We start from the raw sequence: 55,160 nt of genomic DNA, 5'->3' as shown, positions 1-55,160 counted from the left end.
CGCGTTTTGAGGAGCGTTTGACCCGCATCGAAGTGCATGTGAGCGACGTCAATGGCTCGAAGCATGGTGCGGATGACAAGCACTGCACGATTGAGGCGCGGCCACGCGGCGGGCGCCCGATTGGCGTGACCGGCAAGGCTGACAAGGTCGATGATGCGGCGCGCAAGGCCGCCAATACGCTGGTACAGCGGCTTGAGCGTCTGTTCGGCAAGGAAGAGCGTCACAAGCACGACGCGCGCCCTGAAAAAGCGATGTAAAACTTGAGCGATGTTTGTCTGGCGGGGCTATCCCCCTGCCAGACCAAGCTCACCTAGCACGTCGGGGATGGCTTTTTTCACGCGAAAGAAGCCGGCTCTGGCATGGGGCCAGGTTGAACGGTCCAGGTCGCAGACAATCTGGGTGAGACGGCCATCGGCCTCCAACTCGCCAAGTTCTGGCCATAGCACGTCTTTTGTCCAACCCATGGGCAGATAGGCGGTGACGACATTCTCAATTCCCGCGTTTGAAAGAATGTCGGCAATTGCCTCTCCCGCCGTCCACTGTGTAACCGAACAGCCAAAGGCATCGCTGGCCGCATTTGCGCCCATTTGAGTGGCATCCCGAGCGAATTCTTGCGCGATTTTGCCAATTTCGCCTGGGCTGCGGGCTTCGGGGCGAGGCGCGGATATGATGAGCGAGGGGGCGATGTCGATCCCAAGCGGTTCGTGGCTCGCTGCTTCATCATGGAGGAGAAGGGCATAGGGTTCGGGCAGCGGGGCGTTTTTCGGAAGCGGTGGCATTGAGCGCGAGTGTTCTTGCGGCTCGGTCAAAGGCTCTGCCTCCTCGGCAAGCCCTTCTGCTGAAAGAGGGCCATCGGGGCGGCGTTCGGTAAAGCGGGCGATATTGCTGGCGGTTGCGAGATATGTTTTTCCCGCCGTGTGAAGACCTGCGACCCAGCGCCAGGACAGCGTGTTGGACGCAGCATCGCCATCGGCAAGATGCCGAAGGAAAAAGTCAGCCCCCAGCTCCCAGTCAAGCTTCAGCGTGAAAATCCAGATGCTCGCAAACCACATGCGGGCGTGATTGTGAAGGTAGCCCGTTTCAACAAGCTCGCGCGCCCAGTGGTCGAAAGCGGCAATTCCGGTGCGCCCTTCGGTCGCCACACCATAAGCTTTGGCCAGGCCCGAATTGTTATCGACCTTTGCAAACGCAGCATCGCGGCCCTCGGTAAAGCTTCGCCAGATGGTCGGGCGCTGTTCAAGATAGCCTTTGAAATAGACGCGCCAGAACACCTCGGAGATGAAGCTTTCCGCCGATTTGGGTCCGTGAGCCGCAAGAACCGCCTCGAGCACTTCGGTTTCGCTCAAGAGCCCTGCGTGAAGCCAGGGGGATAGTTGCGAGATATTTGTGCGAAAGCCCTTTTCCGACATGCCATCGTCAAAGTTGCGGTTCCTGGCATAGGCATCGCCAGCAGATTGCGCGAATTCGTGAAGGCGCTCTAGTCCAGCGGCGCGCGTCGGGAAAAAAGTCATTGGTTGGTCATCCGGCAAAGAAAAATTGGATCCAACTGCAGGGGCTCTGCGTAGGTACAGCTGAGACTTCCATACTCTTGCGAGTTGACGAAGTTCCCAGTTGGCCCGCCGGTATGAACCCAAGGGCCGAACGGTAAATCGCAGCCCCCCCGGCTGCAAAACAAAGGACTAACCCCCGTTATGAATACCCTGAAGAAAACCCTTACGAATACCTTTGCCGCTGTGAGCGTGCTGGCACTCGCCGCATGCGCCGGCGAAGAAACTGCGCCTGCTGAAGATGCAGAAATGATGGCAGAAGCAGAGCCGACCAACACGATTGTCGATGTTGCGGCCGGCGATGAAACCTTCTCGACGCTTGTCGCAGCCGTAAACGCAGCTGACCTTGGTGCAACTCTGTCGGGCACAGGTCCCTACACCGTGTTTGCACCGACCAATGATGCGTTTGGCAAGTTGCCAGAGGGCACGGTCGAAACGCTGACCACAGAAGACACCGACACGCTGACCAGCATCCTGACCTATCATGTGGTCGAGGGCGCTGTTAATGCCTCAACCCTGACCGCCGCTATCGAGCAGGCAGGTGAAGAAGGCTACACCGTCACAACCGTTGGTGGCGGCACGCTTACCGCAACAGTCGTAGATGGCGCAGTCGTACTGACCGACGCAACCGGCGGCACCGCAACCGTGACCGCGACCGATGTCGAGGCATCAAACGGCCTGATCCACGTAATCGACACGGTGCTGATGCCAGGCTGATAGCAAGCCTTGACTGCGGACAGGTTCCTGTTCTTCGCAGACAGTGTTAAGGGGGCGGGCATGAAATTGCTCGCCCCCTTCTTGTATCTGCCGCCCTTGGCCGCAGCAGTGTTGCTAACCGCCGGATGCGATGAGACCCCCGGCGAAATATCGCGCGATTCCACCCCGTTCGATGGAATCGCCCAGAACGCACAGATAACCGTCGGCGGGACAGAGCCTTTCTGGGGACTTTCCATCACCCCGTCAGGGTCAAGTTATGAGGCCCGTTATTCGTCGCCTGAACTACCGGAAGGAGAGACGTTTCCTGTCTCCCGGTTTGCTGGCAATAATGGCCTTGGTTTCTCCGGCGAATGGGCAGGGGCGCCGGTAACACTTGCGCTAACGCCGGGTGATTGCAGCGACGCGATGAGCGATCGGATATATCCCTTTACCGCGACCCTGCAATTGGATGAGGTGACCTTGTTCGGCTGCGCGCACACGGACACGCAGCCCTTTGCTGAAGGCGAGAATGTGCCCTGATCTTTGCTGAGGGCGCCAGCACGCATTCGCAACCTAGAACAGGCCCGGTATCTGATACTGCGCTGCCCGGGGTTCTTGCGGCATCACCATTTTGGGAGCGATGGACCGCTGGGCGATCTGGCCTTTTTGACCGCTGATGGCAGTGCAACTGCGTCCGCCAAGAAAATCGAGCGCGGTGGCGATGGAGGCTTCGGTCGGATCGCCAAGTGGCTTTGTGAAGTCATCCTGGGCACGACAAGTGTTGGGCATAACGCCCGCGAGGCCGTCGAAATATTCGCCATCGCCATCGGCGTTGACCGTTCGGAAGGTGACGGCACGAACGCGCAGATCGCACGAGGCAAGATCGAAGGCGAATTGTCCCACCGGTTTGCCTGATGTGTTGGTCCCGACAAGTGCCACACGTTCCGGCGCAACATAGGGGAGCATCGCGTTGGTCACTAGCTCACTGGCCGAGGCGGTGCTTTCGGTCCCGATCAGCACCAGTCCTTCCGGTTGAAGGGCGTTTACCTCGCTTCTGAAGTTTCGCAGGAAAACAAAACCCTGATCCTGAAGGTCTTGCACCCGCTCAGGCCGGACAAGGGTTTCGCTGAACAGATTGCTGACATTGTTGCGGCCCATAAGGTCGCCCAGTGTCTCGGCATTTTCGACAAGCCCGCCGCCATTGTAGCGAAAGTCGAGGATAAGCTCGCTTACATTATTGGAGGCAAACAGCTGGAAGGCGTCGCGCAATTGGTTGCTGGCTCCGCCTACGATGAAAGTGCGCAGGTTGAGATAGCCCACGTTGCGGCCCGCATCCTGCAAAATCAGCGCGCCGTAGCGGTCCGATACGGGATCGAGCGAGAATGCGGCCTTGGCAACGCTGGCCTCGATGACTGTGCCATTGGCCTGCGCAAAACGAAGAACACGGGTCACCCCTGCATCTAGCGGCCCGAGCGCGTCGATTACGGCCTGTGCGCCGCCAGCTGCCATCAAAGAGCTGACTGTTTCGAGGTTGGAGCTATCGGTGCCGATAGCGAGAATTTCGGTGCCGCGATCAATCCCTGCCTGAAAACCGGGCGCATTTTCGAAAGCTTCAAGAATGAAGATGCGATTGTTGTCGAAATCGAAACTGAGCCGGATACCAAAGCCGGCGCTCGCGCCGGAATTGATCAACGCATTTTCTTCGGCAATCGACGTTGCAAAGGTAAAGCCCTGATCGCGGTTCGCCGCGCGGGCAGGCGCCACACGGGCATCAAGATAGGATTGGACGGTGGCGAAACTTGCCTGATTGACCGTGTTGTCGAGAAGATCGGGGAACAGATACCAGTCGCTCAGGACGTTATCGGCGAACTCGATCTGCTCAGAGACTGCACATGCGACTGGTGCAGGTGACGGCGAAGGCGCCGGAGACGGTCCGGCGACGGGTGGCGCGCTGCTGCCGCCACCACCGCAAGCGGCAAGCGCCAGCGCCAAAGTGGCAGACAGGGCAGTTCGCCCGGCGACAGAAGGACTGAAACTCATAGGAAAATGCGACTCCGGAAACCTTGTATTTTTCACTCTAACCCCAAGCCAAAAGCATTCATGCACAGATCATACGACAGGGGCAAGAGAGGCCCGAAGATTGAGAATAGGGGGCAAATTTGCCAGATTTGTCGGTTCCGGAGGGGTTTCCCTGGGGAAATTATCAAGTTTTCCTCAGAAACTCGGGCAAATCGCCGTGTGCTCCCTCGTTTTGCCCCCTCCTACCGACTAGCACCATAGACATGGAAAGACAGAATCATGGCTAATATACCTGACTGGCTCAACGACAGCCTGCCTGAGGCTGCGCGTCATACTGGACTTGCCATTGCCAAGCTTGGCAATGCCAAGACGCTTGGCAAAGGCGGATTCAGGATCTGGAGCCCGGCTTTCGTTAGCGGCGAAGAACTCGATCCCTGTTTTACCGCTGTGGAAGAGGACGCCGTTGCGCCCCCTCTTGAGTGGACCGCGCCTCCTCCCGGATCGCAGGAAGTGGTGATCATCGTCGAGGAAGCCTCGAGCGATGGCGATACGCCTGCGTGCCAATGGGTCATTTGGGGTTTGCCGGGACAAAAGGGCAAACTTCTTGAAGGCGAGGTGCCGCCGCGCGCTGGTAAGAATGCGGTTGGCAATTCCGAGTGGCTTTTGCCTGATCCTGCGATCGGTGAGACACGCCATTACGTCTTTCAAATTTTCTCCACAGACTTGCCTTTGACAGCGATGCCAGGGGCTAGCCGTGATGAAATAATCAAAGCAATAGAAGGATTTGTGACCGGTTGTGCGGTGCTTTATGCTCCCTTCACAGGGGTTGAAGCAGCGGATGCCGATTTCGATGATGACTTCGATCTAGAATAAACTGCCATACCACAAAGGGAGATAATCCATGGCAAACGCACTGCAAAAACCCGTTCAGCTTTCTGACGACCTCGAAGCCGTGGTCGGCAAGGGTCCAATGACCCGTGCTCAAGTGACTTCGAAAGTCTGGGAATACATCAAGGCTAACGACCTTCAGGATTCCAAGGACAAGCGTCAGATCAATCCCGATGCCAAGCTTGGCGCGGTGATCGGCAAAGACCAGATCTCGATGTTCAAAATGACTGCTGCGGTGTCAAAGCACCTCACCTAAGCCTTTGGGCCTGGACAAATGACGGGGCAGTGTGCGGGATGAGAGAGCCCGCGCGCTGCCCCTTTTTGTTGCCGGCTTGCCTTGTTGGTGGGTGAGGTCAGTCCTTGCGGCTCCAGGGCATCGGAACTTCACCCACCCACAAGGCGAGCCAGATGATGATTGGCTGCGCGATCATGCGGGGCACGTGATAGATCAGACCCAGTCCGCCATCTTCGCGGGCCATGTCGAGAACGAAGTGATTGATGTTCGCGGGCCAAACACAAAGGGCATATAACGCAAGCCCGATGCCACCCGCTTGGCGTAAGCGCAGATTGAATGGCTGTAAAAGGGCGATAGCACCGAGGATTTCGGCAATGCCGGTCCACAGCACGACCTGTTCGGGAAAGGGCACTGCACCGGGCATAATCGAAAGGAAGGGTTCGGGCCGGACGATATGCAGGTAACCGGCGTAGGCGTAAAATATCGCGAGCACTATGCGCAAGATGGCGCGGATCATTTCTTGTTCCCTTTCCCGGACTGTTGAGCCCAATTTTACCCGGACCTTGCTCTCAAAGCGGCGTAAAAGTCCAATTGTTTGAAATGGGTAATGGGGTTAACTTAGATTTTGCGAGCTTGAACCGTGCGGCGGCTTGCGAATTGCGGAGAGTGTCGAATGAAGAAAAGTGCCTTATCGCTGATCGCCTGTAGTGCCCTTGTGGCTGCGTTCCCACTCAGCGCGCAGGACAATCCTGTTTCATTGCCTGAAACAGCCCCTGGTGATGAGGTGGTCGAAGAACCGATTGATCCGGCGATGCGAGAGGCATTGACTGCGCTTGACATAGCGCCCGTGTTCGATGGGCATAACGATGTGCCCTATCAATTGCGCACGCGTTACCAGAACCAGATCGATGGTTTCGATTTTACCGATACGACCGCGACGGGCGCCAACCACCCGGACGGGCGGGTGATGCATACCGACCTCAACCGGCTCAATGAAGGGCGCGTCGGCGCGCAATTCTGGTCGGTCTTTGTCTCGGCGCTGCAACCCGAACCCGAAGCTGTCCTTCAGACGGTTGAACAGATTGATGTCACCAAACGGTTGATCGCGGCCTATCCCGATCAAATGGCCTATACCGACAATGCCGATGCGATTGAGAATGCGATGGCCGATGGCAAGGTCGCCTCGATCATCGGTCTCGAAGGTGGGCACTCCATCGGGTCCAGCCTCGCGGTGTTGAGGCAGATGTATGAACTTGGCGCGCGCTATATGACGCTCACCCATTTCCGCAACACGCCTTGGGCCGACAGCGCGACGGATGATCCGGTTCACGGCGGGCTCACCGATTTTGGCAAGGATGTGGTGCGCGAAATGAACCGGCTGGGTATGCTGGTTGACCTTAGCCATGTGAGTGAAGAGACAATGATGGACGCGCTCGATGTGGCGCAGGTTCCCGTTATTTTCAGCCACTCAGGCGCGCGTGCGGTCAACGGCCATTCGCGTAACGTGCCTGATGCGGTCCTTTTGCGTCTGCCGGAAAATGGCGGGATCGTGATGGTGGATGCCGTTCCGGGCTATCTCAACAACGAACGCCGTGAATGGTTTGCCGAGCGCGAAGCGCAGGAGGCGCGCTTGAAATCGCTTCATCCCGGGCAACCCGATGTGGTTGAGGCGGCTATGGTTGAATGGGATGCGGCCAATCCAGAACCCGAGACCACTCTTGCGCATATGGCCGATCACATCGATCATATCCGCGCTTTGATCGGCGTCGAATACATCGGCATCGGCGGGGATTTTGACGGCATCCCCGCTGGCCCGGTCGGTTTCGAGGATGTGAGCGATTACCCCGCGCTCTTCGCAGAACTCGTGCGCAGGGGGTATAGCCAGGTTGAGCTTGAGCTTATCGCCAGTCGCAACATCTTGCGCGTGCTGCGCGAGGCCGAACGTCACGCGGCCCGCGTATCAACCGAGCGACCGATTGAAACAGTTCTGACCACGGGCGACGAGGCGCCGCGCGATTAGTTTGAAAGCGCGGGCACGATCCATACGACGCTCATCGCGATCACTGCCAGAAGCAGGCTGATCCCCAGAATATAGCGCAAAATTCCAGGCGTTGACGCAGCACGCGCATCGTCATCTTCGATGTGAACTGCGTTATCGTCGTGCGTCGTTCGTTTGTTATCTACCATTTACTGACCCTTCCGTCGTTCCTTTATTAGACCAACTGTGTGGCCAAAAGAAGGTTCCAACTCAATCTCTCAGCAGCTCATTGATGCCGGTTTTTGACCGCGTTTTTGCATCCACGGTCTTGACGATGACAGCGCAATAGAGCGACGGGCCAGGTGTGCCATCGGGAAGGGGTTTGCCGGGCAGGGAGCCGGGCACCACGACTGCGTATGGGGGGACTTTGCCCATGTGCACTTCACCAGTGGCACGGTCCACGATCTTGGTCGATGCGCCAAGGTACACGCCCATGGAGAGCACAGCCCCTTCGCCCACACGCACACCCTCTGCGACTTCGGCGCGCGCTCCGATGAATGCGCCGTCGCCGATGATCACAGGTTCCGCCTGAAGCGGTTCGAGCACGCCGCCGATGCCTGCGCCGCCTGACAGGTGCACATTCTTGCCGATCTGGGCGCATGAGCCGACGGTTGCCCAGGTGTCGACCATGGTGCCTTCATCGACGAATGCGCCGATATTGACGAAGCTTGGCATCAGGACCGCGCCTTTGCCGATAAAGCTGCCCCGGCGCACCACCGCGCCCGGAACGGCCCGGAAGCCGGCATCAGCGAAGCGATTTTCGCCCCAGCCGGCAAATTTAAGGGGGACCTTGTCAAACGCAGGCTCACCCGCGGAGCCGCCTTGCATCAAGCCATTGTCGTTGAGGCGGAAGGACAGCAGCACGGCTTTTTTAAGCCACTGATTGACCTGCCAATCGCCATCACCTGACGGTTCGGCCACGCGCGCCTTGCCGCTATCGAGCAGGGCAAGCGCTTCCTCGACGAGCGGCTTCACATCGCTTGTCGGAGTGATGGTGTCGCGCACTTCCCAAGCGGCTTCGATGTCTTTGATGAGGGTGTCGGTCATAAATTCTCCAGAGGACGCAGCTTTCCAACCACCAAGGGAGTGCAACTGGAAAAAGCGCAAGTCGGCTACGCAGTTGCTGCTAGCTCGTCATGAGCAGCCCGGCAAGGTCGCGATGCTAGCAAAATTTGCTGAAGCCCGGCGGGGCATAGGCAAAGGAATTCTCGCATGACACTTATCTCCCGGCTGCTGTCCGGCGCCTCCCATTGCGCGCCGTACTCTGATCGCAATGCCGTGCGACTGCTTGGTGCAGCGGCTATATGCGCGGCGCTTTCTGCATGCGGCGGCGGGGCGGGCGGGCAGGGCGTCAGCAATCTTCCTCCTCCCCCTCCAGCCGAGCCGACACCCACCCCACCGCCGCCTCCGCCTGCGTCTTTCGATTCCCCTGAAATGCGGCGTTCTGATGGTCCCGGCTTTCATGGCGCAGAGACAGCTTGGCTCGACGGGAGCACGGGAACCGGCGAGATCATCGCAATCGTCGACACCGGGATCGACAGTGACAGTCCGGAATTTGCGGGTCGTGTTCATCCGGATTCGCAGGATGTGACCGGAATGGGCCGCCCCCTTGATCCGGACGATGATCACGGCACCAACGTCGCACTTGTCGCGGCAGCTGCGCGCAATGATACAGGCGTGCTTGGTATCGCCTTCGACGCTCAGGTTCTTGCGCTTCGGGCGGATCGCCCCGGCTCCTGCGGTTCGGATACTCCGCAGGATGCATCGCTTGGATGTGTCTTTGCCGACAGTGATATCGCACGCGGCATCGATGTGGCGGTTGCTTCGGGTGCGGCGGTCGTCAATCTGAGCCTCGGAGGCAGCGCGGCCTCACTGGAATTACAAAACGCAATCGGCCGTGCGGCAGATGCGGGCGTTGTCATCGTTGCAGCTGCGGGCAACGCAGGCCTTTCGCCCGATGAAGTGGACGAGTTTACGCAAACCATCATCGCGGCGGGCGGTGACAATGTCATCATCGTGGGTTCGGTCGATGACAACGGCGAGATGTCCGGTTTCAGCAACCGTGCAGGGCAGTTTGCAGGCAATTATATCTCTGCACGCGGAGAACGGATTTGCTGTGTTTATGACGACGGTGATTTGTTCGTTGAAACGATTGACGGTCAGGATTTCATCACCCTGATTTCAGGGACCAGCTTTGCCGCGCCGCAAGTAGCAGGGGCGGTTGCTCTGTTGGCGCAGGCTTTCCCCAATCTCACCGGCGCCGAGATCACGCAAATCCTGCTCGAAACAGCACGCGATGCGGGCGCTCCGGGGACAGACGACGTCTTTGGCGCAGGGATCCTCGACATTGCCGCGGCTTTTCAGCCTCAAGGCGCGGTGAGCATTGCGGGCACGCAAAATGTGCTCGCGCTGGCGGACACATTTGCGATTGGTTCGGCGGCTATGGGCGATGCGCTCACCACCGCTTCGATCAATACCATTGTGACCGACCGCTATGACCGTGCCTTCACCGCAGCGCTGGGCGAAAATTCGCAAGCAGCAGCGCCTGTCCAGCGATTGCGCGGTGCTGTCGAAATTGGCGGCTACACAAGGTCGGCGGGCAATGATGACCTTTCGGTTGCGGTCACAGTGGGCGAGGGCGCGCGTGCAGCGGGGCTCGGCTGGGCTCAAAGCCTGCAACTCACGAGCGAGGACGCATATGGTGCGCGTGTGCTTGCGGGCCGTGTGGCTGCGCGCATTTCGCCCGATCTGCAGATGGGTTTTGCCATATCACAAAGCGCATCCGGCCTTGTGGCGCAAATGCAGGGCGCGCGGCGCAGCGCGTTCCAAATCGCGCCACAGGCAGGCCGCGATAAAGGTTTCGTCGGCAGCAGTCAGATTGCGATCGCAAGCCGTCACCAGCTTGGGGCGTGGGGGCTCACTCTTTCAGCGGAACGGGGCCGCGCATGGCTTTCCGGATTTCGCACTTTCAGTGACGCCTTGAGCGGCCAGCGCGAGCGGCGCCCGACAACGCAGGCGGCTCTTGCGGCTGACCGCAAATGGGCAGGCTTCGATATTACCGCAGGCGTTTCGCTTCTGAATGAAGAGGAGACGCTGCTTGGTGCGCATTTCAACCCCGCGTTCGGACTGACCGGCGCACAAAGTGTATTTCTGGATGGACGCATTTCACGCAGCCTAGGCAGCAAATGGCACGTCGGGGGATCATACCGCGCTGGCTTTACCCGGCCTGATGGCGGCGCGCTCATTGGTTCCGGCTCGCACATCCGCACGAACGCCTGGTCGGTTGATCTTTCGCGCTCCGGTTTCCTTGGCAGGAGCGACAGCCTCGGCTTCCGGCTGAGCCAGCCGATGCGGGTTAGCGGCGGCGCGCTGCAATTCGATTTGCCAGTGGATTACGATTACACCACAGAGACCGCGATTTATGGCCGTCAGGCGTTGTCGCTGGTGCCGACGGGTCGGGAGATCATCGGGGAACTGGGATGGCAAACATCCTCGCCGCTCGGGACGATCACGACCAGCGTGTTTTATCGAAACCAGCCCGGCCACCTGCGCGATGCACCAAGCGATGCAGGCGCGCTGGTTTCGCTGAGCTCCTATTTCTGACGCCAGGATTCGCGCCTTATTCGGGCATCCCGGCTTCAAGCGCGAATTCATAGGCTCGGTCGACCAGAGGTGCGACCCGCTCGCTCATGGATTTGGCATGGGCGGATGATGCAGTGCCGTCGATCACGCGTTTCTTGATGCCCTGAATAATTCCGGCAAGGCGGAAGAGGTTGTAGGCAAAATACCACTCCATCGGCGGCACGGGATAGCCGGTGCGCGCAACATAGCGGTCAACCGCCTCTTGCACAGACGGGATGCCCAAAGCCTCCAGATCGAGGCCAAGCAGCCCCGCGCGCCCGTCGCCCGGCTGGAACCAGTTGAGCATAAGGTAGGAGAAATCGGCAATCGGATCGCCGAGGGTCGACAATTCCCAATCGAGGACCGCGATAACGCGGGGTTCGGTCTTGTGAAAAATCACATTGTCGAGGCGGTAGTCGCCGTGAACAACTGAGCTTTCATGTTGCGGAGGGATCGTCTGGGGCAGCCATTCAATCAGCCGCTCCATCTTGGGCATGTGCTCTGTTTCGGAAAGCTTATATTGTTTCGACCAGCGCGCAATCTGGCGCGCGCAATAGTCATTGGGTTTGCCAAAATCGCCAAGGCCGATTTCCCCGGGCTTGTTGAGGTGCAGGTCGGCCATCGTGTCGATAAGGGCGTTGTAAAGCGCGCGGCGTTCGGCCGGTTCCTGACCGGGCAGTGCGCCGTTCCAGAGAGAGCGGCCATCGGCCATGCTCATGACGAAAAACTTTGACCCGATAACGTCTGTATCTTCGCAAAGACCATAGGTTTTAGGCACCGGAAAACCGGTCGGGTGAAGGCCCGTCATTGCAGCATATTCGCGGTCGACCGCGTGTGCAGACGGCAACAATTTACCAAAGGGCTGTCGACGAAGAACGTAATTGGTGGAAGGCGTTTCGATCTTATAGGTCGGGTTCGATTGGCCACCTTTGAACTTGGTATAGCTGATCGGGCCTTCAAAGCCTTCGACATTGCCCTCGAACCACGCGGTCAACGCCTCAAGATCAAGCTTGTCTTTGTCAGACACCTCAACGGTGCCGACCATTTCCTTATCGAAATCAATTTCCATATCACGCGCTCCCGCCAAGGACGGGGGCCTCCTTCATCCAGATAACACCTGCGATGGGTAGTGAGTCCCCGCCCATGCGGGGACTCACCAAAGTGTCAGCGTGCAACGCCCATGTCGCCAGAGCTCATGCTGTCTGCGTCATTGGCAGGGGCAGAACCATCGCGCAGCGCATTGGCGCTTGGCCCGGGCTCGGGTGTATGCTTGCCAAATTCCATACGTGCGATGGAGCGGGCGTGCACTTCGTCAGGACCGTCCGCAAGACGCAGGGTGCGCTGATGTGCGTAAGCATTGGCAAGGCCGTAATCGTTCGACACACCGCCGCCGCCGTGGGCCTGGATCGCATCGTCGATGATCTTGAGCGCCATGTTGGGTGCTTGCACCTTGATCATGGCGATCTCTTGCTTGGCCGACTTGTTGCCGACCTTGTCCATCATGTCTGCGGCCTTCAGGCACAGGAGGCGGGTCATGTCGATGTCAATGCGGGCACGCGCCACACGCTCTTCCCAGACCGAGTGCTTGTAGATCGGTTTGCCGAATGCCTCACGTTCTTGCAGGCGCTTGCACATCTTCGCCAGAGCTTCCTCGGCAACGCCGATGGTGCGCATGCAGTGGTGAATACGGCCCGGGCCAAGGCGCCCTTGCGCGATCTCGAAACCGCGACCCTCGCCAAGAAGCATGTTGGAAACCGGAACGCGAACGTCCTTCATTTCCACTTCCATGTGGCCGTGCGGGGCATCGTCATAACCAAAGACGGGCAGGTGACGGATGATATTCACGCCCGGCGCATCGTTTGGCATCAGAAGCATGGATTGTTGCGCGTGGCGTCCGGCGGTCGGGTCGGTTTTGCCCATCACGATCGAAACCTTGCAGCGCGGATCGCCCAGACCCGATGACCACCATTTGCGGCCATTGATCACATATTCATCGCCATCGCGCTCAATCCGGGTTTCGATATTGGTCGCATCCGACGAAGCGGTGAACGGCTCTGTCATAAGGAAGGCGGAACGGATTTCGCCATTCATGATCGGGCGAAGCCACTGTTCCTTTTGCTCCAGCGTGCCGTAGCGGTGGAACACTTCCATGTTGCCGGTGTCGGGCGCAGAGCAGTTGAAAACCTCAGAGGCCCAGCCGATGCGGCCCATTTCTTCGGCGCACAGAGCATATTCGAGGTTTGTAAGGCCGGGGCCTTCGAACTCGAACGTCTCTTCGACGTGGTGGTGGCCGTCGTTGCGCGGCGGCATGAAGAGGTTCCAGATACCTTCTTCCTTGGCGATCTTCTTCTTGTCTTCGATGATCTGGATGACTTTCCAGCGGTCGCCCTCGGCGTCCTGCTGTTTGTAGACATCCATGTTCGGACGAATGTGCTTCTCGATGAAATTGCGCACTCGGTCGCGCCAGTACACCTGGCGTTCGGTGGGTTCAAAATCCATTTCGGGGGTCCCTCTCGTTCTTTCTAAACATACCACATATACGAATCACCGTGGCATGGCTGAACGCTCGCGCCAAGGTGGAATTTGTTTCAGGCCGCGCTTTTTGAAGGTTACGCCTTTTGAACCCCGATCTGCGCTTCTCTTGCCGCAATCCGTGCCTCGTGCTGTTCGCGGGTGATGGGGAAGCGGCCAAGCCAGAATGCGGCAATCAGCCCGAGCACAATCGTTGCAACCGCAAAGGCTATTATGATCGTCGATAGCACGCTGAATTCGACCGTGGCAGGGTCCGCACCCTGTTCGAGTTGCGAATAGCCGATAATCTGACCCGTGATCGCAGCGCCAAAGCCGGTGGCGCATTTCTGCACCAGCCAATTGCCCGAATAAAACGACCCTTCCGCGCGCCGTCCGGTTCGCTCTTCAAAGGCCTCGACTATCTCTGCGAGCATTGAGGTGGCGGAGATCATCAGCACCACGCCGAACATATTGGCAATGATGGTGAAGGCGAAAAACAGCACGGTCGAGCCAAGCGACGGGATCGCTGGCCAGAGCCCGCCGAGGAAAAGAAAATAGGGCAGAAGGCCGAATGCGATAGCGATAATCGCGCTCACGGCCGCGCTTTTCGGTTTGCCGAGCCGGTTATGCATCGGACCCACGAGCATGAACATGCCCACAACCGACACGCCAAGAATAAAGGGATAAGCGGTCAATCCGTTCAGCCAGGCGGGCGCCCAATCAAAGCTTACCCGGTCAAGTTGCCAGATATAGATATTGAGAAAGTTCGAGATCGAAAATGTCATTCCCTGACTTACGTAAGCGGCAAGACCGCCGGCGGCGAAGATGAGAAAGGCTTTTTCTGAAAAGGCCTCGAATATCTCGGAGAAGGCATCGCGAAGGCTGAACGGTGCGGGTTTTGTTTCTGGCAGATTTGCAACAATATGGTGCTGGCCAATGGCAGAGCCGAGGACGGCGATCGCCATAAGGATTGCGCCGAACAGGCCATAGGCAGGATAGCCCTTCTGATCGAGCAATCCGTTCTCGCCCGGCATGAACACGGTATAGGCAAGAACCATCATCACGATGCCCCCCATCCAGCCGGACAAATACCGATAGCGGAAAAGGGTCGTGCGCTCCTGATAATCGGATGTGAGCTCTGGCACGAGACTGACCGAGGGGACTTCGCAAGCGGAAAGAAACAGGCGAACGGCAACCATAATGCCCAGAAGTCCAAGGGGAGATGGGGCAACGCCGCCGGGCGGTGACCACAAAAAGAGCCACATAAACGCCAATGGTATGGGCGCCGCATAGAGCCACGGCAATCGCCTGCCCCAGCGGGTGTAAGTGCGGTCCGAAAGGTACCCGATGATCGGATCGACAACCGCGTCGATCAACAATGCGGCAAGGAGGATAAGGCCCACAAGCCCCGCATCCATTCCCAGCACCTGGCTGTAATAGAACAGCAGGAAGAAGAGAAAGCCGCCGTCCTTCACGCCAAAGGCCACCGCGCCAAAGCCGTGGATCAGCTTTATGCGCATGGGGATCTTGCCTTGGATGAGGCCCATCAGCTTGCGGCGCTTCCAGCGGGTGAACCCGCCGCCGCCGCCTCGGCTTCCTCTTGCATCTTCTGAAGCCCTGCAAACAGCGTTTCTTCTTCCGGGTCCCACGAATGGCGCGGTCCGATTGTGATGCCGCCATCCACGACCAGCGATGTGCCAGTCACAAAGCCCGCTGCATCGCTGGCAAGATAGGCCACGGCCTCCGCAATATCGGCAGGCTGTCCGCCGCGCTTGACCGGCTGTGCGTTGGCGGATTGCTGGGCAATGACGGCCTTGGCCATTTCCTTCATCTCTTCAGGCACTTCGATTGAAGAGGTGAAGATATTTGTGTTGATGAAGCCCGGCTGGATCGCGTTCACGCGGATATCGTGCCGGGCAAGGTCGGCGGCTGCGCATTTGGTAAGGTGCAGGACGCCCGCCTTGGCAACGGCATAGGCGGTGGGGGAATACCCCGGGCCAACGGCTGCAACGCTTGAAACATTGACAATCGATGCGCCCCGGCGCCCCTTCATATGCGGGACGGCATAGCGGATACCAAAGGCAACAGAACGAAGGACGAGGTCCATCGTCCCGTCCCATTCACTGGGCTCGATCTCGTCAATCGGCGCCAGCGCCCCGCCAGCCGCCGCATTGTTGAAGACGACATCAATCCCGCCTGTTTCAGCAGCGGCATGGTCCATCAATGCCTTGATCGAGGCCGTATCGGTCACATCGCAATGAACAAACCGGACATCGCCTTGTGTTTCAGCCGCCAGCCGCGCGCCGCCATCATCGTCGATGTCGCTGGCAAAGACGGTTGCCCCTTCGCGGGCGAAAAGCCTCGCTGTCTCAGCACCGATCCCCGACGCAGCGCCGGTGACAATTACGGTTCTCCCTGAGAATCGCATGATCCCGTTTCCTCTCTCAATCTCGATTTGCAACCTAACGGCAAGCGGCGGGTCGTCAACGCCGCTGACACTGACGCTACGGCATACTGTATCTTTAAAATTTCGGGTTCAAGGGTGCTTGCAGCCAGCGCACAAATGACGATAACGTAAGCGTCAACTTGAGATTCAAAGAGAGAGGAGTCGGCAAGTGTCCGATCTTGAAAAGTTTCGCGCAGAGACCCGTGAATGGCTCGAGGCGAACTGCCCCGAAGAAATGCGCCAACCCGTTCGCGAGGACGACGATGTGTATTGGGGTGGCCGCAACGCCACGTTCAAGAACGATGCGCAAAAAGCATGGTTCGAAGCCGCCCGCGACAAGGGTTATACTGTTCCGTCATGGCCCAAGGAATACGGCGGCGCTGGTCTTTCTGCGGCTGAGGCAAAAATCCTGCGTCAGGAAATGGCGGCAATCGGCGCGCGTCCCCCACTCAGCTCGTTTGGCATCTGGATGCTTGGCCCGGCGCTTCTGAAATTCGGTACCGAGGGTCAGAAACAGCGGTTCCTCAACGAAATCGCTCGCGGTGAAATCCGCTGGTGTCAGGGATATTCCGAGCCCGGCAGCGGCTCCGATCTTGTCTCGATGCAGACTTATGGCGAGGACAAGGGCGATCATTGGGTCGTGAACGGCCAGAAAATCTGGACGTCCTATGCCGACAAGGCCGATTGGATCTTCTGCCTGGTGCGCACCAATAAGGAAGACAAATACAAGGGCATCACCTTCATGCTGTTCGACATGGCGGGCGAGGGTGTTTCGACAAAACCGATTCTCCTGATCAGCGGAAACAGCCCGTTTTGTGAAACCTTCATGGACAATGTCGAAGTGCCCAAGAGCTATGGCGAGGATTGCCCGGGTTATGTTGGCGAGATTAACCGTGGCTGGGATGTGGCGAAATACCTGCTCGGCCACGAACGCGAGATGATTTCGGGCATGGGTGGCGGTGATCGCCTGACCGCCATCGGCACGGCCATGACGCGCCACGCGGCCAAGAACGGGGATGAAATCGACCCCATTCTGCGCAGCGAAATGGCGCTGTTCGATGTGGATGCGCTTGCCTTTACCGCCATGGCTGAAAAGTTCATGGACGAGATGAAAGCGGGCAAAGGTCATCCGGCACAGCCCAATATGATGAAATATGTCGGCACCGAAATTAACAAGCGCCGCCATGAACTTATGATGAGTGCAGGCGGTTCGCGCAGCCTCGAGTGGGAAAGCGAGGAAACCCGCGGCGGCAAGGCTCCACGCGACTGGCTTCGCACCAAGGCCAACTCGATTGAAGGGGGCACTTCGGAAGTGATGCTCAACGTCATTTCCAAGCGCATCCTTGAGCTGCCCGGTGGATAATAGGCGCGGCTGATACTCACAAGCGAATACGAATTGGACACCCTGTTCCTCGTGGCATTCAAGCCAGAGGAGCGGGGTTTGGGAGAATAGATTATGCCTTTGTTTCACGACGAAGATCAGGCGATGCTCGCCGACAGCGCCTCCGGTTTCATGGCCGAAGAAGGTAACATTTCCAAACAGTTGCGCCATTGGCGCGACCGCAATTGCAAAGACGGTTTCGGCCACGCGCTGTGGAAGCAGATGGCCGAGATGGGCTTTACCGGAATGCTTGTTTCCGAAGACGATGGCGGGCTTGGCATGGGCCATGTCGAAGCGGGCATCGTGCTTGAAGAAATCGGTCGCAATCTGACGCCATCGCCGTTCCTTACTTCCAGCGTTCTGGCGGCTACGGCTCTTGGCCATGCGTCGTCCGACCTCAAGGGACGGTATCTGCCCGGCCTTATCGAAGGCGAAAGCGTTTTCGCGGTCGCGATTGACGAAACCGCGAAACACCGCCCAAGCCGCATCAGCACGCGTGCCGAAAGGTCAGGCAATGGCTTCAAGCTTTCCGGGTCCAAAAGCTTCGTAATCCAGGGCGCAAGCTCGGACATGATCGTGGTGGCCGCGCGCACCAGCGGGTCGGACGAGGATGAGGATGGCATTACCCTCTTCGCCGTTCCAAAGGACGCTGGCGGCATGACCCAGGACCCGGTTCGCCTCGTCGACAGTTCGATGGCGAGCCACATCAAATTCGACGGGGTCGAGCTTGATGGCGATGCGGTCATTGGCGAAGTCGATGGCGGGCGCGAAGTATTGAACGCCATGCTTGCCGCTGGCCGTGTAGGCGCAGCTGCCGAAGGGGTAGGCGTTGCCTCTGGCGCGATGGACATGACCGTCGATTACCTCAAACAGCGCAAGCAGTTCGGCAAACTGATCGGAGAGTTCCAGGCGCTTCAACATCGCGCTGCGCACCTCTATTCCGAGGTTGAAATCGCCCGCGCTGCAACGATCAAGGCGCAGCAATTGCTCGACGAAGGTGCACCGTCTGCTGACCTGATGACCTCGGTCGCCAAGTCCAAAGTCGCCAAGGCCTGCGGTCTCGCGGTCAAGGAAGGCGTCCAGATGCATGGCGGGATTGGCATGACCGACGAATATGACATCGGCCTTTACATGAAACGCGACCGCGCTCTCGCCGAGTTCCTCGGCGATGCCTATTTCCACGCCAACCGCGTGGCGCAGCTTAGCGGTTATTAAAAGAGAGAATTTCACATGGATATCAATTCACTATTCAGCCTCGAAGGGCGCGTTGCTCTTGTCACGGGCGGTTCACGCGGCATCGGCAAAATGATCGTCGAAGGGCTCCTCGCAGCCGGCGCAGAGCGCGTGTACATCTGCGCGCGCAAGAAAGAACAGGTCGATGCAACCACCGCCGAGCTTGGCGACAAGGTCATCGGTCTGGTTGCAGATCTTAGCCAGATGGACGGTATTCAGGCGCTCGCAGATGAAATCGCATCGCGCGAAGACAAGCTCGACATCCTCGTCAACAATGCAGGCGCTGCCTGGGGCGAACCCTTCACCGAATTCAGCGAAGCGGGCTGGCACCGCACAATGGATCTGAACGTCAAGACGCCGTTCTTCCTGACGCAGAAACTGCACGGTCTTCTGAAAGCCGCCGGAACGCCAGAGCGCCCTGCGAAGGTCCTGATGATCGCCTCGATTGACGGGATGAAAACCAATCCGTGGCCGACCTACCCTTATCAAGCGTCGAAGGCTGGCCTTATCCACCTGACGCGCCGGATGGCGGCTGAACTCGTGAACGACAATATCATCGTCAACGGCATCGGTCCGGGCGCTTTCCCAAGCGACATGAACAAGGCAGCGCGCGACAATCAAGACATGGTCGAACGCGGCATCCCGTCAAAGCGCGTTGGCGACACGATGGATATGGCAGGCGGCGCGATCTACCTGCTCAGCCGTGCAGGCGATTACGTCGTCGGCACCACCATCGCGATCGACGGCGGCGTGGTGAACGCCAATGTGGGTGCTGGCAATTTTGTCGATCCGTCAGGTGACTAAAACCTGACACGACTATCGGTCAGATACGAGATCAAACCAATGAAAAAGCCCGGATTTCCGGGCTTTTTTGTTGCGGGCCTAACCTGACAGCTATTTACGCGCCCGCCGCCTTGCGCGAAGCTTGCGGGTTGAGGACGAGAGCGCCCGCTGCCTCAATCGTAACCCATCAATTCGCGCACGAACGGAATAAGCCCCGTCTGCCGTTTCCTGCGCATCCGTTCGGCATGCAGGATCTCGCAAACCTGATCAAAGCAGCTTTGCATATCGTCGTTGACTACAACGTAGTCATATTCGGCCCAGTGGCTGATTTCGTCGCGGGCGCGCTCCATCCGGCCATCGATGACCTCGGCTGAATCCTGCGCGCGGTTTTCAAGGCGGCGACGCAGCTCTTTGAGGCTGGGCGGGAGGACAAAGACCGTGACGACGTCCTGATCGTCCTTCTGCTTCAATTGCTGCGTGCCCTGCCAATCGATGTCGAAGAGGTAATCCTGCCCCTCTTTCAAACCTTTGCGGATCGCGCCCTTGGGCGTGCCATATCGGTTGTCGAACACCGGCGCCCATTCGTAAAAGTCGTCTTCTTCGATCATGCGATCAAATTCGGCGTCGGATACGAAGTAATAATCCTTGCCATCAACCTCTCCGGGGCGGGGAGGGCGGGTGGTGGCGGAGACGGACAATTGAATGTCCTCGTCCTGGGCAAGCAATTTGCGCGACAAGGTCGTCTTTCCCGCGCCCGAGGGTGAGGAAAGGATGAACAAAAGGCCCCGCCGGGCGAGCTTATCGGTGGATTGAGTGTTGCTTGTATCTGCGCTCATGCGTGGTCGTTGCACATGAAGCGGCCTCGAAATCAAGTGCTAGTGTAGTTCGCGCCCGTCTTCGAGCAGTGCTTTTGCGCGAGCTTCGCGTTTCGCTTTGCCGCGGTCGTAAAGCGTTTTGAGGGCCAGCCCTCCTGCCACAAGGCCAAGGCCAGCGGGCGATTTCGATGCGAGCTTGCCTGCGCTGTAGAGTCCGATTGACGTGAGGAGCGAATGCCCGTCGCTCAGCTTCTCCTCGCCGCTATCCCGCTTTTCATTGGCGGCTTCGACCATCTCGCGGTCGACCTTGTCGCGCAAACGATAGCTGATCGCGCGAAGCACGATTTCGACCAAGGCAATATTGGCCGCGGATGTCGCCAGCGGCTTGAGCGCGCGCTTTACTGGTTTGGTTCGCTTTTCCGTCATGGTTTATATATCCGCAATGGGGCGGAAAGGTTCCATGCGGGCTATTTCTTGCGGCCAAAATCCACGGTCACAACATTCGAGCCATCTTCAGCCTCGGTTGCGGCGCGATCAGCATCACTGTCCCTGTCAGCGTCATTTTGCGCCGCATCGTGCTCTTCGGGTTCGAGTTCAGGAACAGAAGCCTGGAATTGGAGGCCGAAGTCCACCGCAGGGTCAACAAAAGCGGTGATTGCGGCGAACGGGATGCTGAGCGTTGCCGGGATCTGGTTGAAGGACAGGCGCACGCTGAAACCGTCTTCACGCACTTCGAGGTCGGAAAACTTGTTTTGCAAGACGATCGTCATCTCGTCCGGGAACCGCTCGTGCAGGTGATCGGGGATCGAGACGTCGGCAGCGCCGGTCTTGAACGTGATGTAGAAGTGGTGATTGCCCGGCAGTTCGCTTCCCCCGCGCTCAATCTCGCCAAGCACACGGCCAACCACGGCGCGCAGCGCTTCTTGCACGATTTCGTCGTAGGGAATGAGGCTATCGGGGGTGTCTTCGGTCATCACGTTGAATAGTGGTGGCGAGACGCGCCGCCTTGGTCAAGCGTTTCGTGCGAGAATTGTGAGCGCAAAGGGGGCAGGCGGGCCAATTTGCGCTTGCGCGGGTGCTTGCATGAGAGGCGGCGGCGTCTATAGGCTTGCATCCCATGAGCAATGCATCACCATCATCGCCGGGCACCGGGTCTCGTACGGGCCGGATCGAGCGGAAAACCGCTGAAACCTCAATCCTGATCGAGGTCAATCTCGATGGAACGGGCACTTACGATGTGTCCACCGGGATTGGCTTTCTCGATCATATGGTTGAGCAATTTTCGAAGCACTCGCTTATTGATGTGACGATGAAGGTCGAGGGCGATCTGCACGTCGATCAACACCACACGACCGAAGACAGCGCGATTGCCTTGGGGCAGGCGCTCACTGAGGCGCTGGGCGACAAAGCGGGGATTGGCCGTTACGGCAGCGCGTATTCGCCCATGGATGAAACACTGAGCCGTGTGGCCCTGGACATTTCCGGGCGGCCTTATTGCGTCTGGAATGCCAGGTTCTCTCAGGAAAAGCTGGGCGAATGGGACACCGAACTGATCCAGCACTGGTTTGAAAGTGTTGCACAATCAGCCGGGCTGACGCTGCACTTGGAGCTGCTTTACGGCACCAACAACCACCATATTTGCGAAAGCCTCTATAAAGGCTTTGCCCGCGCCATGCGCATTGCGGTCGAACGCGATGCGAGGAAGGGCAGCGCGATCCCGAGCACAAAGGGGCAGCTTGGTGGTTAGGAAAACGCCAGACGGTTGCATCGCAACCGCAAGGGCGACCGCCCGCCCGTCTAGCGAGGACGCGCTTCCGGATGGGCGTGCGGAAAACAAACATGTCTAATCGGGTTGCGTTGATCGACTACGGCGCGGGCAATCTCCACTCGGTGCACAATGCTTTAAAGGCGGTCGGCGCGGATGTGACTGTCACCGCTGACGCTGACGAAGTGCGCAAGGCTGATCGCATCGTTTTGCCCGGTGTGGGCGCGTTCAAGGCGTGCGCCGATGGCCTGCGCGCGGTGCCGGGTATGGTCGAGGCTCTCGAAGAACGCGTCCGGAACGGCGGCGCGCCTTTCCTTGGCATTTGTGTAGGGATGCAACTCCTCGCCGACCGTGGCCTTGAGCACGGGGTCCACGAAGGCCTTGGCTGGATTCCGGGCGAGGTAAAGCTGATCACGCCGCACGATCCAAGCATCAAGGTGCCGCATATGGGCTGGAACGACGTGGCGCTCATGCCCCATGAAAAGGATCACGCAGTGGTCGAGGCGGGCGAGGCATATTTCCTCCACTCCTACCACTTTATCGCCGACGATCCCTATCACGTCGCGGCCTTGACCGATCACGGAGAAGGGCTTGTCGCGGCGGTCTCACGCGGCAATATCTGCGGCGTTCAATATCACCCCGAGAAGAGCCAGGCCTATGGCCTTGCAACGCTCGCCCGCTTTTTGGAGTGGAAGCCATGATTATCTTTCCAGCGATCGACCTGAAAGGCGGCGAAGTCGTGCGCCTTGCCGAGGGCGATATGGACCGCGCGACCATCTATGGCGATGATCCGGCGGCTCAAGCGATGATCTTTGCCGAGGCCGGCGCGGAGCATCTGCACGTGGTCGACCTCGACGGCAGTTTTGCGGGCGAGGGGCGCAATGTCGAAGCGGTCAAAGCCATCATCGAGCGCTTCCCCGGCTACGTTCAACTGGGCGGCGGTATCCGCGATGCAAAGGCGGTTGAGGGCTGGTTCAACCTTGGCGTTGCCCGCGTTGTGATGGGTTCAGCGGCTCTCAAGGACCCCGAATTCGTGAAAGAAATGGCCCGCGAGTGGGAAGGCGGTATTGTCGTTGCGGTCGACGCGAAAGACGGCATGGTCGCAACCGAAGGCTGGGCAGAAGTTTCCGATGTGCCCGTGGTGGACTTGGCGCGCCGGTTTGAGGATGCAGGCGTTGCCTCGCTGCTGTTCACCGACATTGGCCGCGATGGTCTGCTCAAGGGCGTCAACATCGACGCCACAGTGGAGCTTGCCCAGCGCGTCGACATTCCTGTCATCGCCAGCGGCGGGGTCAAAGGCATTTCCGACATCCACATCCTTTCGATCCAATCGCATCTCGGGATTGAAGGCGTGATTACAGGCCGTGCGCTGTATGAAGGCAAGCTGGACCTCGCCGCAGCCATTCAGATGGGGGCGCGGGAGTGACCGTCCGTATCCGCGTCATCCCCTGCCTCGACGTAGCCGACGGGCGCGTGGTGAAAGGCGTGAACTTCGTCGATCTGAAAGACGCTGGCGACCCTGTCGAACAAGCGCGCGCCTATGATGCGGCGGGGGCGGACGAGCTTTGTTTCCTCGATATCTCCGCCAGCCACGAAGGGCGCGGGACGTTGCTCGATATCGTCAAGCGCACCGCCGAGGTGTGCTTTATGCCTTTGACCGTCGGCGGCGGGGTGCGCAGCGTTGAGGATGCGCGCGCGCTTCTGCTGGCAGGCGCTGACAAGGTCGCGATCAATTCCGCTGCGGTCGCCCGGCCTGAATTGGTGAGCGAAATCGCTGCCAAATTCGGCAGCCAATGCGTTGTCGTCAGTGTCGATGCGCGCCGGGTTGCGCCAGAGGTTCCGGTGATGGGCGAAGAGCCGCAAAGTGGGAGGCGCTGGGAAATCTTCACCCACGGCGGGCGCAAACCCACCGGGATCGACGCGGTTGAATACGCCAAAAAGGTCGCCGATCTTGGTGCTGGCGAATTGCTCGTGACCAGCATGGACGGCGACGGGACACAGGCAGGCTACGACCTCGAACTCACCCGCACCATTGCAGATTCGGTTTCAATCCCCGTGATCGCCAGCGGAGGCGTTGGCACGCTCGACCACCTCGTCGAAGGGGTGCGCGATGGCCACGCAAGCGCGGTTCTGGCCGCCTCGATCTTCCACTTCGGCAAGCATTCCATTGCCGAGGCGCACAAGGCGCTGCGCGACGCAGGGCTTCCGGCGCGCGGGATTTAATGCGAAGGGACACCTTGATGCACACACGCACCGATACTCTTAGCCGCCTCGAAGCCACAATTGCCGAGCGCATGACCGCCTCGCCCGAGGAATCCTACGTCGCCAAGCTTCAGGGCAAGGGCACCGCGAAAATCGCGCAAAAGGTCGGTGAAGAAGCGACCGAAGTGGTGATCGCGGCCATGACCGGGGTGAGCGATGAATTGGTCAGCGAAAGCGCCGATCTTATCTTTCACCTGCTGGTCCTTTTGCAGGCGCAAGGGGTGAGCTTTGACGACGTGCTTGCCGAACTCGACAAGCGCGAAGGGCTCTCAGGGCTCGATGAAAAAGCCAGCAGGAGCGAGTAAGATGCCGATCGACCCAACGCTTCCCTACGACACCGACAATATCTTTGCGAAGATCCTGCGCGGGGAAATCCCGTCGAGCAAAGTTTACGAGGACGATTGGGCCTTCGCTTTTGAGGACATCAACCCTCAGGCCGAAGTGCACACGCTGGTGATCCCCAAGGGCGAATATGTCAGCTGGGATGATTTCAGCGCCAAGGCGTCGGATGCTGAAATCGGCGGGTTTGTTCGTGCGGTCGGCGCAGTTGCGCGTGCCAAGGGGTTGGTGGAACCGGGATACCGCCTGATGGCCAATATCGGCGCGCATGGCGGACAGGAAGTGCCGCATTTGCATGTCCATATCTTCGGCGGACAGCCGTTAGGCCGAATGATCGCCTGAAAACTGGAACTCGATCCGTCGCAGAGGCGATTCATTCTGTCGACATTCATGTAGGCGCGCGCAGTTGGTGCTGGAATGCGTTCAGCACAAAGGCTAATCCACGCACCCTATGGTAACACCCAATCCGAGCACTCTGAATTTTCAGGGCGGCGTCCTTGACGGCTCGCGGCATTTTTACGCCGTTCGGGTCTATTACGAAGACACCGATCTTTCCGGAATAACCTATCACGCCAATTATCTGCGCTGGTTTGAGCGGGCGCGCTCGGACCTTTTGCTGCTGCTTGATATTGATCAACGCGCCGCGATTGAGAGCAGGGAGGGCGCATATGCCTTGTCCGAGGTGAACCTTAAATATCTGCGCCCGGCCCGGCTGGATGATGATGTGGTGATCGAGACGATGTGTACCGAACTTGGCGCGGCCTCGTGCCGGATGCATCAGATCGCCAAGCGCGATGATGAAGTGCTCTGCGAGGCGTCCTTGCGGGTCGGCTTTATCTCGTTGGACGGTCGCCCCAAACGCCAGCCCGCCGAATGGCGCGCGGCTTTCAAGACTTTTATGGACCAGAAGGATAATTGATAGCGTGGATTTGACCCAGTTAAGCGCTGTTGCAGCTGAGGCTGCCGGAAATTTGGCGGGCCCGACACGGCTCGATCCGTTAGAGCTGTTTCTTGACGCCGACATCGTTGTGCAGGCCGTAATCATAGGCCTTATCCTTGCCAGCATCTGGAGCTGGGCGATTATCGTCTCCTTTGTTCTCAGGCTGGCTAAATTAAACAGCAGCTCGCGCGAATATGAAGGCGATTTCTGGTCAACCAATGACCGCGAAGGGGCCTTGTCGAAATCCAAGCGCACGAACATCCCGTCTGCCCGTGTGGCCGGCGCGGGCCTCGATGAATGGAAGCGCTCGACCAGGAACGGCGCGCCTGACCGGAATGCCGCGCGCGAACGCATCGGCGCAGCGATGGAAAGCCAGGTTGCAGAAGAGGCCGACGAATTGTCTAGCAAGCTCACTTTTCTTGCAACCACCGGTTCTGTCGCACCGTTTGTTGGCCTGTTCGGAACCGTGTGGGGGATCATGAACAGCTTCTTCCAGATCGGCGAGGCACAGTCCGCCTCGCTTGCGGTTGTTGCTCCCGGCATTGCAGAGGCGTTGTTCGCGACCGCCATCGGACTGTTCGCAGCCATTCCCGCTGTGATTTTCTACAACCGCTTTTCGAATTCGGTGAACCAGTATGAAGCGAAGCTCCAACGCTTTGCCGACAAGGTTCACGCAGGGCTGAGCCGCGAACTGGATAAGGCATGATGGGAACGCCAACGAACGGCGGCAAAGCAGCCGCAGGCACGACCGTGCGCCCACAGCGGGGGCAGCTTGCCTGCCCGTCTAGCGAGGACCGTTTGCCCGGATGGGCAAGCGGAAAACTGTAATGGCTATGGGTCTCGCCTCATCCAGCCGCCGCAAGGGCAAGCGCACCCGCCGCGCAGCCATGGCAGAGATCAACGTCACACCACTCGTGGACGTGATGCTGGTGCTCCTCATCATCTTTATGGTGACGGTCACGCTGCCGGCGGTGGGCGTGCCAATCGAGCTTCCCGAAAGCCGAGCCAATCCGGTCGAGGAAACTCCCACACAGATCACGATCAGCATCAACGGCGAGGGCCGTGTGTTCATCGAAGACAATGTGGTGCCCGTGGGCGGATTGCCGGATGCCTTGGCGGCGATTGACCGTAATGCGGGCGGAGAACTTCCCACCGTGGTTCTGCGCGGGGACCGGGGCCTCGATTATGGCCGCGTGATGGCGGTTATGGGCGAGCTTGGCCGTGCAGGCTTTACCTCGATCTCGCTGGTCACTGACGGTTCATCGAGCGCGCCATAGGTCCTGATGGTGATGGAAATGACGCGGTCCCATAGCGGAGCCTTTCAAAAGGAAGATGGCATCGGCCTTCTGGTCGCTATCGTACTTCATGCCTTGCTGGTCGTCGCGCTTGCCGTGCAATTTTTCTTCACCGCGACGTCCAAACCGATCCCGGAACGCATGACGGTAAGCCTTGCGACCGAAGTCAGCCTTGAATCGACAGCGCCAGAACCTGTTGCCGAAGCTCGTGCAGCCATCGCTCCGACCCTGTCCGACGAGCCCGCGCCGCCGATTGAAGAGTTGCCACGAGAAACACCGGTTGAAGCAACGCCGCCGCCCACTCCAAGGCCGGAAACACGAAACACGGCACGCACCGAACCTCGTCCGGCAACGCGCACTCCCCCGCGCACGCAGCCCACTCCCGAGCCGACCCGTGCCCCCACACCCCCGCGCGAGCGCCCCGGTGGCAGCCGCATTGGCGACAATTTCCTTGGCGGTTCGGGCAGTTCCTCGACCACCGATGAAACCCGCATCCCCGCAAACCAGATCGGCCGAAGCGCGCGCGCATCCTTGCAGCAGGCGATCAATCGACAGTTGCGCCCCCATTGGGATGCGCCACCGGGACTTGATGCAGAACAATTGGTGACGGTGCTGGCGTTCCGGCTCAACGAGGATGGTTCGTTAAACGGGTCCCCGCGGGTTGTGAGCCAATCGGGCATCACCGATAGCAATCGCCCCCAAGCGCCCTTGCACGCTGAACGGGCTATTCGCGCGGTTCAACGCGCAGCCCCTTTCGATTTGCCCGACGAGTATTACAACGCTTGGAAGAATATCTCCGAGTGGAGGTTTGATAGAAGGCTTTGAGCATGAAATTTTCGCTTGTGTTTAGCTTGGCTCTGGCGCTTGGCGCTGCGCCACTTGCTGCCCAGAACCAGGATCTTGGAGAGCCTTTGTCCGATGGCGGCGAGGTCGAAACCGCGTTTGAAGAAGCGTCGCAGGACGATGGCGGTGGTCTCACCGGCTCGACCACCGATGAAAGCGACTGGGAAGACTTGGGAATTGCGATCCCTGCCTTTGCGACCGACCGCGACACCGCGACCCCGGCCAATGCCGATGGAACGGGCGCGCTGGGCCGCGAGATTGCGCGGGTGATCACCGCAAACCTTCGCAACAACGGTCTGTTTGAACCCACCGGCCCTGACCGCCTGCCAGCGCCGGGCTTTGCGCAAATCACTGCGCCTGAGTGGACCAGCTGGACCGGGCGGGGCGCAGAGATGCTCGTGCACGGCTATGTCCGCGCGCGCGCCGACGATAAGCTGGTGGTGGGCTGCTATCTTTATGATGTTATCCTGAAGGACGAACTTATCCGAGAAGGTTGGGTGGTGCGGCCTGCCGACTGGCGGCGCGCGGCGCACAAATGCTCGGACCTTATCTATGCGCGGCTGACGGGCGAAGACCCCTTCTTCGACAGCCGCATCGCCTATATCGCGGAAACCGGACCCAAGGATAACCGCGTGAAGCGTTTGGCCGTGATGGATTCCGACGGCGCAAACCATCGCTTCCTGACGCTGGGCAGCGCGACCGCGCTGACCCCGCGTTATTCGCCCGACTATTCGAAGATCATGTATCTGTCCTATGTTGACGGGAACCCGCGCATCTATGTCTATGACATCGGAAGCGGCAAACAAACGCTGGTGACGGAGAACCGCAATCCGACGCTGGCGCCGCGCTGGTCGCCCGATGGCAAGACGATCCTTTATTCCATGGCAGTGGCCGGCAATACCGACATTTATCAGGTGTCGGTCAACGGCGGCCAATCGCGCAGGCTGACCGATACGCCAGGCATTGACATTGGCGGTTCCTTCTCGCCCGATGGCTCCAAAATCGTGTTTGAAAGCGACCGTTCCGGCACGCAGCAATGCTATGTCATGGATGCCGATGGTACCAACCAGCGCCGGATCAGCTTTTCTGGCGGCCGCTGTGCCACGCCAGAATGGAGCCCGCGCGGCGACCAGATTGCCTTCACCCGCATCGCTGGCGACTTCAACGTTGCGGTGATGACGCCATCAGGCGGCAATATGAAAGTGTTGACCAATGGCTGGCAGGACGAGGCGCCCACATGGGCCCCCAATGGCCGGATTATCCAGTTTTTCCGCACCGAGCGCGGCTCTGGTCGCTCCTCGCTGTGGCAGGTTGACCTCACGGGCCGCAATGAACGCCGCCTGCCCACACCGGTCGATGCATCCGACCCTGCGTGGGGACCCATTCGCCCTTAGTCAAAATATGTTAATCTGCCTGCGCCCATTCCCAGCCGAGAATCGGGGCAATTATTACCCGCTTCGCCGCATGGCTGTTCGCCCGGCTTTTAATCGGAGAGTAAATTAATGACTTTCTCAGTTCGCAAGTCCGCTTCAATCGTTCTGATGACCTCTGCTCTGGCTTTGGGGGCCTGCTCTAAAAAAGCGCCCGAGGAGCTTCCTCCTCCCCCTGCGGCGACGCCGGCTCCGACGCCTGCGCCAACGTCAACGGCTCCAACCGGTCCCGTGCTCGGCTCGCAAAGCCATTTTGAGCGCGCCGTGGGCAGTTCGTCGGTGATCTATTTCGATACCGACCGCTTTAACATCGACAGCACCGATGCCGCCGCGCTTCAGGCACAGGCGCAATATTTTGCGCAATTCTCGCAACTGACCTTCACCATCGAAGGGCACTGCGATGAACGCGGCACGCGTGAATACAACGTCGCCCTTGGCGAGCGTCGCGCCAATGCCGCCAAGAATTATCTGGTGAGCCTGGGCGTTGATCCCGCTCGCATCCGCACGGTGAGCTATGGCAAGGAGCGCCCTGTGGCGCTTGGCTCGGACGCGGCCGCATGGGCGCAAAACCGCCGCGCGGCGAGCATTATCATCAACTGATTTTCTTGAACTCAATTAAAAGCGCGCCTTCTCCTTACCCGGGGAGGGCGCGTTTTTTATGGCCGTTCAGCCTTTGACGACGGCGCTGAGCATTTGCACAACCGGTCCTTCGCTAGTGCCATGCGGCGCGCTATCTGCAACGCCGACACGCGCGAAAAGGCACAGGCACACAAGGGCGAATGCGCTGGCGAGACTGGAGATTTGCAATTGTTGGCTCATCGCCGGAGTGGGAACCTTGAGTATTTGAGGGCAGCGCCATAGCGCCTGATATTTAAACGGACTGTTGCAATGCAACATTTCACATCGCAACTTGTTCCCACATCTTTCAATTCGCAGCCACAGGCTCTAGATGACCTGCGTGACCTGTTCGATGAACAACATGATTTTCGTTACCACCGGTAGCTATGCCTAAGCCGCGGCGATCCAACGATTGGGGTTTCCCACGCTGGCGCGGCTATGAGGAATCGCGTGAAGCGGTCAACGTGCGCATTTGCGACCGTCATGGCTGCGATGAGCCGGGCGATTGCCCTGCGCCCAAAGCGCCCAACAGCCCCGACAAATGGTATTTCTGCCAAAAGCACGCCGCAGAATACAATTCCAAATGGGATTATTTCGAAGGCCTCGACAAGGCCGAAAAAGCTGCACGCGCCAAGGAAGAGCGCCAGCAATCCGAAGGTTATGCCGAGGCCTCGCACTATGGCTGGACGGGGTCGGGCGACGGGTCGAGGAGTGCGGATGAACTGCGAGCGCTCGACCTTCTTGAGCTGGAGGCAGACGCGGATTTTGCTGCCATCAAGAAGGCATACCGCGCAAAGGCAAAGCTGGTGCATCCCGATGTGAAGCCCGGAGATGACGAAGCGGCGCAGGAGTTCCAGAAGCTGCAAGTCGCCTATGACGTGCTGCGCGTTGCGGAAGAGCGGCGCGAATGGAAGGGGTAGAGTTCTACCCTTCCATCACCACAGATTTCACACCGTCAAAATTCCCCGCCGCCAGATCATCGGGCGCGATCCAGTATTGCAGAGTCTTGCCACCAAAATCGTGCTGTGGTCCCGAACCGCTGGGCAATTCGAGCAGAAGCATGTGGCTGTCGATCAGTTCGGTATTCATGCCGGCATGGGGGCTTGGCGGGCCGAACATACGGGCAGGGACGGGGGCATGGATGTTTGCATCCCCTTCGCCAATTTCGTCGCGCGCAAGCGCATGGTCGACCATCGCTTCGTCGATCCATTCAGCCGGAACAATGGCGAGCGCATCGCTGCTGACAGACAGGCTAAGGTCGACTGTCTCAACCACGAGATCGGACAGGTCGGACCCAAGGATGCCGCCGCGCTCTGTAAACCAGTTCCAGATATCGTCCGAGATATTGGGCTCTAACCTATGCCCTTCGGGCCGCTGTGTGCCGAGCAGATAGAGTTCCTTCGCCTCTTCGCACCACCCATTGAACTGGGCCTCGCGCTGTTCGGGAGTAAGGTCGCCGAAAAGCTCCTCTGCCAACACGGGATCGGGATCTCTGAGCGCTTCGATCATGCGGCTGGCGATCACCCTGATTGCGCCAAAATCGTGGGGGAATACGGCGAAGGGGCGACCGGTCTCGTCTTGCGAATGCTCAAGTTCCTGAGACGGAGCGGTGGTCGCAGGACCGCTAATTTGAACCTCAAGAAGAGCTTTTGATGCTGCGCTGCTCGACCACACCTGTGCCTCTTTGCGCGTTTGGGCGGGGTACTGGAAGGCGATGGGCGCAAAAGGAAACCGCGGCATGATGCGCGGGACGTAGTCATCGGCGTTGGCAACGGCATCGGTGCATCCGCTAAGCTTTAAAGCTGCGGTTTTGCCGAGTGCAGGTCCTGCGTCTTCCGGAATATCGACCGGCCCCCACGTATTCACCGGGCCGCGATGGTGCACGAATGCATGACTTGACAGATAGCCGTCTTCAGCGTCCCGATCGCAACTCACAAAGCAATACAAGACACCGGTCTGAGGCAAGAGGCCCGTCGGGTCTTGCTCGGCGAGCTGCGCGCAATCCCATTGCATGAGGAATTGCAATGGTGCGCCGCCCTGGGCCCCGCCTTCGCGCGGCCATTGAAAATCGGCGGGGCCTATCGGCTGACCGCCATAGAAGGACAGGCCATCCTCGCCCGGCGATTGCGGAAGGAACTGGCGAAAGACGATGGGTGTCTCGCGCGCCGCCTCGATCTCGGGAGAGGTGGCTGTGTCCGGTTCTGCGGCATCCGCGCTCCATTCAGGCTCGGCCTGTGGTTCAACATCTGTGAGCGCAAATCCGTCGGGCTCCATATCGGTCGGGGCATCGTCTGATGTATCGTCAGCGGGCTCGCCAATCTCTTCGAATTCGTCCGCTTCGGCATCCGGGCCGATCTCTTCAAATTCAGCGTCCTCAATCGCGTTTTCGGCCTCGTCGCCGCCGACATCGTGTTCGTCCTGCACATCGCCCGTATCATGCGCGATTTCACCCGAGGGCGTTCCTTCCTCGCGCTCCGCCACACCGACGAGCGAGCGTCGCCGGCCAAGCGGTGAGGGGGATGGCGAGGGAGCAGGGCCGGAGGTAGGTTCGAAAGCTGGCGCGGATGCCGCGTCGATCTCAACACTGTGATCACTGCCTTGATCCGGGGCGGACGACACTGCATCAGAGTGAGACGCGTCAGCCGGTTCGGCCTTCGCGCGGCGACGCAGCAAAAGAAATGCGAGGCCCACGAGCGCAAGCAGTGCACCGCCAACCATCAAAGCGAGCGGGGCATAGATCCCCGGGCTGATCGAAGCGGCAAGAAGGTCAAAGCGCATCGCGGCATTCCCATAACAATTGTGCCCCTCTTGCGAATGGCATGGCTGCACATTGAATCGCACGGTAGCAGGTGGATTGCTCCGCCCTAGTGAATCTTGGTCAATCGAGGGTTAACGGATTGCTTGTTTGAATTGGAGAAGCTTACTTTTCTAACGAAGGTATTCGTGTCGCAAGGGCGGTCTGGCGCCTTTGAATGCGTGCTATTTCTTGCCGAAGCCCGGGCTCGATGAAGAGGTGTTGATCGCTTGCGGTGGATTGTCGTTCCACCACGGCGCATCGGTCCACGGGCGAACGTCCACCTCGAAGCTCCAACAGCTGCGCGGTTGGTGGGCAAGATGCCAATAGGTCTCTGCAAGCGCGGCGGGATCAACTATGCCGTCGTCGCCCTTCGACGCCTTGTAGGCGTCAAATTTGTCGCCAAGAAGCCGCCCGAGCGTATCGGGCGCATCGACAGGGCCATCGACCACCACATGCGCAATGTGGATGCCTTGAGGTGCGAATTCGGCGTTGAGTGTCTGGCACAACAAGCGTCTGCCACCGATGGCGGCAGCATGGCTGTGTTGGCCGGCATTGCCGCGCATGGCGGATGTTGCCGAGGTCACGAGAAGCGCGCCGCGCCCGCGCTCGACCATGGCTGGGAGCATCGCCTGCCCCAGACGGAAGAGCGCGAATGAGGTCATGCGCCAGCCGAGCTCGAACGCCTTGTGCGGTGTGTCGAAGAAATTGCGATTGCCGATCTGTGCGCCGAGGTTGAAGAGGCAGACTTCGATGGGGCCAATATCGCGCTCGGTCGCTTCGACCAGTTCCTCGATCGTGCCGTCCTGCACCGCGTCGATCAACACGCCATTTGCGCTGCCGCCCTCGGCCTCGATTTCGGACACAAGCCGGTTGAGCCCGTCTTCGTCAGAACGCCTTGCGAGAACCACGTGATAGCCGCCTTTGGCAAAGCGTTTCGCCGTGTTGCCGCCGATCCCGGCACCCGCGCCAAGGACGAGGCAGACCTTTTTGCGACTGTCATCCATCCAGACTTCCTCTCTCCCAAATTGGTCCGGAAGAGAGGCTAGGCTGGAAACTAGACGTGGTCCAGCGCCTGTTCGAAGTCTGCAATCAGATCGTCCGGGTCTTCGATCCCGATGCTGATCCGCACGAGGCTGTCGGTGATGCCAAGCGCGGCGCGGCGATCTTCGGGAACGGAGAGGTGCGTCATCGAGGCCGGGTGGCTCGCCAGCGTCTCGGTCCCGCCGAGACTCACCGCAAGTTTGGCAATCTGGAGATTGTCGAGGAAGCGGAAGCATTCCTCCTCGCCGCCATCAAGAAATACGCTGAAGGTCGAGCCCGCGCCAAGACAGTGGCGATCATAGATATCCTGCTGGCGTTCGTCCTTGATCATGCCGAGATAGCCGAGGCCGGTCACCTTGGGGTGGTCTTTCAGGAAAGCGCAGACCTTGGCCGCATTTTCGCCTGCTCTTGTCATGCGCAGTTCGACCGTCTCCAGGCTGCGAAGGAGCATCCACGCGGTGTTGGGATCAACAATCCCGCCCATGGTGTTTCTGAGAGCGCGCACCGGGTCCATCCACTTTTTCGCGCCGGCGATAGAGCCAGCAACCAGATCGGAGTGGCCGCCGACATATTTGGTGAGCGAGTAGGCGACGATATCCGCGCCGTGATCGAGCGGGCGCTGCCACAGGGGGCCAAGGAAGGTGTTGTCGATCGCGATGGGGCAATCCCATTTGAGATTGGCATCGCGCGCTTCCCTCACCGCCTCGATATCGACGAGGGCATTGGTCGGATTGCCCGGGCTCTCAAGGTAGATCATCGCGACCTTACCCCCGTTTTCGCCCGCCTGTTTCTTGGCGCGTTTGAGCACGTCATCCAATTCCTCGCGGCTGGCCCCTGCCGGAAAGTCGATATAGGTTACGCCGAATTTGGAGAGGACTTTGGCAACGAACCCTTCCGATGCCGCGTATAATGGTCCCGAATGCACGATCACATCGCCTTGGGAGACGTAGGCCATCATCAGGATGCAGATCGCGGTCATGCCGCTTGAAAAAGTGAGTGCGTCCTGCGCCCCGTCCCAGATCGCAAGCCGGTCTTCGAGGATTTCCTGGTTCGGTCCGTTGAAGCGCGAATAGACGAGGCCCTCGGCACCGCCTTCGCGCTTACCGGTGATGCCTTCAAAATGGCGTTTGCCGTCGGCGGCGCTGGGGAAGGCAAATGTCGAGGTCAGGAAAATCGGTGCCTTGAGCGAGCCTTCGGACAACTCCGGGTCAAATCCATGCCCCATCATCATGGTCGACGGTTTCAATGCGCGGCCTGCGATATGGGTTTTTTCCGGCTTCGGCTTTCTGCGCGGTGTTGGTTTGCCCGTTGCGTTCACTGCGTCATTCACGGCGCGTGTCTCCTTCCCAAATTCTTGTCCCTAGGAAGGCAGGAACTTGACAATTTCGAGAGCGATTGGAGCGCCCGCTTCTAACCTCCGCAGAAGCGCCTCTCCCCAAAGGCCTTTTTGCTTTGGTTTGGATATGGCGAGGTGGTTTCCGATGCAACCAATTTCAGCGAGAGAAGTCGCAGCTTCCCCCGTTTACCCGACCGCGCGACGGCAGGTCAGAGAAGCGTCGACATCACCCAGACAATCGCGACAATCAGGAAAATTCCGAGCAGATCAAGCACAAGGCCTGCACGCACCAGCTTCTCGATGCGCAAGCGCCCTGTGCCCCATGCGATCGCGTTTGGCCCGGTTCCCGCAGGCAGGATAAAGCCCCAACTTGCTGCAAGGGCTGCCGGCATAGCGATAAGGATCGCGGCCTCTCCAAGTCCAAGGCCAGCGGCAAGGCTGGCGACAACCGGGATGATCGCGCTGGCGGTGGCGACATTGCTGGCGAACTCTGTGACCAGCACCACCATAGCAACGACAGCCAAAGCGATGATGAAAAGCGGCATGGCTTCAAGCGGCAGGAGCGATTGCCCCAACCAATCGGCAAGGCCGGAGGCCTGCATCCCTGCCGCCAGAGCAAGGCCGCCCCCGAACATGAGGATTACGCCCCAGGGCGCTCTGTTTGCCTCGTCCCAGCTGAGCAGCGGGCGGGTTCTGCCGCCCTCATTCGTGCCGTCGGGCAAGATGAACAGGGTGAGCGCCGCCAGCACAGCAATCGTCCCATCGGTCCAGCTATTGGGCGGCAGAAAGGGCGCGACCCAGCGCTGGCTCATCCATAGAAGGAAGGTGATCGCGATAATCGGCACAAGGCGCCTTTCCGCAGGTGACCAGGGGGCGTGGTCGTCGATTGCGGTGCGGGCGGCGGCAACGTCGAAGGGGTGCGCGTCGACCCGTTGAACACGGGCAACGATAAAGCAGGCGAGCGGGACACCGATCAGAACCACGGGCACGCCCATTATCATCCAATCGGCAAAGCTGATCCTGAGCCCGATCATGTCGTCGAGCAATTGCACCGCGATGCCATTGGTGGGCGAGCCGACAATCGTGCCAAGCCCCCCGATGGTCGCGGCAAAGGCGATGCCCATCGGAAGCGCGCCATAAATGCCGCTTGTCTCGGCCGGGAATTCTGCACGGCCATCCGCGCTTTGCCTCGCGGCGCCGCCTGCGAGCACGGCCAGTGCCATCGGCATCATGATAAGCGTGGTCGAGGTGTTGGAGATCAAACCCGACAGGATCGCCGCGCTGATCATGAAAGCAAGGAGCAGGCGCACCTGTCCTCCCTCGGAGCCGATCGCCTTGAGGATCGCAAGGCTCAGCCGCCGGTGCAGCCCCGTGCGCTCAATCGCCAGCGCGATAAAGGCCCCGCCAAGCAAGAGGAAAAGGATGGGCGCATAATATGCACCGGCCGTCTCGCGCGCGGTCATCACCCCGAACAGCGGCAGGCATACAAACGGCAAAAGCGCGGTCACCGAAAGCGGCACGGCTTCGGTCATCCACCATGCCGCCATCCACGCAACCAACCCTGCAACGAGCCAAGCCTCGCCGCTCATGCCGGAAGGTGCGGGCGCAAAGATGGTGATGGCAAAGGCAAGGGGGCCCAGAAACAAGCCGATTTTTTGGGCACTCATGGCGCTCGCGCTCCTCCCTTACGCGTTTGCGCATAGAGTGCCAGCTTGGCGGCCAAGCGCAAGCGGCGAGGGCGCTTGGTTGTGGACGGATTGGAACTCGCCCGAAAAAGCGTTTAGGCTCTTCCGATGCCAATTGATCGGCCAATTGATGTTTTAGACAGATCGGCGCCGCTTGGCTCCGTTGCCAATACGCTCGCGGCTGCGTTCCGCAATGATCCGGCGCTTTCGTGGGTGGTGCCCGATCAAAAGAAGCGCGAGGCAATGCTTCCGGGCTTTTTCAAGGTGATGGCCGAGCAGTCGCGCCGCTACGGCGAGATTTTGGCGTCAACCGACGGGAACGCTGCAAGCCTGTGGTATCCGCCGGGCAAGGTGCGCGAAACGCTGTTCGCCAGCCTTTACGACAATCTTCGTATGCTGGCAGGTTTTCGCACGGACTTACCGCGCGGGCTGAAGGTCGCAGAGGAAATGTACAAACACCACCCCGCTCCTCAGCCCTATTCATACCTGCGCTATGTCGGCGTTGCGCCAGAGGCCCAGGGCAAGGGGTGGGGCGGGGCAATCGTGCGCGCAGGTGTCAATAGAGCAGCCGAATACGGGCGCGGCGTGCTGCTGGAGACGGCAACGCCTGATAACGTCGCGATCTATGCCCGGTTGGGGTTCGATATTGTGGAGGAATGGGAAGTGCCGGGTGGTGGGCCCAAATTCTGGACCATGGTCCACCCGGCTCCCTGATCGACTGTCTCAGTCTTCCCTGAATTCAAGCCGGGCCGCAGCGCCGCCCGAAAGATTGGGAGTATTCGGTTTGCGCGGGGCTTCTGCTGCAAGCCCGCCGCTGTCCGGGTCTTTCCGGTCACGCTTGTGATCAGCCTGGTCAGGCTTTGCGGCATCGGGACGACGGTTTTTGTCCGTCGCCCATCCGCCAAACCTGTCCTTCCAAGAGGCCGTAGATCTCTTTGCGCCTTTCAGAAAAGGCGGTTTGAATTTGCGAGGTTTGGCTCTCGCGCCGCTCATTTTGGCGCAAGCACCATCAGCATTTGCCGGCCTTCAAGGCGGGGGAATGCTTCGACCTTGGCGATCTCTTCCACGTCTTCCTGTACGCGTTTGAGCAAATCCATGCCCAGATGCTGGTGCGCCATTTCACGGCCACGGAAACGCAGGGTGACTTTCACCTTGTCGCCATTGTTGATGAACTTGTCGACGTTGCGCATCTTCACATCATAATCATGTGTGTCGATGTTGGGACGCATTTTGACTTCTTTAATGTCCTGCGTCTTCTGAGTCTTACGCGCCAGATTGGCTTTTTTCTGCGCTTCGAAACGGTACTTGCCAACGTCCAGGAATTTGCACACGGGCGGGTCTGCATTGGGCGACACTTCGACAAGGTTCAAGCCCTTGTCATTCGCCTGCTCAACCGCTTCGCGTGTGAACATCACACCCAGGTTTTCGCCTTCATCATCGATGACGCGTACCTTGGGCACTTGAATAAACTGATCATAACGAGGGCCGCTTTTCGTTGGCGGGGCCATCTGACGCCGAGGTGGACGGGCTATGTGGGTTCTCCTGTTGTAGCCTTATCGAGAGACTCGAATATAGTCGCGCAGGCCTTAAAATACTAGGCGCAAGCGTCAAGCCGCTTCGCGATAGAGCGGGAATGTGACCAATTTGCCCTTTGCAGGCAGAACCGCGTCGATCTTTCGGGCGGGGCTCAATGCTTTCAGGATCTCGGGCGCGCCTGCATCCATGCCGCCGGTGTACGCGCCAAAGGCGGGCGCGATCATGCGGTCGGCGCTGGTGGCCGAACGGCTCACCACGGCGCAGGGCCTTGCGATATGGCGGTTTCTCACCCGAAGGCGCATCTTGGGGTGATAGTGGCCTGACAATTCTGGCCGGGTCTCGCCGGGCCGCGCTTCGTGGCGCAGGATCACGCCGGAAAGCTCAAGCTCCTCGAAACTTTCGGCACCGAAAGTCCGGTGCATCTGCTCATCGTGGTTGCCCGTCACCCACACCCAGTCAACGCTGCGGATGAGAGCCTCGAGCATTCCGCTCGCATAAGGCTCCAGGCGGCTGGTGCCCGCATCATCGTGGAAATTGTCGCCCAGCGTAATCACGCGCCGCGCGCCCGTCGCCTTGATCGTGTCCGCCAGACGCTCCAGCGTTGCGCGGCTGTCGTAGGGCGGGAGCATCTGTCCCGTCTGCGCATACCAGCTGCCCTTTTCAAGGTGCAGGTCTGCGACGAGAAGCGTGCTTTCGCGCGGCCAGAAGAACGCGTGCGATTTGGTCAGCACCATCTCCTCACCGGCAAACTCGAGCGGCGCAGAATCAGATCGGAACGAAACGGGAACCATGCGGCCTTCTGGCTTGTGAAACATCGTTTGGCAAGTGTCAGAGCGGGTGGACACTCTTGTTGTCATCGGGCACATGATGCAGCGTATATTGGACGAGGGAAGACTATGAGCGATTGGGCCGGCCACACATTGCGTGCGAAAGAATGGTTCGAAGCCTTGCGCGATCAGATTTGCGCGGCTTTTGAAAGCATTGAGCGCGAGGCGGGCTCGGATGCGAGCTTTCAGTACACCCCATGGACCCGCGAGGAAGAGGGCAACGAAGACCCCGGTGGCGGGGTTCAGGGCCTGATGAAAGGCAAGGTGTTCGAGAAGGTTGGCGTCAATGTTTCAACCGTGCGCGGGACATTCTCCCCGCAATTCGCCGACCAAGTGAACGGGGCGAGCGTCGAGCACCCCGGATTTACCGCAACCGGCATCAGCCTCGTTGCCCATATGCATAACCCGCATGTGCCAGCGGTGCATATGAACACGCGCTTCCTCACCACGCAGGCAGCATGGTTTGGGGGAGGGGCGGATCTCAACCCGCCGATCCCCTATGAAGAGGACACCGAGGCATTTCACGCCTCAATGCGCGCGGCGTGCATGGCCCACAATCCGACGTATTATGAACGATACAAGAAGTGGGCGGACGATTATTTCTACATCCCCCACCGCGAGGTGCACCGGGGCGTGGGCGGGATATTCTACGACCATCTGGAATGCGTGGATGACCCCAGCTTCGACCGCAATTTCGCCTTCACACAGGACGTGGGCAAGGCATTCCTCGATATCTATCCCAAGCTCGTGCGTGAGCGGATGAACAGCAAGTTCGACGATGCCGACGTTGCCCGCCAGCTTGAGTATCGCGGGCGCTATGCCGAATTCAATCTCGTCTATGACCGCGGCACGATCTTTGGCCTCAAAACAGGCGGCAATATCGACGCGATTCTGATGAGCCTCCCGCCCAGGGCAACCTGGAGCTAACAGCTTTTTCACGTGAGGAGGCGGGAAAGTGGCTCGAGGCACTTGCAATTGCGAGTTAGTCGCAATATCAGGATGTCAGTTCTTTCCCTTTGATTCGTTTCATGCGTTGGATGCGGATCACGTCAGAGCTAATCCGAGGCTCAGCGCTTATCCCTGCTGGAGCTCGATTTTCTGGCCGGGATAGCCCGTAGACGGCTATCCCGGCCTTTCTTTTTGCAACGGGGTTCAACGCAACTGCGCGCATCTGAGCGCTGCCGTTCTCAAGTCATTTCATGACAGCGTTTGGCGCTGCGTACATTGCGAATAACGCTTGCCCAACAAGCCGGTTGGGCACATATTTATGTCAATGCTGCGCCAATATGAACTTGTGGAACGGGTCCTTGAATATGACCCTGACGCCGATGAGGCGGCGCTTAACCGCGCATATGTCTATACGGTGCAAAAACACGGCAGCCAGAAGCGCGCCAGCGGGGACCCGTATTTCTCGCACCCGGTTGAAGTTGCAGGGTTAATGACCGACCTTCAGCTTGATCAGGAAACGATCATCACCGCGCTATTGCATGATACGGTCGAAGACACTCTTGCCACAATTGACGATATCGAGGTGAATTTCGGGCCAGAGGTTGCCCGGCTGGTTGACGGGGTGACCAAGCTTTCGAAGATCGAGGCCATGCCCGAAAACGAACGGGCGGCTGAAAACCTGCGCAAATTTCTGCTCGCCATGTCTGAAGACATTCGGGTGCTTCTGGTCAAGCTGGCCGACCGGTTGCACAATATGCGCACGCTTCATTTCATCAAGAAACCCGAAAAGCGCCAGCGCATCGCGCGCGAGACGATGGATATCTATGCGCCACTGGCCGAGCGTGTGGGCATGTATGAATATATGCGCGAGATGCAGGCCCTGGCGTTCGAGCAGTTGGAGCCTGAAGCCTACGCCACCATTACCGACCGGCTAGAGAAACTGCGCGGCGCAGACAGCGGCGAGGTCGATGCGATCGCGCTGAAAATCAAACAGGCTTTGGCTGAAGCGGGCCTTTCGGTTGAGGTCACCGGGCGCGAAAAGCACCCCTATTCGATCTGGACCAAGATGTCGGAACGCCACGTAAGTTTTGAGCAGGTCACCGACATCATGGCCTTCCGGGTCATCACCGACAATGTCGCGGATTGCTATGCTGCGATGGGCGTCCTGCACACCACCTGGCAGTTTCTTCCCGGCAAGTTCAAAGACTATATTTCGACGCCGAAGAACAATGGATACCGCTCGCTTCACACAAGTTTGATGTATGAAAATTCGATGCGGGTGGAGGTGCAGGTGCGCACCCGCGAAATGCACCACCGCAACGAATTCGGGCTCGCCGCGCACTGGGCCTACAAGCAGCAGGATCGGCCCGATGGACAGGTCGGCTGGCTGCGCGATCTTATCGAAATCGTCGATGCGAGCCACGATGCCGAGGAACTGCTCGAACACACGCGGCTGGCGATCTATCAGGACCGGATATTCGCATTCACCCCCAAGGGCGCCTTGTTCCAGTTACCCAAGGGGGCAACCGCGGTCGATTTTGCCTTTGCCGTGCACAGCGACTTGGGCCTTGCAACGGTGGGCGCCAAGATTAACGGGCGGCACATGCCGCTGCGCACCCAGCTTTCCAATGGCGATGTGGTGGAGATCATCAAGGGCGGGGAGGCAGAGCCGCAATTGTCCTGGCTCGGTTTTGTCGTGACAGGCAAGGCGCGCGCCGCAATCCGCCGCGCCGTTCGTCTCAAAGAGCGCGACGAGGTGGCCGAAATCGGGGCCAAGCTGTTCGACGAGATCGTCGTGCGCGTGCCTGCCAAGATCGGTAAAAGGGCAATCAAGGAGGCGATCAAACGCCTTGATATGGACGAGCCCGAGGATCTCATGTTCGCCATTGGCGCTGGCAAGATTACCGACCGCGAAGTGATGGAGGCGCTCGTTCCGGGATGCACTGCCGAATTCAGCGAGGATGAAGACTGGGCCCGCCATGACCGCCAGATTTCCATTCGCGGCCTTACCCCCGGTGTCGGTTTCGAGCTTGCCGAATGCTGTCACCCGGTGCCCGGCGACCGCATCGTCGGGCTTCGCCGCAAGGGTGAGCGGGTTATCGTCCACACCATTGACTGCCTCCAGCTTGCCGACGGGGTCGACAGCGATTGGCTCGACCTCAATTGGGATAAAAGGTCACACGGGGCCCTGGGCCGGTTCGCGGTCACGATCTACGACAGGCCCGGAACGCTTGCTGAAATGGCGGGCGTGTTTGCGCAGAACAAGATTAATGTAACGAACCTGCGGCAAACCCATCTCGACCTGCCTTTTGCGACCTATGAAATCGACGCCGAGGTCAATGACCTTGCGCACCTCAGCCGCATCCTGTCTGCCCTCCGCGCCAGCGACGCGGTAGCGCAGGCTGACCGGATCTAGGCAACCGTCCGACAACGCTACCCTGACCGAATTTAATCGGCTTGGTTAATTTGGGTTTACCATGTCTTAAACCCTTATCCGTAAATCCCCGTAAAGTATCGGTGCCAAATGGGTGCCGCCGCTTGGAAGGGATTTGTGTCTGTGACTTCGCTCAACCACCAGTTTGAGAACGAGATTTCCTCAAACGCGCAGGAACAAGAGAATGTCGAGTTGAGCTCCAGATGGCTCGATCGTCAAACGGTTGAAAACAAGCTGCGGTTTGCGGTTCTGGGCAATACGCTTGTCCTGGCATTTCTGGTTACCCTGATCCTTGGCGCGGCCTGGCTTTTTACCGAGCAGGGGCGCGAGCAATCCGTCTATAACGAAGTCGAAGCACACAGCCACACTGCCGTCGTTGGCCTTTACGATGCGATTGATGCACTCGATGCGGCAAGCGATGCTCCAACCCCGCAGCAGCGAGACACCGCGCTTGAGCAGTCGAGCGAGGCGCTTGCCATTTCGTTTGCCGAGCTTGACGAACCCGCATCGGCAATAACAGTGCAATTGCCGGCAGATGCCAGCGCAACCTATCTGGAGCTTCGCGCTGAGGTAAAGGCATTGCAAGGCAGGGTCGATCAATTGCGCGGCGAGAGCACAGGTGTGACCTCTGTGCGACCCGATATGGTCGAGACAAGAGACGAGCTTAAAAACTTCACGCAGTTTCTTCGCACCGAAATTGAAGCAAATACCGAGGCGTTGTTCGGATCAATTTCGTCATTCCTTCTGGTGCTCGTGGTGATCAGTGCAATCTGCATCGCGGGCTCGATTTTCGGCGCGCGGCGTATTGCCTCCAGCGTGTCGGGCAAGATCAAACAGCTCACCGCGACGATGGAGAAAATCGTCGAAGGAGACACGTCGGTCCGTATCCCGAGCCGTCACCGACCCGATGAGATCGGCGGAATGGCGCGCGCTTTGGAAGTGTTCCGCCATGCCACGCTTGAGCTTGGTGAACTCACCGAAAAACGCGCCGCCGAAGTTGAGCAACAACTCGCCCAGCAACAGCACACATCAGAAGAAATGCGCGCCCTTCGCCAGCAAAAAAGCGAGCTGCTCGATAATCTTGCCAGGGGTTTTGAAAAGTCCGTGGGCGAACTTATCACCTCGGTTTCGGCTGCGTCCGAACAATTGAAGGCGACATCTTCGCAAATGGTGCAGTTGGCCGATGGCTCGAACGAGCAGGCCGACAGCGCGAGCCTAGCAATGAAAAGCGCGTCGTCCAATGTGACCGCAGCGGCGGCGGCAACGGACGAATTTGCGCTTTCGATCAATGAGATCAGCCAGCAGGCGAGCGCCTCTGCGACATTGGCGCGCGATGCGACCGAGCTTGTGGCGAGCGCCAACACGCGCATGGACGATCTTTCCACCGCAGCTGAAGAGGTGGGCGAAATCGCTGGCCTCATCCAGACCATCGCCCAGCGCACCAACCTGCTTGCCCTTAACGCTTCCATCGAGGCTGCACGTGGCGGCGAGGCAGGCCGGGGCTTTGCCGTGGTGGCAAGCGAGGTCAAGGAACTCGCCATGCAAACATCTGCTGCTACCAGCTCCGTGGCGGAAAAGATCACGGCGATGCAGGAATCGACCCGTTCAAGCGCAGGCGACCTCAATTCGATCTACAACCAGATCGGCGAACTTGAAAAGGTGGCGGTCACAATTGCAACGGCGGTCGACCAGCAGTCTGTCTCCGGCGAAGAACTGGCCCGAAATATCGACACCGTGGCCGAAGGTTCGCGCCAGGTGAGCGAGCGGCTTATGGCTCTCAAAGAGGCGAGCGAGGAAACTGGTTCGGCAGCAGGCGACGTGGTGGCGAGCGCCAATGCACTTGGCATCCATGCCGACGATTTGCGCGAAAAAGCGGGCAAGTTTATCGCCGATGTGCGCAAATCGGCACGCGATCTGGAAGCGGACGAGCAGGCCGCCTGAGCGGCGCTTGTCGCTTAGAGCGGGGTGACGCTGACGGCGATTTGATCGCCGGGGGTAAGGTCTTGCGCTTTCATCACCTTTTTGCTGACGAGCAGGATCCATTCGGATTGCTTGTCCTGCGGGAAGACGGATGATTTCCACGATGTGTCGCCAATGCTGGCGGTCACCTTGACCGAACCGAACCCGCGCCGCCTGCCCGTCTCAAGCTTTTGCATCAGCGCATGGCCCGCAAGCGCTTCGGCCTGATCTCCGGTGAAGCTCACCAGATGATAGGTCGCCTTTTCCCCCTGCCAACGGCGCAAGGGGAGGGTGGCGGTGATCGTCTCACTCACCCGGCGGCGTCCCCTGTCATGGCGCGAATGGGCACAGGGATGTTACAGATATCCGCGCCTCCAGTCGGCACGATGAAGAACGGATCGCGGCGATTGGCGCGCGCCTCGGCGTAGGCTGCGAAGCTCTCGCTCTCGGTCGAGAGATACTCAAATGCGGGCCGCTCGGCTTCGGGGAGGTCAGAGGCGACGCGGATCGAAAGGATCGGCGTGCGAAGGTCAGCTTCTCCCTCGGTGTAGAAGCCAAGAACGCCAGAGCCACGGGGAAGCGAGGAAAGATGCTCCATCCCGTCAATAATGCGGCCAGCCAGCGCGATATTTCGATCAAGGTGACGCGGCGCATGGCCGATGACGGTGTAAAGCTCTGCGCCAGAACCTGTGTCGGGGGAGTAGTTACGGCCAACGCCGACCATGCCGTAGCAGTGGACGGGCCAAGCCTCTTTTCCCTCCGTTGAATGCGCGCGAGTAAACGTTCCTGCTACCGGCCAGCCCGATGAAAAGCCGGTAATTCCGGGATATCCCTCAAAGCGATCAGCCAGCATCATGCTGACCGGCATAATGTCCGGCGAGTATCCCCCCTCCATACTCACGCGAAGGCTGCGGCGATACACATGAGCAATCTCATCTTCTATGGACATATTCCACGTGACGGGCACACTATACTCTTCCTCCCCCATCGCCCTCAGCCCCTCAGGCAGTGGCTTGGTCTCAATCCCTTCGCCTTCGGGATTGTCGTGCCCCGGATCGCCCCATTGGACGACGTAATTGTCCTGCACTCGGTTGACGGAAATCCCGTCATACCACTTGGCGCGGGCGAGGGTGCGAATGTTCTCGACCCACCCTTGGCTAAAGGGCGCTGGCATCAACTGGATCACGACTTCGCGGCTCTTCCCTCGCGCGTCGGGAGCAAGCGTCATCACCAGTAAGTCCTCCGCATCAATCGCCACCCACTCATTCGCAGGCGCTGCGGCGACGATTGCATTGGGGCTGGGCGACTCGGCGGGCGGCGTTTGCGCTTCGCTTTCGCCTTGGGCGAGGGCCATTGCTGGAAGGGTGATCGCGGTCAGAGCGAGGCCAAGAATTTGCTTTTTCATGGAAAGCCTTGTGCCATCTGGCGCGGCAAACAAAAAGCCCCCTTCCACGCGTTTTCGAGGGCGGAAAGAGGCTCTTCGGAACGCGGCGTTCGCAGCGAATGCTAATGCGCGCAGCGCCGCCCGATGGGGATCAAATACCACATTTCCGCCTCCCACCCAAGGGTAGGCTGAACGCAGCGGTTGCGGTTCCTATTTTTCAAAGCTAAAGGCTCCCCTCGCCCGAAAGGGACATGCGGAGACGTGGCCGAGTGGTCGAAGGCGCACGCCTGGAAAGTGTGTATACGGTAACCCCGTATCGTGGGTTCGAATCCCACCGTCTCCGCCATTTTCATCTGATATAATCAGACGCGTCCGGTCAGCTCACCATGGTTGCCATAATCGCTCCCCAATAGGGTGAGGCTTGATACTAGCGGCGCCATTGCTCCGGAATGTGTGGAGGTTCTATCCTGGGGCCGGCGTCTCAGATGCATTCGGCCATGGGTGAGACATCGCGTGTTATCACGGTAACTCCCGATCCGCTTGTCCGCATTATCGGGCCCAGGTTTTTTACCTGTCTCTTGCGAATTCAAGAATTTTATCGCGCAACCAGGTCAATCCCGCATCTCCCGAACGCGATACATGGTGCTGCATCATCTCGCGCATAGGCGGCAAGCCAAGTTCGCAATACTTCTTGGGCGGTGAGCGGAACCGCGCACCCGCACTATCGGATCAGCCAAGAGCGCAGCGTTAGCAGCCGGCGAAAGCCGCAAACTCAGATCATAGATCGGCAGCGAGCAACAATGATCCTGTAAGGCCGGCATTTTGACCAAGGCCGGGCGAGACGATCTTGTGCTTCGCTTTTCCGGGGAAATACGCCGCGCCAAGTTCCGAAGCAAGCTGTTCGACACGCTCAAGCAAGGCAGGTGTCTTCATCACACCGCCGCCAAACACGATAATTTCTACCGAAGTCACGGCAATGAGCGAGACAGCGAGCTGGGCCAGATAACAGGCGATGATTTCGTGCGCTTCGTGATCTGCCGGTAACTCGGAAAGCGAGGCTCCCCACCGCGCCTTGATGGCCGGACCACTCGCCAGTCCTTCCAGACAGTCGCCGTGGTGCGGGCACACGCCCTTGAAGTCACGATCATCCGGGTGGCGGCGGGGAAGAATGTGCCCCATCTCCGGATGTGCGGCACCATGAACGCCTTTTCCATCGAGTACCAGTCCGCCACCAATACCAGTGCCCACCGTGATGTAAGCGAGCGATGCGGCGCTTTTTCCGGCCCCATAGGTGTATTCAGCGAGCGCCGCCGCGTTTACGTCTGTGTCAAAACCGATGGGTACACCCAGCCGTTCGGCGAAGTATCCCACCAGATCACAATTCGCCCAGCCCGGCTTTGGCGTGTTGGTAATGCGACCCCACTCTGGCGAGGATCGATCAAGATCAACTGGGCCGAAACTGCCAATTCCGAGCGCGCCGATCGCCCCGTGGCCTTCGAACCAGGCGTTTGCTTCCGCCAGCGTCGCGGCTGGATCGCGCGTGGGAATTTCGTGCCGCGCGATGATGTGGGCTGGAGAGTGTCCGACAGCGAGCACAAATTTCGTGCCGCCCGCCTCGATTGCACCCAGCAAAGGTTTGCCAGTCGAACTCATGCCTGGACCATTTCGGCCAGCTCACAGCGATCTGCATCAATCTGGAGTTTGAGGAGGGGGGCGGGAACCCCGCCAAAGAACTGATTGGCCGCGGCGGTATCGCTGGGCAGCGTGTTGCCTTTGAGACCGTAAAAATCAACGAAACTTGAAACCAGCAACTCGCTCGACACAAACCAGCTGTAGCTTTGTAGCGGTTCGCTTTCAGGAGTGGCGAGCACAAGACCGCTTCCATTGAGGGGGCGGTACTCACCGAAAAGACTGTCCGCGACCATTCCGTAAAGGCCCGTGGGCGCTTGGCGAAGGTCGGGGGCGAATGTGTGGCTCTGCGTTACCCAGAAGGCGTAATAGCGGCCTTCATAAAAGACCACATGGGCCCGCTCCAGTTCATTGTTCACGCCCTCGGCGCTGATGAGCGGGGGAAGCAAATCCCAGCGTTCGCCATCGCGCTTGGCAATGCCGATCACGCCGTTGAAGTCGCTTGAACTTCCGGCAAGCGAACCGCTGAAGACGAGATATTCGGCCCCATCGGCCGGGTCCTTGAAGAACGCGGGATCGCGGAATGCCTTGATCTTGCCCGCTTCACCCTCATGCGCATCGGCTGGCATGTAATGCTCGCCATAGCCTTCAACCGACAGGACCGGCTTCGACCAATTGATCGGCAGGCCGTTATCGCCAATAGTCGCGTGGGCTTCAAACAGGCGTTGCTGATAGCCGCCTGCCTTCTGCGCCACCCCAGCGCCGGTGATGTAGAGCGAAAGGTTGTCCCCTTCGAGGATTGCAGAGCCGGACCATTCGCGTTCATAATCGACGTCGAATTCCGGAAGGACCGGGCCCAGATCTACCCAGCGAGTGCCTTGGCGTTCCAGCAGATAGATTTTGGCTTCGAAATGCCTGATCGAAGAATCCGCCCGATCAGGGGCTCCCAATGCCATCCAAAGCTCGCGGCCCTTGATTTGGGCAATATGGCCGGAGCGGGTCTGAATGGGCCACATGTCCCAATAAATCCGCCCGGATTGCAGGCCTTCGCGATTGACGCTCTCAATTACAGGGATTTGCACCGAAATGCTGCGGCGCGCATCGCGCGCGTGTTCCGGCTTCCAAAACGAAGTCATTGGTTCACCTAACTAAAACCGGCACAAAAAAGGGAAGCTGGCCGGATGAAGGGGGGGAGATCATCCGGCCAGCTTGCAGTGCTCGCGACCCGCGAGGCTTAGAAGTCGAAGCGAACCGAGGCTGCGACCGTGCGACCAGCGATCGAGCGAGCGCGCACAATCCCGTTGCCGGGGATCGAGCCCTCTTCTGCTTCGGTGTAGCCGAAGTTGTTGAAGAGATTGGTCGCGTTCAGCGCCACCTCAACCCGGTCTACCGGACGCACTGCGAGGAACGCGTTGACCTGGTTATAGCCGGGCAACTCGAGCTGGTTGCTGTCTTGCGTAAAGCTGTCCGTGGTCCCGATCAGGTTGGCACCAGCCTTGAAGAAACCGTCGTCATATTGCGCAGTGGCTTGATAGACGAGGTCAGCTTGACGGCGCGGAGTGTTGCCGATGATCGCTGCGTTGAGCGAGTCCTTGATCTCGGCATCGGTCCATGTGGCACCGGCGCTAAGAGTGAACGGGCCGGTCGAATACGAACCTTCAAGTTCGACACCATAGGCTTCGTAGTCGGTATCAGTCAGAAGCAGCGGCGCAATCTCGACGTTGGTTTCGCTGGTTTCAGCAAAGAAGCCGGTCGCATAGACCGAGAAGCCGCCACCTTGATACTTCAGGCCAAGCTCAAGCTGATTGACGTCGGCAATCACGCCATCATCACCGCCCGGAAGTCCCCCGTCGACCGTGCTGACAGCAGGCGAGAGAAGGCTGCGGTCGGCAGTGTGACGCCCACCTTGGCTGTAGCGCGCAAAAATACCCAGATCATCAGTCAGCAGGTAGTTCGCGCCGAGCGACCATGAGAAATAGCCAAAGTCGTAATTGACCGGTGCAGGGGTGGTCAGCGGGAGAACGCTGGTTTGCGATTCCGCCTGGCTGATATCGCCGTCATTGTTGAAGTCGAAGTCTGTGACCGGGCCATCGCCTGTGACTGTGCCATTGGCATCGCCATAGTCGTAGCGCACACTCATATCGAGCGTCAGTCGATCGAAATCGAGAGCAAGTGAGGCGAACGGCGCATACGTGCTGTAGGCCACGTCATAGTTGCGGCGGCAGCAGTTGCCAAAGAAGTTCGCACCATAGCCAACGACGCCGTTGTCGGTCACCGTGTCGCCACCGGCATCGACAATATCGACGAGCACGGACTGGCCATCACCCTGAACGGTCTGGACATGAGCAGTCCACAGCCAGTCGGTATCCACGTCCTGACGCGACAGATAGAAGCCTGAGGTGAACGTTGCCGAGCCGCTACCAAAGTCGAAGTCCTTGGAGATGCGGAAATCGTTTGTGACGTTGTCGAGGCTGTTCAGGCGAACATTGAAATTCACGATATTGGCGAGCAAGCCATTGCCGCCGATGTCAGCAGCATTTGCGACGCTGCCCGAGTTCGGGCCGGAGGCAAATACAATGCTCGAGCCGGCGCCGCCGATACCATCAGCAATATCCTGAGCCGCCCCTGCGCTTGCCGGGAAAGGCGAGACGAAGCTGCCCGAGTTGTTGGCGTAACGGAAGCGGTTGGTCAGCGTCCAGCCAGAGCCAACGTCAATTTCGGCCTCGACACCGAACGCCTGGGATTCAACCGAAAGGCCATCCTGGAAATTGTAGGTGGTCGGGTTGTTGCCACCATCGAGGGTGGTGATGGTCGTGATGAACGGGCTGTAAAGCGAATCTGAACGCGGATCGAAGCCAGCAATCGCAGTGTAATCCGGATTGCCGTCCGTGCCGGTTACAGAAACAGGCTGGGGCAGGATGGTGGGGGTGCTGTCATCAAGGAACTTGGCGTGGAAACGCACATAGCCGCCGTCGAACTCTTTGGTAAGGTTCGCTTTGACCTGGCCGCCGTCATAGCCGTTGTAGCCGATATCGCGTGGGCCTTCGCCAGTGCGGTAAAAGCCGCCGACATGGAAATACAGATCATCGGCGAGCGGAGCGCCATAGTCAAAATCTACGCGGTAGGTCTCAAAATCGACGCCCACAGTGCCCTGGATTGCACCGCCTTCGCGTTGTCCGGTTTTCGAGATGAAGTTGATCACGCCGCCCGGTGCGTTCGATGCGAAAGTCGAGGCTGAACCACCGCGAACGGCCTCGACGCGCGCCACATTGCGGTCTGCGCGAAGGAAGTTGTCGGCGTTACCAAAGATGATGTCGCCGAATTCGAGAACGGGCAGGCCGTCTTCCTGAAGCTGGATGTAGCGCGCACCGCCGGTCGAAACGGGCAGACCGCGAACGGCGATGTTGGCGTTGCCCTCACCACCTGATGCCTCGGAACGGATGCCCGGAATTTGGCGGATAAGATCGGCAGAGGATGGCGGTGCGAGATCTGCGATCTGTTCAGCACCAACCGAGCTTACCGAGACCGAGCTTTCAAGCCGGTTCTGGCCGCGAGCAACCGCCGTGACGATGATCTCATTGTCATCTTCCGCAGTCTCGGCGGCGTCTTGTGCGAATACAGGGGTGGAAAAGGCACTCAGCGCGACGCCAAAGGCCAAAGCGTGACGAAACTTCATGGGAATTCTCTCCTTTGTGCTCGCACCATTTTGCGCGATTCGCAGTAATGCATAATTCGATTGCAATCGTTTGCAACAATAAAATTGCAAACGATTGCAATCACGCGCAATCTATGTCACGAAAATGCCACAACGCCGGTCACATAACGGCGAGTGAGAGGGAGTTGATTATGCAAACCGCCGTAAAACCACGGCTTTCGCTGCTTCGAATCATCGAAATGAATATCGGTTTTTTCGGCCTGCAATTCAGTTTCGGTCTGCAGCAAGCCAATATGGGACCGATCTACGGTTTTCTCGGCGCGGACGAAGCGACGATGCCGCTGTTGTGGCTTGCAGGTCCGATGACGGGCCTCATCATCCAGCCAATCGTTGGCGCGATGAGCGACCGGACAAGTTCACGATATGGGCGCCGGACACCCTACTTCCTGATCGGCGCGATCATTTGCACGATCAGTCTGTTTTTCATGCCGTATTCGTCGACGCTCTGGATGGCGGCATCGCTGCTCTGGATTCTTGATGCTGGTAACAACATCACCATGGAGCCCTATCGCGCCTATGTTGCCGACCGGCTCGTGCCCGAACAGCGATCGATCGGCTTTCTCACCCAAAGCGCTTTCACCGGTCTGGCGCAAACTCTTTCCTATCTCGCTCCGACGCTTCTGACGGCGTTTGTTGCACAGGACGTGCTTGATGATAACGGCATTCCGGTCATCGTCCGCATCGCTTTCATAATCGGAGCGATACTCTCGATTTCGACCATCGTTTGGTCCGTTTGGCGCGTGCCCGAACTGCCGATGACCGAGGATGAGAAGGCCGTTCTGGACACGAAACCGCTGACGGTGAGAGGCACGCTCACGGAAATCGGCGATGCGATCCGCGATATGCCAAAGCCGATGCGCCAGCTCGCCCTCGCCATGCTTTGCCAGTGGTATGCAATGTTCGCTTATTGGCAATACATCACCTTTGCCGTGGGGCGCTCGATCTATGACACCTCCGATCCGTCGAGCGCAGCATTTCGTGAAGCAACATTGACCACGCAGCAGGCAGGCGCTCTGTACAATTTCATTGCCTTCATCGGGGCCCTGCTGCTCATCCCGATCGTGGCGCGACTTGGTGCACGCCTGGTCCATGCAGTCTGCCTTACCGCATCAGGGGTGGCGATGCTGCTTATCCCCGGGGTGGAAACGTCGGCTGCGCTCTTTGCTCTCATGCTTGGCATCGGCATTGGTTGGGCCGGAATGATGGGCAACACCTATGTTATGCTTGCAGATTCCATCCCGGCGGAACGCAACGGCATTTATATGGGCATCTTCAACATGTTCATCGTCATTCCCATGCTGTTCCAGACGCTGACAATGCCGCTCATTTACAATCCTTTGCTCGGCGGTGATCCACGCAATGTGTTGATGATGGGAGGAGCGCTGATGATCGTGGGCGCAATCGCAACCCTGTTCGTCGATGCAGGTCACAGAGTTCCGCGTGAACAAAAGGCGCTGGCAGGTTAAGGGGGGCACATGCCTGATCCAGATACCCCGGATACCCCGGAAAGCACAGGGAGAGTTCGCACTCTTGCCGACCTTGCCAAGATTGCCGGTGTCTCCACCGGCACTGTGTCGCGCGCGCTTGCCGGCAACAGCCTGGTCAACACGAAGACACGCGCAAAGATCGAGGCGATTGCGCGCGAACATGGCTTTCGCCCGAACCAGATGGCGAGCAAGCTTCGCCGTCAAAAGACAGGCGTCATCGGGGTCGCAATTCCGCTGGGACACGACGTGCGGCAGCAAATTTCCGACACTTTCTTCATCACCCTGCTCGGCTATCTGGCCGACGAACTGACGGAGAAGGGATACGACCTCATGCTGAGGCGTGTCATTCCCGATCAGGATGAGGACTGGCTTGACCGGTTCATCGGATCGGGGATGGTCGATGGCGTGATTGTGATCGGTCAGTCAGACCAATACGAGCGGATTGAGGATGTCGCCGACGGTTATCTGCCCATGGTAGTTTGGGGCAATCACCAGGAAGGCCAAAGGCACTGCGTGGTTGGCACAGACAATCGTCTGGGTGGAAAGCTCGCCGCTGAAAGGCTCATCGCGTCTGGCGCAAAAGCACTCGCATTCCTGGGCGACACACAGCCGATCGAGTTTGCAGCCCGCTATGCCGGCGCAAAAGAAGTGGCTGACAAAATGGGTGTAGCGATCCGCGCCCTTCCGACGCACCTGTCGCCCGAGAAGACCGGCGAGGAAATCGCGGAGCATTTGCAGGAAATCGAAGGCAAGGTCGACGGCATCTTTGCCGCAACCGACACAATCGCTGTGACTTGTCTTAAAGAACTTCGGGAACGCGGCGTAGATGTGCCGGGTCAGCTAAAGGTAATCGGTTTCGACGATCTCCCGATCTCAAGCCAGACGGCGCCGCCTCTTACGACGGTGAGGCAAGACATCGCTGCTGGCGCAAAAGGCCTCGTGGACCTGTTGCTTCGACGCTTGGCAGGGGAAGACACCGAAAGTCTTGTACTGCCTCCGCGGCTGATGCTTCGCGAAACCGCCTGATGCCCGATCCATCGTGGTCGCGATGGGAGAGAGATTGCGGGAGCTGCATTAGCTGGCAGTTGGAATTTAATATCGGGACCAATTGATCGGGCTTTCGGGCTTGTTATCCGTGTTTTTGCTTCGATTGCAGCATCGGGTGGCAGGTGAAGCTTGAACTTTTCGCATAGGCTAGACGCCGCGCGCCGTATCGACTGTTGGCAAGCCGCTTCGTTTCATGCCATTCAGCCGCGCAATCAAAACCTTCAGGATTCCCCGATGCGCGCTACCGTCTCACTTCTTCTGCTTCCGTTTGTGTTCCTGCTTGCCGGATGTGCAGATTTGATGTCACCCGATACCGGCAAACGCGGCCCCATCGCGCCCATATTGACGAGCGAAGAAGCCTTTGACGATCAAACCTTCGCAAAGCCAATCGAGGCGCGGGTAACCCATCTGGACCTCGATCTGGCGGTGGATTTCGATGCGAAGACCATCGGCGGGACGGCAGTGCTCGATGTGCTGGCGGCTGATGAGGCGCAAGAGATCATTCTCGATTCCAACGGGCTTCGTGTTTCTGCTGTTACCGACGAGGCTGGCAATGCGCTGCCGTTTGCATTGGGTGACACGGTTGAGGGGAAGGGTGAGCCTTTGACCATTGGCCTTCCGGCTCAAAAGCTGGAACGCGATGGCAATCTTGGCGAGGGAGAGCTTGCGCCAACGCATCGCATCGTGATCGAATATCTCTCTGCGCCCGAAGCAGAAGCCTTGCAGTGGCTCAGCCCGCAGCAGACCGCTGGCGGCGAATATCCGTTTCTTTTCAGCCAGGGTCAGGCAATCAACAATCGCACATGGATCCCCACGCAGGACAGCCCCGGCATCCGTCAGACATGGGAGGCGACCATTTCGGCGCCCGAACCCCTCAATGTGGTGATGAGCGGGGTGGTGCAGGGCGACCCGCAAGCCGAGGACGTGGTCGAGGAAGGGGCCGAGGACGGGCAACGCCGCGAATTTTCCTTTGTGATGAACAATGCGGTGCCGCCCTATCTGATCGCTATTGCGGCGGGAAATATCGAGTTTCGCGAACTTGGCCCGCGCTCGGGCGTTTGGGCTGAGCCTGAAGTCATCGAAGCGGCCGCACAGGAAGTGGGCGACACCGAGGAAATGATTGATGCCGGGATCGCATTGTTTGGCGATTATCGCTGGGGTCGATATGACATGATCGTCCTGCCGCCAGCCTTCCCCTATGGCGGGATGGAAAACCCGGTGATGACCTTCCTCACGCCCACATTTATCGCAGGCGACCGCTCCAATAACGGTTTGGTCGCGCATGAGCTTGCGCACAGCTGGTCAGGCAATCTCACCACCTATTCAAGCTGGCGCGACGGGTGGCTCAACGAGGGCGTCACCTCCTATTTCGAGAACCGCATCGTTGAAGAGGTTTACGGCGAGGAGCGCGCCGAGCAGGAATATGCTCTTAGCTATGCGGGCCTTGTCGAGGGGATCGAAAACACAGGGGCAGACAATCCCGCAACAGCCATGCGCACCCCCGACGACATTAGCCCGTTCGCAACGAGGGGCTTTGCCATTTACGACAAGGGAACGGTGTTCCTGCGCACGGTGGAAAACATCATCGGGCGCGAGCCATTCGATGCCTGGCTCACCCAGTGGTTCGATA

55 protein-coding genes and 1 tRNA gene (2 of these 56 running past the window's edge) are annotated in these 55,160 nt (G+C 59.0%); 32 read left to right on the top strand and 24 right to left on the bottom strand.

The annotated features are described in order from the left end of the window. Positions 1–257 carry the 3' portion of an HPF/RaiA family ribosome-associated protein gene (locus tag MWU38_RS03195; protein WP_247270385.1) on the top strand. 88 nt of this gene lie to the left of the window's left edge, so only the last 257 of its 345 coding nucleotides appear in the window; its start codon lies beyond the left edge, outside the window; it ends in the stop codon at positions 255–257. 27 nt (positions 258–284) lie between these two features. Here the strand turns inward: MWU38_RS03195 and MWU38_RS03190 are convergent, their stop codons facing one another. After that, complete coding sequence (locus tag MWU38_RS03190; protein ID WP_247270384.1) at positions 285–1,511, bottom strand: FAD-binding domain-containing protein; 1,227 nt, start codon at positions 1,509–1,511, stop codon at positions 285–287. A gap of 180 nt (positions 1,512–1,691) precedes the next feature. On the opposite strand from MWU38_RS03190, the gene MWU38_RS03185 reads away from it, so the two are divergent. Both MWU38_RS03185 and MWU38_RS03180 read left to right on the top strand, forming a co-directional pair. After that, positions 1,692–2,264: a fasciclin domain-containing protein gene (locus MWU38_RS03185; RefSeq protein WP_247270383.1), complete on the top strand. Its 573-nt coding sequence runs from the start codon at positions 1,692–1,694 to the stop codon at positions 2,262–2,264. 60 nt (positions 2,265–2,324) lie between these two features. Beyond that, positions 2,325–2,783, top strand: a complete 459-nt coding sequence (locus MWU38_RS03180; RefSeq protein WP_247270382.1) for a hypothetical protein — start codon at positions 2,325–2,327, stop codon at positions 2,781–2,783. Positions 2,784–2,816: 33 nt separating this feature from the next. Here MWU38_RS03180 and MWU38_RS03175 read toward each other — a convergent pair whose 3' ends face one another. Then, complete coding sequence (locus MWU38_RS03175) at positions 2,817–4,283, bottom strand: S41 family peptidase (RefSeq protein WP_247270381.1); 1,467 nt, start codon at positions 4,281–4,283, stop codon at positions 2,817–2,819. A 258-nt stretch (positions 4,284–4,541) separates the two neighbouring features. Here MWU38_RS03175 and MWU38_RS03170 point away from each other — a divergent pair, with 258 nt between their 5' ends. Together MWU38_RS03170 and MWU38_RS03165 are read left to right on the top strand one after the other, a co-directional pair. After that, positions 4,542–5,135, top strand: a complete 594-nt coding sequence (locus MWU38_RS03170) for a YbhB/YbcL family Raf kinase inhibitor-like protein (RefSeq protein WP_247270380.1) — start codon at positions 4,542–4,544, stop codon at positions 5,133–5,135. A gap of 28 nt (positions 5,136–5,163) precedes the next feature. Next, positions 5,164–5,406 (top strand): SWIB/MDM2 domain-containing protein, encoded by a 243-nt coding sequence (locus MWU38_RS03165; protein ID WP_247270379.1) that lies wholly within the window; start codon positions 5,164–5,166, stop codon positions 5,404–5,406. A gap of 97 nt (positions 5,407–5,503) precedes the next feature. Here MWU38_RS03165 and MWU38_RS03160 read toward each other — a convergent pair whose 3' ends face one another. Beyond that, a complete protein-coding gene (locus tag MWU38_RS03160) occupies positions 5,504–5,902 on the bottom strand; it encodes a DoxX family protein (RefSeq protein WP_247270378.1) in 399 nt (132 codons plus the stop codon). 156 nt (positions 5,903–6,058) lie between these two features. Here MWU38_RS03160 and MWU38_RS03155 point away from each other — a divergent pair, with 156 nt between their 5' ends. Further along, positions 6,059–7,405: a dipeptidase gene (locus MWU38_RS03155; RefSeq protein ID WP_247270377.1), complete on the top strand. Its 1,347-nt coding sequence runs from the start codon at positions 6,059–6,061 to the stop codon at positions 7,403–7,405. On the opposite strand, the gene MWU38_RS03150 is transcribed toward MWU38_RS03155, so the two are convergent. Both MWU38_RS03150 and dapD read right to left on the bottom strand, forming a co-directional pair. Next, the gene (locus MWU38_RS03150; RefSeq protein WP_247270376.1) at positions 7,402–7,572 is read right to left on the bottom strand and encodes a hypothetical protein; all 171 of its coding nucleotides are present in this window, start codon (positions 7,570–7,572) and stop codon (positions 7,402–7,404) included. The two genes, MWU38_RS03155 and MWU38_RS03150, sit on opposite strands and share 4 nt — an antisense overlap. Before the next feature lie 61 nt (positions 7,573–7,633). Then, on the bottom strand, positions 7,634–8,470 hold the full coding sequence (gene dapD / locus MWU38_RS03145) for a 2,3,4,5-tetrahydropyridine-2,6-dicarboxylate N-succinyltransferase (RefSeq protein WP_247270375.1): 837 nt from the start codon (positions 8,468–8,470) through the stop codon (positions 7,634–7,636). A gap of 165 nt (positions 8,471–8,635) precedes the next feature. Between dapD and MWU38_RS03140 the strand changes: the two genes are divergently transcribed. Continuing rightward, positions 8,636–11,026, top strand: coding sequence for a S8 family peptidase (locus MWU38_RS03140; protein ID WP_247270374.1), 2,391 nt, complete (start codon positions 8,636–8,638; stop codon positions 11,024–11,026). Positions 11,027–11,042: 16 nt separating this feature from the next. On the opposite strand, the gene MWU38_RS03135 is transcribed toward MWU38_RS03140, so the two are convergent. From MWU38_RS03135 to MWU38_RS03120, 4 genes are all read right to left on the bottom strand, one after another. Further along, positions 11,043–12,113: a phosphotransferase family protein gene (locus MWU38_RS03135; RefSeq protein ID WP_247270373.1), complete on the bottom strand. Its 1,071-nt coding sequence runs from the start codon at positions 12,111–12,113 to the stop codon at positions 11,043–11,045. 95 nt (positions 12,114–12,208) lie between these two features. After that, positions 12,209–13,543 carry an acyl-CoA dehydrogenase family protein gene (locus tag MWU38_RS03130; protein ID WP_247270372.1) on the bottom strand — a complete coding sequence of 445 codons (1,335 nt, stop codon included), beginning with the start codon at positions 13,541–13,543 and terminating at the stop codon, positions 12,209–12,211. A 110-nt stretch (positions 13,544–13,653) separates the two neighbouring features. Continuing rightward, a complete protein-coding gene (locus MWU38_RS03125; protein WP_247270371.1) occupies positions 13,654–15,102 on the bottom strand; it encodes an MFS transporter in 1,449 nt (482 codons plus the stop codon). Next, positions 15,102–15,983 carry an SDR family NAD(P)-dependent oxidoreductase gene (locus tag MWU38_RS03120; RefSeq protein ID WP_247270370.1) on the bottom strand — a complete coding sequence of 294 codons (882 nt, stop codon included), beginning with the start codon at positions 15,981–15,983 and terminating at the stop codon, positions 15,102–15,104. Before MWU38_RS03120 ends, MWU38_RS03125 begins: the two co-directional genes overlap by 1 nt. A 187-nt stretch (positions 15,984–16,170) precedes the next feature. Here MWU38_RS03120 and MWU38_RS03115 point away from each other — a divergent pair, with 187 nt between their 5' ends. From MWU38_RS03115 to MWU38_RS03105, 3 genes are all read left to right on the top strand, one after another. Then, positions 16,171–17,364, top strand: a complete 1,194-nt coding sequence (locus tag MWU38_RS03115) for an acyl-CoA dehydrogenase family protein (RefSeq protein ID WP_247270369.1) — start codon at positions 16,171–16,173, stop codon at positions 17,362–17,364. A 93-nt stretch (positions 17,365–17,457) separates the two neighbouring features. Next, entirely contained in the window at positions 17,458–18,597 is a 1,140-nt protein-coding gene (locus MWU38_RS03110) for an acyl-CoA dehydrogenase (RefSeq protein ID WP_247270368.1), read from the top strand. 15 nt (positions 18,598–18,612) lie between these two features. Beyond that, positions 18,613–19,419: an SDR family NAD(P)-dependent oxidoreductase gene (locus MWU38_RS03105; RefSeq protein WP_247270367.1), complete on the top strand. Its 807-nt coding sequence runs from the start codon at positions 18,613–18,615 to the stop codon at positions 19,417–19,419. Positions 19,420–19,571: 152 nt separating this feature from the next. Here MWU38_RS03105 and gmk read toward each other — a convergent pair whose 3' ends face one another. Genes gmk through MWU38_RS03090 form a run of 3 tightly spaced genes read right to left on the bottom strand, consistent with a single transcriptional unit; the run spans position 19,572 to position 21,187 of the window. Further along, positions 19,572–20,234: a guanylate kinase gene (gene gmk / locus MWU38_RS03100; protein WP_247270366.1), complete on the bottom strand. Its 663-nt coding sequence runs from the start codon at positions 20,232–20,234 to the stop codon at positions 19,572–19,574. Between the two features lie 39 nt (positions 20,235–20,273). Then, positions 20,274–20,639, bottom strand: coding sequence for a hypothetical protein (locus MWU38_RS03095; protein ID WP_247270365.1), 366 nt, complete (start codon positions 20,637–20,639; stop codon positions 20,274–20,276). Between the two features lie 41 nt (positions 20,640–20,680). Then, the gene (locus MWU38_RS03090; protein WP_247270364.1) at positions 20,681–21,187 is read right to left on the bottom strand and encodes a ClpXP protease specificity-enhancing factor SspB; all 507 of its coding nucleotides are present in this window, start codon (positions 21,185–21,187) and stop codon (positions 20,681–20,683) included. A 143-nt stretch (positions 21,188–21,330) separates the two neighbouring features. Here MWU38_RS03090 and hisB point away from each other — a divergent pair, with 143 nt between their 5' ends. From hisB to MWU38_RS03025, 14 genes are all read left to right on the top strand, one after another. Continuing rightward, positions 21,331–21,960 (top strand): imidazoleglycerol-phosphate dehydratase HisB, encoded by a 630-nt coding sequence (hisB, locus tag MWU38_RS03085; protein WP_247270363.1) that lies wholly within the window; start codon positions 21,331–21,333, stop codon positions 21,958–21,960. Positions 21,961–22,052: 92 nt separating this feature from the next. Then, positions 22,053–22,679 (top strand): imidazole glycerol phosphate synthase subunit HisH, encoded by a 627-nt coding sequence (hisH, locus tag MWU38_RS03080; RefSeq protein ID WP_247270362.1) that lies wholly within the window; start codon positions 22,053–22,055, stop codon positions 22,677–22,679. Next, the gene (gene hisA, locus MWU38_RS03075) at positions 22,676–23,404 is read left to right on the top strand and encodes a 1-(5-phosphoribosyl)-5-[(5-phosphoribosylamino)methylideneamino]imidazole-4-carboxamide isomerase (protein ID WP_247270361.1); all 729 of its coding nucleotides are present in this window, start codon (positions 22,676–22,678) and stop codon (positions 23,402–23,404) included. The genes hisH and hisA overlap by 4 nt, the downstream gene beginning before the upstream one ends. Then, entirely contained in the window at positions 23,401–24,201 is an 801-nt protein-coding gene (hisF, locus tag MWU38_RS03070; RefSeq protein WP_247270360.1) for an imidazole glycerol phosphate synthase subunit HisF, read from the top strand. Before hisA ends, hisF begins: the two co-directional genes overlap by 4 nt. Positions 24,202–24,218: 17 nt before the next feature. After that, positions 24,219–24,545, top strand: coding sequence for a phosphoribosyl-ATP diphosphatase (locus MWU38_RS03065; RefSeq protein WP_247270359.1), 327 nt, complete (start codon positions 24,219–24,221; stop codon positions 24,543–24,545). A 1-nt stretch (position 24,546) separates the two neighbouring features. Next, positions 24,547–24,921: a histidine triad nucleotide-binding protein gene (locus MWU38_RS03060; RefSeq protein ID WP_247270358.1), complete on the top strand. Its 375-nt coding sequence runs from the start codon at positions 24,547–24,549 to the stop codon at positions 24,919–24,921. A 109-nt stretch (positions 24,922–25,030) separates the two neighbouring features. Next, positions 25,031–25,498, top strand: a complete 468-nt coding sequence (locus MWU38_RS03055; protein WP_247270357.1) for a YbgC/FadM family acyl-CoA thioesterase — start codon at positions 25,031–25,033, stop codon at positions 25,496–25,498. A 10-nt stretch (positions 25,499–25,508) separates the two neighbouring features. Continuing rightward, positions 25,509–26,225 (top strand): protein TolQ, encoded by a 717-nt coding sequence (gene tolQ / locus MWU38_RS03050; RefSeq protein WP_247271230.1) that lies wholly within the window; start codon positions 25,509–25,511, stop codon positions 26,223–26,225. Further along, positions 26,222–26,347: a hypothetical protein gene (locus MWU38_RS14905; RefSeq protein WP_281494509.1), complete on the top strand. Its 126-nt coding sequence runs from the start codon at positions 26,222–26,224 to the stop codon at positions 26,345–26,347. The genes tolQ and MWU38_RS14905 overlap by 4 nt, the downstream gene beginning before the upstream one ends. Next, positions 26,347–26,796, top strand: coding sequence for a biopolymer transporter ExbD (locus MWU38_RS03045; RefSeq protein ID WP_247270356.1), 450 nt, complete (start codon positions 26,347–26,349; stop codon positions 26,794–26,796). Before MWU38_RS14905 ends, MWU38_RS03045 begins: the two co-directional genes overlap by 1 nt. An 18-nt stretch (positions 26,797–26,814) precedes the next feature. Then, positions 26,815–27,639 carry a TonB C-terminal domain-containing protein gene (locus tag MWU38_RS03040; protein ID WP_247270355.1) on the top strand — a complete coding sequence of 275 codons (825 nt, stop codon included), beginning with the start codon at positions 26,815–26,817 and terminating at the stop codon, positions 27,637–27,639. A 2-nt stretch (positions 27,640–27,641) separates the two neighbouring features. Further along, positions 27,642–29,051, top strand: coding sequence for a Tol-Pal system beta propeller repeat protein TolB (gene tolB / locus MWU38_RS03035; RefSeq protein WP_247270354.1), 1,410 nt, complete (start codon positions 27,642–27,644; stop codon positions 29,049–29,051). Between the two features lie 108 nt (positions 29,052–29,159). Continuing rightward, positions 29,160–29,687: a peptidoglycan-associated lipoprotein Pal gene (gene pal / locus MWU38_RS03030; RefSeq protein WP_247270353.1), complete on the top strand. Its 528-nt coding sequence runs from the start codon at positions 29,160–29,162 to the stop codon at positions 29,685–29,687. Positions 29,688–30,091: 404 nt separating this feature from the next. Then, the gene (locus MWU38_RS03025) at positions 30,092–30,625 is read left to right on the top strand and encodes a J domain-containing protein (RefSeq protein WP_247270352.1); all 534 of its coding nucleotides are present in this window, start codon (positions 30,092–30,094) and stop codon (positions 30,623–30,625) included. A 4-nt stretch (positions 30,626–30,629) separates the two neighbouring features. Here the strand turns inward: MWU38_RS03025 and MWU38_RS03020 are convergent, their stop codons facing one another. The 4 genes from MWU38_RS03020 to MWU38_RS03005 all read right to left on the bottom strand — a co-directional run bounded on the left by MWU38_RS03020 (position 30,630) and on the right by MWU38_RS03005 (position 36,546). Next, positions 30,630–32,483 carry a DUF1963 domain-containing protein gene (locus tag MWU38_RS03020; RefSeq protein ID WP_247270351.1) on the bottom strand — a complete coding sequence of 618 codons (1,854 nt, stop codon included), beginning with the start codon at positions 32,481–32,483 and terminating at the stop codon, positions 30,630–30,632. A 201-nt stretch (positions 32,484–32,684) separates the two neighbouring features. Beyond that, positions 32,685–33,506: an SDR family NAD(P)-dependent oxidoreductase gene (locus MWU38_RS03015; RefSeq protein ID WP_247270350.1), complete on the bottom strand. Its 822-nt coding sequence runs from the start codon at positions 33,504–33,506 to the stop codon at positions 32,685–32,687. 50 nt (positions 33,507–33,556) lie between these two features. Then, positions 33,557–34,873 (bottom strand): cystathionine gamma-synthase family protein, encoded by a 1,317-nt coding sequence (locus tag MWU38_RS03010; RefSeq protein ID WP_247270349.1) that lies wholly within the window; start codon positions 34,871–34,873, stop codon positions 33,557–33,559. A 215-nt stretch (positions 34,874–35,088) separates the two neighbouring features. Then, positions 35,089–36,546, bottom strand: coding sequence for a DASS family sodium-coupled anion symporter (locus tag MWU38_RS03005; RefSeq protein WP_247270348.1), 1,458 nt, complete (start codon positions 36,544–36,546; stop codon positions 35,089–35,091). 126 nt (positions 36,547–36,672) lie between these two features. On the opposite strand from MWU38_RS03005, the gene MWU38_RS03000 reads away from it, so the two are divergent. Continuing rightward, positions 36,673–37,278, top strand: coding sequence for a GNAT family N-acetyltransferase (locus MWU38_RS03000; RefSeq protein ID WP_247270347.1), 606 nt, complete (start codon positions 36,673–36,675; stop codon positions 37,276–37,278). 9 nt (positions 37,279–37,287) lie between these two features. Here MWU38_RS03000 and MWU38_RS02995 read toward each other — a convergent pair whose 3' ends face one another. The 3 genes from MWU38_RS02995 to pdeM form a co-directional block, all read right to left on the bottom strand. Beyond that, positions 37,288–37,557, bottom strand: a complete 270-nt coding sequence (locus tag MWU38_RS02995) for a hypothetical protein (RefSeq protein WP_247270346.1) — start codon at positions 37,555–37,557, stop codon at positions 37,288–37,290. After that, positions 37,554–38,072, bottom strand: coding sequence for a translation initiation factor IF-3 (gene infC / locus MWU38_RS02990; protein WP_247270345.1), 519 nt, complete (start codon positions 38,070–38,072; stop codon positions 37,554–37,556). Before infC ends, MWU38_RS02995 begins: the two co-directional genes overlap by 4 nt. A 99-nt stretch (positions 38,073–38,171) precedes the next feature. Next, complete coding sequence (gene pdeM, locus MWU38_RS02985; protein ID WP_247270344.1) at positions 38,172–38,891, bottom strand: ligase-associated DNA damage response endonuclease PdeM; 720 nt, start codon at positions 38,889–38,891, stop codon at positions 38,172–38,174. Positions 38,892–38,996: 105 nt separating this feature from the next. Here pdeM and hemF point away from each other — a divergent pair, with 105 nt between their 5' ends. The 3 genes from hemF to MWU38_RS02970 all read left to right on the top strand — a co-directional run bounded on the left by hemF (position 38,997) and on the right by MWU38_RS02970 (position 44,250). Further along, the gene (hemF, locus tag MWU38_RS02980; protein ID WP_247270343.1) at positions 38,997–39,854 is read left to right on the top strand and encodes an oxygen-dependent coproporphyrinogen oxidase; all 858 of its coding nucleotides are present in this window, start codon (positions 38,997–38,999) and stop codon (positions 39,852–39,854) included. A 346-nt stretch (positions 39,855–40,200) separates the two neighbouring features. After that, positions 40,201–42,291, top strand: coding sequence for a bifunctional (p)ppGpp synthetase/guanosine-3',5'-bis(diphosphate) 3'-pyrophosphohydrolase (locus MWU38_RS02975; protein ID WP_247270342.1), 2,091 nt, complete (start codon positions 40,201–40,203; stop codon positions 42,289–42,291). 141 nt (positions 42,292–42,432) lie between these two features. Next, on the top strand, positions 42,433–44,250 hold the full coding sequence (locus tag MWU38_RS02970) for a HAMP domain-containing methyl-accepting chemotaxis protein (RefSeq protein ID WP_247270341.1): 1,818 nt from the start codon (positions 42,433–42,435) through the stop codon (positions 44,248–44,250). 14 nt (positions 44,251–44,264) lie between these two features. Here MWU38_RS02970 and MWU38_RS02965 read toward each other — a convergent pair whose 3' ends face one another. Next, positions 44,265–44,582: a DUF1905 domain-containing protein gene (locus MWU38_RS02965; protein ID WP_247270340.1), complete on the bottom strand. Its 318-nt coding sequence runs from the start codon at positions 44,580–44,582 to the stop codon at positions 44,265–44,267. Further along, positions 44,579–45,673: a peptidylprolyl isomerase gene (locus tag MWU38_RS02960; protein ID WP_247270339.1), complete on the bottom strand. Its 1,095-nt coding sequence runs from the start codon at positions 45,671–45,673 to the stop codon at positions 44,579–44,581. The genes MWU38_RS02965 and MWU38_RS02960 overlap by 4 nt, the downstream gene beginning before the upstream one ends. Before the next feature lie 234 nt (positions 45,674–45,907). On the opposite strand from MWU38_RS02960, the gene MWU38_RS02955 reads away from it, so the two are divergent. Next, a tRNA-Ser gene (locus tag MWU38_RS02955) sits at positions 45,908–45,998 on the top strand. Positions 45,999–46,429: 431 nt separating this feature from the next. Here MWU38_RS02955 and MWU38_RS02950 read toward each other — a convergent pair. The 3 genes from MWU38_RS02950 to MWU38_RS02940 form a co-directional block, all read right to left on the bottom strand. Then, entirely contained in the window at positions 46,430–47,305 is an 876-nt protein-coding gene (locus MWU38_RS02950) for an ROK family protein (RefSeq protein WP_247270338.1), read from the bottom strand. Next, the gene (locus MWU38_RS02945; protein WP_247270337.1) at positions 47,302–48,417 is read right to left on the bottom strand and encodes a glycoside hydrolase family 68 protein; all 1,116 of its coding nucleotides are present in this window, start codon (positions 48,415–48,417) and stop codon (positions 47,302–47,304) included. Before MWU38_RS02945 ends, MWU38_RS02950 begins: the two co-directional genes overlap by 4 nt. A gap of 98 nt (positions 48,418–48,515) precedes the next feature. Beyond that, positions 48,516–50,957 carry a TonB-dependent receptor gene (locus MWU38_RS02940; RefSeq protein ID WP_247270336.1) on the bottom strand — a complete coding sequence of 814 codons (2,442 nt, stop codon included), beginning with the start codon at positions 50,955–50,957 and terminating at the stop codon, positions 48,516–48,518. Between the two features lie 170 nt (positions 50,958–51,127). Here MWU38_RS02940 and MWU38_RS02935 point away from each other — a divergent pair, with 170 nt between their 5' ends. The 3 genes from MWU38_RS02935 to MWU38_RS02925 form a co-directional block, all read left to right on the top strand. Then, positions 51,128–52,462 (top strand): MFS transporter, encoded by a 1,335-nt coding sequence (locus MWU38_RS02935; protein WP_247270335.1) that lies wholly within the window; start codon positions 51,128–51,130, stop codon positions 52,460–52,462. Between the two features lie 9 nt (positions 52,463–52,471). Further along, complete coding sequence (locus MWU38_RS02930; protein WP_247270334.1) at positions 52,472–53,509, top strand: LacI family DNA-binding transcriptional regulator; 1,038 nt, start codon at positions 52,472–52,474, stop codon at positions 53,507–53,509. A 255-nt stretch (positions 53,510–53,764) separates the two neighbouring features. Further along, a protein-coding gene (locus tag MWU38_RS02925) for a M1 family metallopeptidase (protein WP_247270333.1) crosses the window boundary here: on the top strand, positions 53,765–55,160 show its 5' portion. The gene runs 590 nt beyond the window's last position; only the first 1,396 of its 1,986 coding nucleotides appear in the window; its start codon is at positions 53,765–53,767; its stop codon lies off the right edge, out of view.

The sequence above is a fragment of the Qipengyuania sp. S6317L1 genome (assembly GCF_023015615.1).
Taxonomy (GTDB): Bacteria; Pseudomonadota; Alphaproteobacteria; order Sphingomonadales; family Sphingomonadaceae; genus Erythrobacter.
The sequence above is the reverse complement of the archived record's forward strand: the minus strand, read 5'-3'. Positions and strand labels throughout refer to the sequence as shown.

What these genes read in the sequence shown, in the direction of transcription:
- MWU38_RS14905 (WP_281494509.1), top strand. Translation starts at nt 26,222, where the DNA reads ATGATGGGAACGCCAACGAACGGCGGCAAAGCAGCCGCAGGCACGACC.
- MWU38_RS02945 (WP_247270337.1), bottom strand. Translation starts at nt 48,417, where the DNA reads ATGACTTCGTTTTGGAAGCCGGAACACGCGCGCGATGCGCGCCGCAGC.
- MWU38_RS03055 (WP_247270357.1), top strand. Translation starts at nt 25,031, where the DNA reads ATGGTAACACCCAATCCGAGCACTCTGAATTTTCAGGGCGGCGTCCTT.
- MWU38_RS03060 (WP_247270358.1), top strand. Translation starts at nt 24,547, where the DNA reads ATGCCGATCGACCCAACGCTTCCCTACGACACCGACAATATCTTTGCG.
- MWU38_RS02940 (WP_247270336.1), bottom strand. Translation starts at nt 50,957, where the DNA reads ATGAAGTTTCGTCACGCTTTGGCCTTTGGCGTCGCGCTGAGTGCCTTT.
- MWU38_RS03040 (WP_247270355.1), top strand. Translation starts at nt 26,815, where the DNA reads ATGACGCGGTCCCATAGCGGAGCCTTTCAAAAGGAAGATGGCATCGGC.
- MWU38_RS03120 (WP_247270370.1), bottom strand. Translation starts at nt 15,983, where the DNA reads ATGCGATTCTCAGGGAGAACCGTAATTGTCACCGGCGCTGCGTCGGGG.
- MWU38_RS02935 (WP_247270335.1), top strand. Translation starts at nt 51,128, where the DNA reads ATGCAAACCGCCGTAAAACCACGGCTTTCGCTGCTTCGAATCATCGAA.
- tolB (WP_247270354.1), top strand. Translation starts at nt 27,642, where the DNA reads ATGAAATTTTCGCTTGTGTTTAGCTTGGCTCTGGCGCTTGGCGCTGCG.
- MWU38_RS03105 (WP_247270367.1), top strand. Translation starts at nt 18,613, where the DNA reads ATGGATATCAATTCACTATTCAGCCTCGAAGGGCGCGTTGCTCTTGTC.
- hisH (WP_247270362.1), top strand. Translation starts at nt 22,053, where the DNA reads ATGTCTAATCGGGTTGCGTTGATCGACTACGGCGCGGGCAATCTCCAC.
- hisA (WP_247270361.1), top strand. Translation starts at nt 22,676, where the DNA reads ATGATTATCTTTCCAGCGATCGACCTGAAAGGCGGCGAAGTCGTGCGC.
- MWU38_RS03185 (WP_247270383.1), top strand. Translation starts at nt 1,692, where the DNA reads ATGAATACCCTGAAGAAAACCCTTACGAATACCTTTGCCGCTGTGAGC.
- MWU38_RS02930 (WP_247270334.1), top strand. Translation starts at nt 52,472, where the DNA reads ATGCCTGATCCAGATACCCCGGATACCCCGGAAAGCACAGGGAGAGTT.
- MWU38_RS03095 (WP_247270365.1), bottom strand. Translation starts at nt 20,639, where the DNA reads ATGACGGAAAAGCGAACCAAACCAGTAAAGCGCGCGCTCAAGCCGCTG.
- infC (WP_247270345.1), bottom strand. Translation starts at nt 38,072, where the DNA reads ATGGCCCCGCCAACGAAAAGCGGCCCTCGTTATGATCAGTTTATTCAA.
- MWU38_RS03125 (WP_247270371.1), bottom strand. Translation starts at nt 15,102, where the DNA reads ATGGGCCTCATCCAAGGCAAGATCCCCATGCGCATAAAGCTGATCCAC.
- MWU38_RS03110 (WP_247270368.1), top strand. Translation starts at nt 17,458, where the DNA reads ATGCCTTTGTTTCACGACGAAGATCAGGCGATGCTCGCCGACAGCGCC.
- MWU38_RS03155 (WP_247270377.1), top strand. Translation starts at nt 6,059, where the DNA reads ATGAAGAAAAGTGCCTTATCGCTGATCGCCTGTAGTGCCCTTGTGGCT.
- hisB (WP_247270363.1), top strand. Translation starts at nt 21,331, where the DNA reads ATGAGCAATGCATCACCATCATCGCCGGGCACCGGGTCTCGTACGGGC.
- MWU38_RS03150 (WP_247270376.1), bottom strand. Translation starts at nt 7,572, where the DNA reads ATGGTAGATAACAAACGAACGACGCACGACGATAACGCAGTTCACATC.
- MWU38_RS03190 (WP_247270384.1), bottom strand. Translation starts at nt 1,511, where the DNA reads ATGACTTTTTTCCCGACGCGCGCCGCTGGACTAGAGCGCCTTCACGAA.
- pdeM (WP_247270344.1), bottom strand. Translation starts at nt 38,891, where the DNA reads ATGGTTCCCGTTTCGTTCCGATCTGATTCTGCGCCGCTCGAGTTTGCC.
- dapD (WP_247270375.1), bottom strand. Translation starts at nt 8,470, where the DNA reads ATGACCGACACCCTCATCAAAGACATCGAAGCCGCTTGGGAAGTGCGC.
- MWU38_RS03130 (WP_247270372.1), bottom strand. Translation starts at nt 13,543, where the DNA reads ATGGATTTTGAACCCACCGAACGCCAGGTGTACTGGCGCGACCGAGTG.
- MWU38_RS03160 (WP_247270378.1), bottom strand. Translation starts at nt 5,902, where the DNA reads ATGATCCGCGCCATCTTGCGCATAGTGCTCGCGATATTTTACGCCTAC.
- MWU38_RS03180 (WP_247270382.1), top strand. Translation starts at nt 2,325, where the DNA reads ATGAAATTGCTCGCCCCCTTCTTGTATCTGCCGCCCTTGGCCGCAGCA.
- MWU38_RS03165 (WP_247270379.1), top strand. Translation starts at nt 5,164, where the DNA reads ATGGCAAACGCACTGCAAAAACCCGTTCAGCTTTCTGACGACCTCGAA.
- MWU38_RS03065 (WP_247270359.1), top strand. Translation starts at nt 24,219, where the DNA reads ATGCACACACGCACCGATACTCTTAGCCGCCTCGAAGCCACAATTGCC.
- gmk (WP_247270366.1), bottom strand. Translation starts at nt 20,234, where the DNA reads ATGAGCGCAGATACAAGCAACACTCAATCCACCGATAAGCTCGCCCGG.
- MWU38_RS02950 (WP_247270338.1), bottom strand. Translation starts at nt 47,305, where the DNA reads ATGAGTTCGACTGGCAAACCTTTGCTGGGTGCAATCGAGGCGGGCGGC.
- MWU38_RS03175 (WP_247270381.1), bottom strand. Translation starts at nt 4,283, where the DNA reads ATGAGTTTCAGTCCTTCTGTCGCCGGGCGAACTGCCCTGTCTGCCACT.
- MWU38_RS03005 (WP_247270348.1), bottom strand. Translation starts at nt 36,546, where the DNA reads ATGAGTGCCCAAAAAATCGGCTTGTTTCTGGGCCCCCTTGCCTTTGCC.
- pal (WP_247270353.1), top strand. Translation starts at nt 29,160, where the DNA reads ATGACTTTCTCAGTTCGCAAGTCCGCTTCAATCGTTCTGATGACCTCT.
- hemF (WP_247270343.1), top strand. Translation starts at nt 38,997, where the DNA reads ATGAGCGATTGGGCCGGCCACACATTGCGTGCGAAAGAATGGTTCGAA.
- MWU38_RS03015 (WP_247270350.1), bottom strand. Translation starts at nt 33,506, where the DNA reads ATGGATGACAGTCGCAAAAAGGTCTGCCTCGTCCTTGGCGCGGGTGCC.
- MWU38_RS03000 (WP_247270347.1), top strand. Translation starts at nt 36,673, where the DNA reads ATGCCAATTGATCGGCCAATTGATGTTTTAGACAGATCGGCGCCGCTT.
- MWU38_RS02975 (WP_247270342.1), top strand. Translation starts at nt 40,201, where the DNA reads ATGCTGCGCCAATATGAACTTGTGGAACGGGTCCTTGAATATGACCCT.
- MWU38_RS03135 (WP_247270373.1), bottom strand. Translation starts at nt 12,113, where the DNA reads ATGGAAATTGATTTCGATAAGGAAATGGTCGGCACCGTTGAGGTGTCT.
- MWU38_RS03045 (WP_247270356.1), top strand. Translation starts at nt 26,347, where the DNA reads ATGGCTATGGGTCTCGCCTCATCCAGCCGCCGCAAGGGCAAGCGCACC.
- MWU38_RS02995 (WP_247270346.1), bottom strand. Translation starts at nt 37,557, where the DNA reads ATGAGCGGCGCGAGAGCCAAACCTCGCAAATTCAAACCGCCTTTTCTG.
- MWU38_RS03025 (WP_247270352.1), top strand. Translation starts at nt 30,092, where the DNA reads ATGCCTAAGCCGCGGCGATCCAACGATTGGGGTTTCCCACGCTGGCGC.
- MWU38_RS03170 (WP_247270380.1), top strand. Translation starts at nt 4,542, where the DNA reads ATGGCTAATATACCTGACTGGCTCAACGACAGCCTGCCTGAGGCTGCG.
- MWU38_RS03090 (WP_247270364.1), bottom strand. Translation starts at nt 21,187, where the DNA reads ATGACCGAAGACACCCCCGATAGCCTCATTCCCTACGACGAAATCGTG.
- MWU38_RS02960 (WP_247270339.1), bottom strand. Translation starts at nt 45,673, where the DNA reads ATGAAAAAGCAAATTCTTGGCCTCGCTCTGACCGCGATCACCCTTCCA.
- MWU38_RS03140 (WP_247270374.1), top strand. Translation starts at nt 8,636, where the DNA reads ATGACACTTATCTCCCGGCTGCTGTCCGGCGCCTCCCATTGCGCGCCG.
- MWU38_RS03020 (WP_247270351.1), bottom strand. Translation starts at nt 32,483, where the DNA reads ATGCGCTTTGACCTTCTTGCCGCTTCGATCAGCCCGGGGATCTATGCC.